We start from the raw sequence: 49266 nt of genomic DNA, 5'->3' as shown, positions 1-49266 counted from the left end.
TCGACGGCGATCTCGTCGAAGGGGTTCATGCTCATCTTGACGTTGGCGATGTCGACACCGGTGCCGTCGCTCTTGACGCGCACCTTGACGTTGTAATCGACGACCCGCTTGACGGGGACCAGGACCTTCATTGGCGTGACTCCATTGGATTGCGAAACCGGGGGTGTGCAGAGGAACCGAAGATTTTAGGCAACTGGCCTCTGAGAACTGTCACTTCGATCAGGGTGTACCGCAGAGCGGTAAAAAAGAACGGTCGTGCTTTTCGGCGATTATAGGCGAGCTTCGACCGTTCCCGACGTGCCGGGAGGTAACGATTCCACGCGCACGACGCGCTGCGGATAAGGAATGTCGATCCCCGCCTGGCGCAGGCCTTCGAGGATCGCGACGTTGATCGGCGAGCGGACGTTGTCCTTGCCCTTGTCGGGGTCGCCGATCCAGAAATGAAGCGTGAACTCCAGCCCGTCGGGCGCGAAGTTGGTGAGAAAGGCGACCGGCGCCGGATCGGGCAATACACGTGGTTGTGCCCGTGCGGCATCGGTGAGGATGCCCTGGACCCGCGCCACGTCGCTCTCGTAGCCGACCACGATGACACTGGTGAGGTTGAACTTGAGGTCCGACACCGAGAGGTTCTCGACGCGGCTCGTGATGAGCGACTCGTTCGGTACGATCGACTCGCGGCCGTTGCCCTGCCGCACCAGCGTGTAGCGCGTCTTGATGTCGGTGACGCGGCCCTCGAAGTTGTCGACCTTGACGTTGTCGCCGATGCGGATCGAGCGCTCGAGCAGGATGACGAAGCCGCTCACGTAGTTGGCCGCCAGCTTCTGCAAGCCGAAGCCCAGGCCCACCCCGAGCGCGCCGCCCAGCACCGACAACGCCGTCAGGTCCACCCCAACGGCCGAGAGCGCGAACAGCAGGCCGATCAGCAGCAGCACCGCGCGCAGCGCGTTCGACGCCACCTTGCGCATCGACAGGTCGGTGAGCGCGTTGCGCAGGATGCGCGTCTCGACCGTCGACGCGATCCACAAAGCGACCACCAGCACGAGCGCGGCCGACAGCGCGCCTTCGAGCATCGTGCGCAGGCTCACCTGGTTCTTGCCGAAGGACAGCGAGATGTTGTCCAGCTCGGTCAGCACCGCGGGCAGCAACCCGACGATCCACAGCACGGCGCCGACCCACGCGACCCACGAGATGGTGCGCTCGACCAGCCTCGCCAGCGCGGAAGCCGGAAACACCACGCGGAGCACGCGCGCGAAGAAGCGGATGGCCGCCAGCGACACGAACACCGACACCGCGATGCGCAGCACCAGCACCGGCTGGAACTCGAGCGTGAAGCGCCGCGCCAGGTCGGTCAGCACCAGCGCCAGCAGCGGAAACAGCAGGCCGTCGAAGGTGTGCTCGCCGAACCAGATCGATTCCTTGGGCTGGTCGCGCCCGAACCAGCGGCAGATGCCGAAGGCCAGGGCGACGCAGGCCACGAGGATGGCGAGTTCGATCCAGAGGCTCTGTGCGTCGATCTGCGACAGGCGCAGTCGGAAGTCGTCGAAATTCATCGGCAGGTCAAAGGTCAGACAGCACCCGCACGTGCGCCTCGACGCTCGCGGCGAGCGCATCGAGGTTGTAGCCGCCCTCCAGCATCGACACGATGCGTCCCTGCGCATGGCGCCGTGCGACGTCGCGGATGCGCTCGGTCATCCAGGCGAAGTCGCTCTCGTTGAGGCGCAGTTGGCCCAGGTCGTCGTCGCGGTGGGCGTCGAAGCCCGCGCTCACGAAAACCATCTGGGGCTTGAACTCCTCCAGGCGCGGCATCCAGCAGGCCTCGACGAGTTCGCGCACGTCCATGCCCTTGGTATAGGCCGGCACGGGCAGGTTGAGCATGTTGGGCGCCGGGTGGTCGGCGCCGCTGTACGGATAGAACGGGTGCTGGAAGATGCCCACCATCAGCACGCGAGGGTCGTTGCTGAAGATGTCCTCGGTGCCGTTGCCGTGGTGCACGTCGAAGTCGACGATGGCCACCCGCTCCAGCCCGTGCACCTCGATGGCATGGCGCACGCCCACGGCCACGTTGTTGAAGAAGCAGAAGCCCATCGCCTTGTCGTGGCACGCATGGTGGCCCGGCGGGCGCACGGCGCAGAAGGCGTTGTCGAGCGCGCCGGAGATCACCGCGTCGGTGGCCGCGACGGCGGCGCCCGCGGCGCGGCGCGCGGCCAGCATGGTGTAGCGGGTCAGCGCGGTGTCGGGGTCGAGCTGCGCATACGACGGGCCGCCGGCCGGCTCGTCGGCCACCAGGCGGTCGTTGAGCGCTTCGAGGTGCTCCATGTGCTCGACGCTATGGGCCCGCGTGATCTGCGGCAGCGTGGCCAGCGGCACATCGCCGCGCTCGAGCGCGTCGGCCACGCCGGTGAGCAGCAGGCGGTCTTCGATGGCATCGAGACGTTGCGGGCACTCGGGATGCCCCATGCCCATGTCGTGCTTCCAGCAGTCGCGGTGTGTGAAATAACCGGTTTTGCCCATGGTCGGTCACGTCGTAGGCTCATGCGGCGCAGGGCCGCAGGGCTTACGGTATTGTTTGCAGATGGATACAAAAATGGACGTCGCCGCGAAGCTCGCCAGTTTGCTCGGTCAGCTTAACACGGTGATCGTGGGCAAAGAGGCGCAGGTGCGCGACTGCGTGGCCTGCCTGCTGGCCGGCGGGCACTTGCTGATCGAGGACGTGCCCGGTGTCGGCAAGACCACGCTGGCCCACGCGCTGGCCCACACATTCGGCCTGCAGTTCTCGCGTGTGCAGTTCACGGCCGACCTGATGCCCGGCGACCTGTCGGGCGTCGCCATCTACGACCGCGGGCAGCAGTCTTTCGTATTCCACCCGGGCCCGGTCTTCACCCAGGTGTTGCTGGCCGACGAGATCAACCGGGCCAGCCCCAAGACGCAAAGCGCCCTGCTCGAGGCCATGGAAGAGAAGCAGGTCACGGTCGAAGGCGAGACCCGCCCGCTACCCGTGCCCTTCTTCGTCATCGCCACGCAGAACCCGCACGACCAGCTCGGCACGTTCGCGCTACCGGAGTCGCAGCTCGACCGCTTCCTCATGCGCATCTCGCTGGGCTACCCCGACCGCGCCGCCGAGCGCGCGCTGCTCGCCGGTGCCGACCGGCGCGAGATGCTGGCCACCCTGCCCGCGCTGCTCACGGCCGGCGAACTGACTGCGTTGCAGCAGCGCGTGATGCAGGTGCATGCCGCCGAGCCGCTGCTGAACTACGTGCAGGACCTGATCGCGGCCACGCGCTCGGGCCGGTGGTTTTTGCAAGGCCTGTCGCCGCGCGCCGGCATCGCGGTGCTGCGCGCGGCCAAGGCGCAGGCTTTGCTCGCCAACCGCGACTACGTCGCACCCGACGACGTGCAGGCCGTGCTGCCGCAGACCATCGCGCATCGGCTCACGCCGGTCGGCGACGCGGGCCGCGGCGCGACCGAGCAGGTGCGGGCCATGGTCGCGGCAGTGCCCCTTCCATGAACCCGGCGGCGCGCCTTCTGGCACCGGCTCGCGCGCGCGTCGACGGCTGGTTCCTGTCGCGCCGCCCGCCTTCCGACACGCTGGAGCTCACGCAGCGCAACGTCTATATCCTGCCCACGCCCGCAGGCTGGATGCTGGCCGGCACGCTGCTGTTGTTGCTGATCGGCTCGATCAACTACCAGCTCAACCTGGGCTACCTGCTGACCTTCCTGCTGGCCGGCAGCGTGGCCGTCGGCATGCACGTGAGCCACGCGACGCTGCGCGGCCTGAGCCTGCGGCTGATGGCGCCCGACCCGCAGTACGCAGGCGCGGCGGCCGTCCTGCGCGTGGTGCTGGGCAATGCGCGGCGCAGCACGCGCTACGGCATCGGCATGGCGGTGCGCCACAGCGGCCAATGGTCGTGGAGCGACGTGCCGGCCCAGGGCAGCGAGACGGTCGAAGTCGCCTTCAAGGCCGATCGCCGCGGCTTGCATCCGGCGCCCACGCTGACCGCCGAGACGCGCTTTCCGCTCGGCACCTTTCGCGTGTGGACGGTATGGCGGCCGGCGGCGCAGGTGCTGGTCTACCCGGCACCGGAGCTGCACCCGCCCCCGCTGCCACCGGGCGAGCCGCTGGCCGGACAGGCCACCGCGTCCGCGCTTCGCCCCAGCGCGGCCGGCGAATACGACGGTGTGCGGCCTTATCGGCGCGGCGATCCGCTGAAGCTGGTGGTGTGGAAGCGCGCGGCGCGCGCGCAGGCCGTGGGCTCCGAGGAACTCGTGAGCCGCGACACGCAGCAGGCCCAAAGGCAAGAGCTGTGGCTCGATGCGCAAGCCACCGGACTGGCCGACCTGGAAAGCCGGATCTCGCGACTCTGCGCCTGGGTGCTGATGGCAGATCGGCTCGGCGTCGACTACGGACTGCGCGTGGCCGGCCGAACAGTGGCGCCGTCGCAGGGCGAGGTTCATCGGCGGCGCTGCCTGGAGGCGCTGGCGCTGTGCTGATGCACGCCACGCGCCTCGATCGGCCGACATGAAGCTCTCCCGCAAGCTCCAGGCGCTTCCGCGCGAAGCCCGCGACACGGTCTTCCTGCTCGCGGTGATCGCGCTGATCCTGTTGCCGCAGTTGCCCAACATTCCCTGGTGGTGCAGCACGCTCGCGGCCGTGGTGCTGGTGTGGCGCGGCACGCTGGCGGTGCAGGCCAGGCCGCTGCCGAGCAAGTGGTGGCGCGCCGGCCTGCTCGCCGTCACGCTGGCCGCCACCTACGCCACCCACCGCACGCTGCTCGGCCGCGACCCGGGCGTGACACTGATCGTGATCCTGCTGGCGCTCAAGACGCTGGAGCTGCGCGCACGCCGCGATGCCTTCGTGGTGTTCTTTCTGGGCTTCTTCACGATGCTCACGAACTTCTTCTATTCGCAGTCGCTGCCCACTGCCTTCGCGATGCTGCTGGCGCTGCTGGGCCTGCTGACAGCGCTGGTCAACGCCCACATGCCCGTGGGCCGACCACCGCTCATGCAGGCCGCGCGCACCGCCGGCTGGATGGCGCTGCTGGGCGCGCCGATCATGCTGGCGCTGTTCCTGCTCTTTCCGCGCATGGCGCCGCTGTGGGGCACGCCGGGCGACGCGATGGCGGGCCGCACCGGCCTGTCGAACACGATGCGTGTCGGCACCATCGCGCAGTTGGCCCTGGACGACGGCATCGCCGCGCGCATCAAGTTCGACGACAACCGCGTGCCGGCACAGCAGGACATGTACTTCCGCGGCCCGGTCCTGACGCAGTTCGATGGCCGCGAATGGACGGCGGCGCCGCCCTTCTCGCGCTTCGGCTCGCCGCAGAACCTGCGCGTGCGGGGCGAGCCCTATGGCTACGAGGTCACGCTCGAGCCGGCCAACCGCCCCTGGCTGCTCACGCTCGATGCGACGCCCGCGCGGCCCGAGTTGCCCGGCTACCAGCTCTTCGGCACGCCCGAGCTGCAATGGGTGACGAACCGTGCCATCGGTGACCTGGTGCGCTACCGCGCCCGCAGCTTCACGCAGTTCGACAGCGGCCCGGTACGCCGCGACGCCAGCCTGCGCGACGACCTGGCGCTGCCGTCCGGCTCCAACCCGCGCACCGTCGCGCTGGCCGCGCAGATGAAGAGCGACCCCGCCCTGGCCGATGCCGACACGCCGGCCTACGTCCGCGCAGCGCTGCAGCGGTTGCGCACCGGCGGCTACAGCTACACGCTGGACCCGGGCATCTACGGCAACGAAACGGCCGACGAGTTCTGGTTCGACAAGAAGGCCGGCTTCTGCGAGCACATCGCTTCGGCCTTCGTGGTGCTGATGCGGGCCCTGGACGTCCCGTCGCGCATCGTCACCGGCTACCAAGGCGGCGAGGCCAACAGCGTGGACGGCTACTGGACGCTGCGCAACAGCGATGCCCACGCCTGGGCCGAGGTATGGCAGGAAGGCCGCGGCTGGGTGAGGGTCGATCCCACCGCCGCGATCTCGCCAGACCGCATCGGCCAGTTCCAGCGGCTGGTGGCGCAGCCGGGCCTGTTCGCCGGCGCCGTCGGCGCGATGAGCCCCACGCTCGCACAGAACCTGCGCGCGGCCTGGGAGGCCCTGAACAACGGCTGGAACCAGTGGGTGCTCAACTACACGCAGAGCCGGCAGCTGGACCTGCTCAAGGACCTGGGCTTCGATGCGCCCAGCCTGCAGGACCTGGCCACGGTGCTGCTGGTCTTGCTGGTGCTCGCCAGCCTGGCGGGCGCTGGGTGGACGTTGTGGGAGCGCAGCCAGCATGACCCGTGGCTGCGGCTGCTGGAACAGGCGCGTGTGCGGCTCGCGCAGGCGGGCATCGAACTGTCGGAGGCCACGCCACCTCGCGAGATGGCCGCTCGACTGGCCGAGCGCTTCGGCAACGGAACACAGGCGGCCCAGGATTGGCTGATGCGGCTGGAGGTGCAGCGCTATGCGGCATCTCCGGGGGCTGGCTTATCGCAATTGCGCGCGGAGTTCAGGCGCATGCGTTGGCCTCGATGACGCCGGACGAGGCCCGCAGCGCCTGCTCGTCCGCAAATGCTCAAGCCTTGACCCAAGCCGAGGCGATGACGGGATCGAGCGTGGCGCGGTAGGCCGCTGGCAAAGTGGTCTGGCCGGCCACGGGAGGCGTCAACGCCGCCATCGCATCGATAAGACTTTGCACGTTGCTCTTCGACAGGACCTTTCCGTCACTGGTCTTGAACTGCTTGACCGCATCCAGGCCTTGGTACCAACCCGTAAGAACAAGCCGGTCATCCGTACCAATGATGCCCACGATCAAGTCGCTTCGAAAACCCAATGAGTCGGTCGCGCCGGTGAACCAAAGCTGATCGGCCGTCACCCCTGCACCGAATGCAACCGTGTTGTTTGCGTTTGCGAAGAGGTCCGCGACGGTATCGGAGCCCGAACCACGGCCGAAGACGTAGGTGTTGTTGCCGGCGTTGCCGGCCAGCCGGTCCGCTCCCGCGCCTCCTTCGAGCACGTCATCGCCATCACCCCCGATCAGCTCATCATCTCCGTCACCGCCAACGAGGTTGTCGTTCCCGGCCCCTCCATCGAGCCTGTCGTTACCCGCCTTGCCGTCGAGCTTGTCGTTGCCGGCCCCACCAGCCAGTTGATCCGCTCCTGCGCCCCCATCCAGCACGTCATCGCCGTCACCTCCGGCAAGCTCATCATTTCCATCACCGCCCACGAGGGAATCGTTTCCGGCGCCACCATCGAGCCTGTCGTTGCCAGCCTTGCCGTCGAGCTTGTCGTTGCCGGCCCCGCCATTCAAGATATCGCTGCCGGCAAACCCGACGATCGCGTCGTCGTTCGCGGTCGTGGCGCTGGCCAGGGCTTTGACCTTGATGTCGTTGGTCGTCCATTTCGTGCCGTCGGCGAAGCGAATCTCTTCGAGCTTCTTCTTGCCAGTGACGTCGTCGAGGAAGTAACTCTCGACGGTCACCGTGTTGTCTGTCTGCATGTATTGCAAGGTCAGGTTGTCACCCGTGCGGGTGACCTTGATATCGGCCGGCGCGATGCCTGACAAGAACTCGATCGCGTCGGTCTTGCTTGGTCCCGCGTCGGTGTTGTCGATTACGTCCTGACCCCATCCAAGTGCGAAGCGATAGATGTCGCTGCCAGCCCCGCCGCTGAGCCGATCCTGCCCAGCGCCACCAACCAATATGTCGTTTCCGCTGAACCCCTTGATCACGTCGTTGCCGTCGGTGCCTTGCAGGCTCATGGTCTTGATCGTCGGGATATCCCAGACGGTGCTGTTGGCAAAGCGGACCTGCTCCAACTTGTAGGTGCCGGCGGCATCACTCAAGAAGAACTTCTCGACCGTGATGGTGTCGTCCGTTCCATGGCTCAGGACCAGGTCATCTTGCACACGCGACACCTTGACGTCCGCCGGAATGATCCCGGCGCCGAATTCGATCGTATCGGTCTTGCCGGTGCCGGAATCGAAGTTGCGGATGATGTCCTTGCCCCAGCCGGTGGTGAAAAGATAGGTGTCGCTGCCTCCGCCGCCCTCGAGCGTGTCGTTGCCGGCACCGCCCCGCAGGCGGTCGTTGCCTGCGCCTCCGATGAGCTGATCGTCGCCGAGGCCTCCGTCGAGATCGTCATTGCCCGCCTGGCCTCGAAGCACGTCGTCGCCGGCGCCGCCACTGATCGTGTCGTTGGTGTCCAAGCCTGTGATCTCGTCTGCGCCGTCGGTGCTTTCGAGCGACTTCGCCTTGACGTCGTCGAAACGCCAGGTAACGCCGTTGCCGAAGCGGATCTCCTCCAGGCCGAAACTGCCTGCGCCGTTGTTGCTCAGGTAGCCGGGCACGGTGATGGTGTCGGTGGTGCCCTTCATGCTGAGCACGAGGCTGTTGCCCGAGAACCGGACCGTGATGTCTGCAGGCGCGATGTTCGATGCGAACGTGATCGCATCGATGCTGGCACCGGTGTCGTAGTTGTTGATCGTGTCTTGGCCCCAACCGCGCGCGAACCGATAGACATCGCTGCCCGCCCCACCGCTGAGCGTGTCGTTGCCCGTCCCACCCGTGATGGTGTCGTTGCTCGCATAGCCGGAGATCCGGTCGTTGCCGATCGTGCCCTGCAACACCATGTCCTTGACGGTCCCGATGTTCCACCTGACTCCATTGGCGAAGCGGATTTCTTCCAGCGCAAAGTTGCTGTTGGCGTCGGCGATGAAGTAGTTCCTGACGGCGATGGTGTCGGCGCCCCGCGTCAGCACCAGGTCCGACCCGCTGCGGCTGGCAACGACTTCACCGGGCAAGATGCCCGCAGCGAATTCGATGGCGTCGGTCTTGCCGCCGCTGCTGTCGTAGTTGTTGATCGTGGCCCGGCCCCAGCCGGCCGAGAAACGGTAGACGTCGCTCCCCCCACCCCCGCACAGTTCGCTGTTGCCGGACGCCACGACGATCGTGTCGTTGCTCGAGTAGCCCGTGATCTTGTCGTTGCCGCCTTTGCCCTGGAGCAGGCTCGTCTTGACCTGCTCGACGCTCAAGCTGGTGCCGTCGCCCAATTCGATGAAGTCCACCGCGAACTTGCCGCTCCCGGTGAAGTAGTTTTCGATCGTGAGCTTGTCGAGGCTGTTCCTCAACGTCAGCTGCAGGTCCATGCCGACGCGGTTCATGAGCAGGTCGCTGGCGGCGATGCCGGGTGCGAACTGAATCCGGTCGACGCCGCCAACGGAGTCGTAGTTGTTGATCGTGTCGTTGCCGAAGCCGCGTGCGAATCGGTAGGTGTCGCTTCCTGCGCCGCCGCTGAGTCTGTCGTCGCCCGTGCCGCCTTCCAGCGTGTCGTTTTCTCTGGACCCGTTCAAGCGATCGTTGCCCGCGGTGCCGATCTGAATGCTCATGCCAAGACCTCTTCGTGCTGATTTGATGGCCGAACACCATACGCCGGCCACCGCGCTTCGACAGTCGCGAATTCTTCTTTGAACTAAAGCACGCACTTCGGTCGCCGCCCCGTCGATCTTTCGCAAAGTGCTAATCCCAAGTGCAGCGATGCGCATTCACTGGCGGTGATGCGAGCTTTTTTCAGGCGACGGCGACCCGCGCGGCACAATCGGCCTCCATGCGACGCCTTCTCACGCCCGCCCTCCTCTCCACCTTGTTCCTGATGGGCGCCGCCTTCCATGCCACGCCCGCCGCGGCCCAGAAGGTGGTGCGCGGCGAAACGCCCTACGCCACGCGCGACGACGCCATGCGCTTCGCCGACGACGTGGCCGCGCGGCGCCATCTCGACCGCGCCTGGGTGCGCGCCACCATCGGCAATGCGCGCCTGCTGCCGAACGTGCCGCGCCTCATGCTGCCGGCGCCACGCGGCACGGCCAAGAACTGGCGCGTGTACCGCGGCCGCTTCATCGACGCCGCGCGCATCGGCGCCGGCGTGCGCTTCTGGAAGGCGAATGCCGCCACGCTGGCCCGTGCCGAAACCGAGTTCGGCGTGCCGGCCGAGATCATCGTGGGCATCGTTGGCGTCGAAACCATCTACGGCCGCAACATGGGCAACTTCCGCGTCATCGATGCGCTGGCGACGCTGTCTTTCGATTTCCCCCAAGGCCATCCGCGCGCGGCCGAGCGCCAGGCCTTCTTCCGCGGCGAGCTCGAGAGCTTTCTGAGCACCGAGGCCCGCACGGCCGAAGACCCGATGGTGCCCGTGGGCAGCTACGCCGGCGCCATGGGCATGCCTCAGTTCATGCCGAGCAGCATCGCCAAGTACGCGGTCGACTACGACGGCGACGGCCGCATCGACCTGGTCAACAACACGGTCGACGTGATCGGTTCGGTGGCCAACTACTTCAAGGCCTTCGGCTGGACGCCCGGCATGCCGTCGATCTACCCCGTCGGCTTCGACGACGCCCGCCTCAAGAAAGACGTGCTGCTGGCCCCCGACATCCTGCCGAGCTTCAGCGCCGATGCCTTCGTGGCCGGCGGTGCCGTGCTCGAGGGCGAAGCGCAGCGGCACAAGGGCCTGCTGGCGCTCATCGAGCTGCAGAACGGCGCCGACGCGCCCAGCTACGTGGCCGGCACGCAGAATTTCTACGTGATCACGCGCTACAACTGGAGCAGCTACTACGCCATGTCGGTGCTCGAACTGGGGCGCGAAGTGCGCGCCGCGATGGAGCACTAGGCATGCAGGCCGAGGCGCGCCGCACTGCCTGGCTCGATGCGTGGCTTGAACTCGGCACGCCCGCGCCGCCCGGCGACGCCTTGCTCGCCGAACTGCAGGCCCGCTACGGCGAACCGCATCGCGCCTACCACACGCTGCAGCACCTGGACGAATGCCTCGACGGCCTGGCCCGCGTTCGCACGCATGCGCAGCGACCGGCCGAGATCGCGCTGGCGCTCTGGTTTCACGACGCGATCTACGACGTGCACGGCCACGACAACGAGCAGCGCAGCGCCGATTGGGCGGTTCGGGCAATGCAAGAAACAGGCGCACCAGCCGATGCCGCGCAGCGCGTGCATGCGCTGGTGATGGCGACCCGGCACCAGGCACAGCCGCAGGAGCCGGATGCGCAACTGCTGGTCGACATCGACCTGTCGATCCTCGGCGCACCCGTGGCGCGCTTCGCCGAATACGAGCAACAGATCCGCTTCGAATACGCGCACGTGCCGCCCGAGGTCTTCGAGCCGAGGCGCCGCCACATCCTGGGCAGCTTCCTGGCGCGCGAGCCGCTCTACCTCACGCCGTCAATCCGCGCCGAGCGCGAAGAGCAGGCCCGCCTCAACCTGCGGCAGGCCATCGGCTGAACGCGCCTCAGGCGCCGAAGCCGCCGCGCGCCAGCACACGCCCGTCGCGGTCCACCACCACGGCCTCGCCCATCGACACCGATTCGCCGGTAAAGGCGGTGATGTTGACCTGGTGCGTGACCCAGACCTCGAAGGCACCCGCCGGAATGCGCGCCAGCCCCGCCAGCAGTTGCGCGCGCACCTCGGGCGCGACCGGCGCCTGGCCGAAGCTGGAGTTCAGCGGTGCCCAGGCCTCGTGCGCGCCGAAGGCCAGGTCGGCCGTGTCCCTGCAGCGGCACCAGGCACTGGACCGCACTGCGCGCGGCGCCAGCTTGCGGCTGCGGAACCAGTCGCCCGCCGCACGAGACTGCGCCCGTCCCGCATCGCTCAGGTTGCGCTGCGTGCCGCACTGCGACAGCTCGAAGCCCGGCGGGTCGCCCACGCCCGGCGTGGTCTGCCCGTGCCGCCACATCAAGGCACAGCGCCCGGCACGCAGGCGGTCGGCCATGGCCTCGGCGGCAGGCTGGGCGTGGGCTGGCAACAGAAGCAGCGGGCCCGCTGCCAAGAAGATGAAGTCGCGACGTCGGTTCATCGGCAAAGGCTAGCAAAGGCGCAGACCCCAAAGCAAAAAGGGCCGCAGCGCCTTCGCACCGCGGCCCCGAAAACGAGTGCGCTCAGGCGTTCAGCGCGCCTTGCCGTCCTTCCAGGCGGTCAGCAGCTTCTCGTAGTCGATGGTCTCGCCCTTCGGCTTTTCGTTGGCCAGCTTCTTCCACGGCGCGTGCTGGTCGCTGAGCCACTTGTTGGGGTCGCCCTTGGCGTTGAGCTTGGGCGCGCACTTGGCCATGCCGGCGCGCTGCAGGCGGGCCATCACGTTGTCCATCTCGTCGGCCAGGTTGTCCATCGCCTTCTGCGGGGTCTTCTCGCCCGTCACCGCCTCGGCCACGTTCTTCCACCAGAGCTGCGCCAGCTTCGGATAGTCGGGCACGTTGGTGCCGGTGGGCGACCAGGCCACGCGGGCCGGGCTGCGGTAGAACTCGACCAGGCCGCCCAGCTTAGGCGCCATGTCGGTCATGGCCTTGCTCTGGATGTCCGATTCGCGGATCGGCGTCAGGCCCATGATGGTCTTCTTCAGCGAGGTGGTCTTGGCGGTGATGAACTGCGCATAGAGCCAGGCCGCCGCGGTGCGGTTCTCGTCGTGGTTGGCGAAGAAGGTCCACGAGCCCACGTCCTGGTAGCCGTTCTGCATGCCCTGCTTCCAGTACGGGCCGTTCGGACCGGGCGCCATGCGCCACTTGGGCGTGCCGTCGGCATTGACCACCGGCAGGCCCGGCTTGGTCATGTCGGCGGTGAAGGCGGTGTACCAGAAGATCTGCTGCGCGATCTGGCCCTGGGCGGGCACCGGGCCGGCTTCGCCGAAGGTCATGCCGGTGGCTTCCTTGGGCGCGTACTTCTTCATCCAGTCGACGTACTTGGTGAGCGCATAAACCGCCGCCGGCGAGTTGGTGGCGCCGCCGCGCGACACGCTGGCGCCCACCGGCGTGCACTTGTCGTCCGCCACGCGAATGCCCCATTCGTCGATCGGCAGGCCGTTGGGCGTGCCGATGTCGGCGGAACCGGCCATCGACAGCCAGGCGTCGGTGAAGCGCCAGCCCAGCGACGGGTCTTTCTTGCCGTAGTCCATGTGGCCGTAGATGGGCTTGCCGTCGATGGTCTTCACGTCGACGCTGAAGAACTCGGCGATGTCCTCGTAGGCGCTCCAGTTCAGCGGCACGCCCAGGTCGTAGCCATACTTGGCCTTGAACTTCTCCTTGAGGTCGGGCCGCGCGAACAGGTCGGCGCGGAACCAGTACAGGTTGGCGAACTGCTGGTCGGGCAACTGGTAGAGCTTGCCGTCGGGCGCAGTGGTGAACTTGGTGCCGATGAAGTCCTTCAGGTCCAGCCCGGGGTTGGTGTACTCCTTGCCCTTGCCGGCCATGTAGTCGGTCAGGTTCATGATCTTGCCGTAGCGGTAGTGCGTGCCGATCAGGTCCGAATCGGAAATCCAGCCGTCGTAGATCGACTTGCCCGACTGCATCGAGGTCTGCAGTTTCTCGACCACGTCGCCTTCTTGAATGAGGTCGTGCTTGACCTTGATGCCGGTGATCTCCTCGAAAGCCTTGGCGAGCGTCTTCGATTCGTACTCGTGGGTGGTGATGGTTTCCGACACCACCGATATCTCGCGCACACCCTTGCCCTGCAGTTTCTTGGCGGCGTCGATGAACCACTTGAGTTCGGCCGTCTGCTGGTCCTTGTTCAGGGTCGACGGCTGGAACTCGCTGTCGATCCACTTCTTGGCCTCGGCCTCGCCGGCCCAGGCGGTCTGCATGGCGAAGGTGGCCGCTGCCAGTGCCAACGCTGTGTAGCGAACTTTCATGATCAATGTCTCCTCGGTTTGCTTCCCGATCTTGTGCAGGCCGGCCCCGGGAAAGCGGAGAGCCGGCCAGCCTGGAAAACTCTGCGGCTACCCTTTGCGCATGACCAGCGCCAGCACGACCATCGACAGCACGAAGCTGATCCAGATCGAAGGCTCGGCCTCCAGCGACATCCATTCCTGCAGCTTGCCGGCCAGGCCGATGAAGATGAGGTTGATGTAGGCCGCGACCAGCAGCCCGATGAAGAGCCGGTCGCCGCGCGTGGTGTCCATCGGCAGCCAGCCGCGGCGCAGCGTGGTGGGCGAGTTGAGCTCCCACACGGTCATGCCGACCAGCATCAGCGCGATGCAACAGAAGAAGACGGCCACCGGGGTGGTCCAGACCATCCATTCGAACATCGATGTCTCCTTTCTCTGTCTGACTCTTTCGTCCCCTCTCCCAGAGGGAGAGGGAGTAAACACCTAAACCCGGCCCATCGCGAAGCCCTTCGCGATGTAGTGCCGCACGAACCAGATCACGATCGCGCCCGGCACGATCGTCAGCACGCCCGCCGCAGCGAGCGTGGCCCAATCCATGCCCGACGCGCTCACCGTGCGCGTCATCGTCGCGACGATGGGCTTGGCATTCACGCTGGTCAGCGTGCGCGCCAGCAGCAGTTCGACCCAGCTGAACATGAAGCAGAAGAAGGCCGCGACGCCCACGCCGGCCTTGATCAGCGGCAGGAAGATCGTGAGGAAGAAGCGCGGGAACGAGTAGCCGTCGATGTAGGCCGTCTCGTCGATCTCGCGCGGAATGCCGCTCATGAAGCCTTCCAGGATCCACACGGCCAGCGGCACGTTGAACAGCAGGTGCGCCAGCGCCACGCCCAGGTGCGTGTCCATCAACCCGACCGTGGTGTAGAGCTGGAAGAATGGCAGCAGGAAGACCGCCGGCGGCGTCATCCGGTTGGTCAGCAGCCAGAAGAAGATGTGCTTGTCGCCCAGGAAGGAATAGCGCGAGAACGCATAGGCCGCCGGCAGCGCGACCACGAGCGACACCACCGTGTTGATGCCCACGTAGATCAGGCTGTTGATGTAGCCCGAGTACCACGACTCGTCGGTGAAGATGCGCGCGTAGTTAGCCCAGGTGAACTGCTGCGGAAAGAACGAGAAGCTCGACAGGATCTCCTCGTTCGTCTTGAAGCTCATGTTGATCATCCAGTAGATGGGCAACAGGGCGAACAGGATGTAGAGCAGCAGGAAGATGCTGCGCTTGCGGAAACGCTTGTCTTCATTCATTTCGGTTCCTCCGCTTCCTGCGTCCCCACGCGCTGCATCCAGTTGTAGAGGATGAAGCACAGCAGCAGGATGATCAAAAAGTAGATCAGCGAAAACGCCGCCGCCGGCCCCAGGTCGAACTGGCCCACCGCCTTCTGGGTGAGGTACTGGCTCAGGAAGGTGGTGGCGTTGCCCGGCCCGCCGCCGGTCAGCACGAAGGGCTCGGTGTAGATCATGAAGCTGTCCATGAAGCGCAGCAGCACCGCGATCATGAGCACGCCGCGCATCTTGGGCAGCTGGATGTAGCGGAACACGGCAAGGCGGCTGGCGCCGTCGATGCGCGCGGCCTGGTAGTAGGCATCGGGAATCGAACGCAAGCCGGCATAGCACAGCAGCGCAACCAGCGGCGTCCAGTGCCAGACATCCATCACCAGCACCGTCACCCAGGCGTCGCCGGCGCTGCCGGTGTAGTTGTAGTCGACGCCCAGCTTGCGCAGCGCATAGCCCAGCAGCCCGATGTCGGCGCGGCCGTAGATCTGCCAGATGGTGCCCACCACGTTCCACGGGATCAGCAGCGACAGCGCGACGATCACCAGCACCGCCGAAGCCTTCCACCCCGTGGCGGGCATCGACAGCGCGAGGCAGATGCCCAGCGGAATCTCCACCAGCAGCACCGCCAGCGAGAACACCAGCTGCCGGCCCAGCGCCGCATGCAGCTCGTCGTCGCGCATCACCGACGCGAACCATTCGGTGCCGACGAACACGCGCCGCTCGGGCGAGATGATGTCCTGCACCGAATAGTTGACCACCGTCATCAGCGGCACGATGGCCGAGAAGGCCACGCACAGCAGCACCGGCAGGACCAGGAACCAGGCCTTTTGGTTGATGGGCTTCAGCTGTCCGTTCATGCAACGAGCTCCTCGTCCCGATAGAAGCAGGTGTGCGTATCCACCACCTTCAGCCACACAGGCTCACCCTTGCCCGGCACCGTCGCATCGGAATCCAGCCGCGCCTTGAGCGTGCTTTCCCCCACCTGCGCCGTCAGCATCTGGTGCGTGCCCACGTCCTGCAGCTGCGTCACGGTGGCCTGCAGCGCGCCGGGCGCGTTGGGTGCCGCGAGCGTTACGTATTCGGGCCGGATGCCGAGCTTGAGCGCGCCTTCGGGCAAGGTGCGCGTGGTGGTCAGCTGCATGCCGCCGACCTCCAGCGACCAGCCGCTGCTCTGCACCGGCAGGAAGTTCATGCCCGGCGACCCGATGAAATGCCCGACGAAGGTGTGGGCCGGCCGCTCGAACAGCGCGTCGGCGCTGCCCACCTGCACGGCCTTGCCGCGCGTCATCACCACCACTTCTTCGGCGAAGGTCAGGGCCTCCACCTGGTCGTGCGTGACGTAGATCAGCGTGAGCTTGAGTTCGCGGTGAATCTGCTTCAGCTTGCGCCGCAGCTGCCACTTGAGGTTGGGGTCGATCACCGTCAGCGGCTCGTCGAACAGCACCGCCGACACGTCGCTGCGCACCAGCCCGCGGCCCAGCGATATCTTCTGCTTGGCATCGGCCGCCAGGTTGGCCGCGCGCTGGTTGAGCTGGCCGCTCATGTCGAGCATCTCGGCGATCTCGCCCACGCGCTTTTTGATCTGCTCCGCCGGCAGCTTGCGGTTGCGCAAGGGGAAGGCCAGGTTCTCCGCCACGGTCATGGTGTCGTAGATCACCGGGAACTGGAACACCTGCGCGATGTTGCGTTCCTGCGGTGACGCATGCGTGACGTCGCGCCCATCGAAGCTCACGGTGCCCTGCGAAGGCACCAGCAGGCCCGAGATGATGTTGAGCATCGTCGTCTTGCCGCAGCCCGAAGGCCCGAGCAGAGCATAGGCACCGCCGTCGCGGAAGCTCATGGTCAGCGGCAGCAGCGCGTAGTCGCTCTCCTGCGTCGGGTTGGGGCGGTAGGCGTGGGCCAGGTCGAGATCGATGCGCGCCATGTCAAGCTCCCTTGCGCCGCCAGGCCGGCGCCACGGCCAGGCGCTCCGACGCATCGAACACGTAGGCCTGCGAAGCCGGAAAGTACAGCGTGATGGCCGTTCCCAGCTCGAAGCGGTGCACACCCGTCAGCTGCGCCACCAGCTCGCCCACCAGGGTCTCGACGTGCACGAAAGTGTCCGAGCCCGAGATCTCGGCCAGCTCCACCTTGCCGGGTATGGCGATGTCGCCTTCGCGCGCCGCCACGTCGAGCGCGCTGGCGCGCAATCCCACTGTCACCGCGCCGTCGATGCCGGCCGACAAAGTCAGCGGCACGAGCGGGCCGCCGGCGAGCTGCACGCCGCCAGACGCCACACGGCCGGCCAGCAGATTCATCGGCGGGTCGCTGAAAGCCCGCGCCACGCGCAACGATTGCGGCGCGTGGAAGACCTCGGCCGTGGGCCCGTACTGCAGCAGCTTGCCGGCATCCATCACCGCCGTGTAGCCACCCAGCAGCAGCGCCTCGCCGGGCTCGGTGGTGGCGTAGATGACGGTCGAATCGCCGGTGGCGAAGAGCTGCGTCAGCTCTTCGCGCAAGCCTTCTCGGAGCTTGTAGTCGAGATTGACCAGGGGCTCGTCGAGCAGCACCAGCGGCGCGTTCTTGGCGAGTGCCCGGGCCAGCGCCACCCGCTGCTGCTGGCCGCCGGACAGCTCGGCCGGGTAGCGGTCGAGAAACTGGCCGATGCTGAGCTTGTCGGCCAGCTCGCGCACGCGCGCCTCGATGTTCTTTTCGCCGCGCAGCTTGAGCGGCGAGCCGATGTTGTCGGCCACCTTCAGCGAGGGGTAGTTGATGAACTGCTGATACACCATCGCCACGTTGCGCTCGCGCACCGGCACGCCGGTGACGTTCTTGCCATCGACCAGCACCAGGCCCTCGGTGGGCGCGTCGAGCCCGGCCATCAGCCGCATCAGGCTGGTCTTGCCGGACTGGGTAGCGCCGAGCAGCACAGTCACCGCGCCGCGTTTCGGCGCGATGCTCTGCTCGTAGAGCCAGGTCTGCGCGCCCACCTTCTTGGTGATGCGCTCGAGGGTCAGTTGCATGCCACTCCTTCCCGTTGTCGTTCTTGTGTGCCGAGTGCCTGTTGCTGCATCCAGGCGTCGACGCCCTCGCGCTGCTGCGGCGTGAGATGCAGGCCCAGCTTCGAACGGCGCCAGAGCACGTCGTCGCCGGCGCAGGCCCATTCCTCGTCGCGCAGGTAGTGCAGCTCGCGCGCATACAGGCCGGGCGCGACCGCCTCGCCCATGTCCGCCATCGACTGCGCATCGCCGATCAGCGTCGAGATGCGGGCACCGTAAGCGCGGGCCAGCCGACGCGCCAGCGCGCCGTCCAGCCAGGGATGCCTGGCGCGCACGGCTTCGACGAAGCGCTCGAAATCCGCATCAGGCCGGCGCGCGGCGCCGATCCATTCCGACAGGTCGCCGCCCGGCAGGAAAGCGCCGTCGGTCCAGGCCGGGCGCGCCTCCCCCAGCATGCGGCCCACTTCGTCGGCCGCGTCTTCCGCCAGCTTGCGAAAGGTGGTGATCTTGCCGCCCCACACCGACAGCAGCGGCGCGGACGTGGTGTTCGACTCGAGCATGTAGTCGCGCGTCACGGCCGAGGGGTCGCCCGACGCATCGTCGAGCAGCGGGCGCACGCCCGAATAGGTCCACACCACGTCGGCAGGACGCACCGGCTTCTCGAAGTAGCGGCTGGCCTGCGTGCAGAGGTAGTCGATCTCTTCGTCGGCGATGCGCGCCGCGCCCGGGTCGTCGCCGCTCAGCTCCACGTCGGTGGTGCCGATCAGCGTGAAGTCGTGCTGGTACGGAATGGCGAAGATGATCCTCTTGTCCTGGTTCTGGAAGATATAGGCGTAGTCGTGTTCGAACAGGCGCGGCACCACGATGTGGCTGCCCTTGACCAGGCGCAGGTGCCGCGTCGCCAACGCCTCGCCCTTGGCCGCATGCGCCACGCCGCGCAGAAAGGCCTCGGCCCACGGCCCGGCTGCGTTCACCACCGCGCGGGCGCGCACCGTGCGCTGGCCGGCGGGGCCTTCGAGCACGGCGGTCCAGCCATCGGCCCCGCGCTGCGCGCTCACGCAGCGCGTGCGCGTCAGCACCTCGGCCCCCTTGGCCCGCGCGTCGAGCGCGTTGAGCGCCACGAGCCGTGCGTCGTCCACCCAGCCGTCGGAATAGACGAAGCCGCGCTTCCACTGCGGCTTGAGCGGCACGCCCGACGGATGCGCACGCAGGTCGACGCCGCGCGAGCCCGGCAGCACCTCGCGCCGGGCCAAGTGGTCGTAAAGGAACAGGCCGATGCGCACCATCCACGCCGGCCGCATCGACGGGTCGTGGGGCATGACGAAACGCAGCGGCCACATGATGTGCGGCGCGCTGCGCAAGAGCACCTCGCGCTCCTGCAGGGCCTTGCGCACGAGCGAGAACTCGTAGTACTCGAGGTAGCGCAGGCCGCCATGGATCAGCTTGGTGGAAGACGACGAGGTGTGGGCTGCGAGATCGTCCTTCTCGCACAGCAAAACCCGGAAGCCGCGCCCGGCCAGGTCGCGTGCGATGCCGCAGCCGTTGATGCCGCCGCCGACGATCAGCACGTCGACGTCGGTGGCTGCGGCGGAACCGGCAAGGGCCGCCGGCGTGGCGGAAAGGGTGTCTGGGAAGGCGCTCACGTTGCTGTGATTTATTTCACGGATATCGCCCAGGGCGTTTTCGCTTTTTTTCATTTTGGTTCCTTACGATGCGATTTTCCCTGGTGTTAACCCTCCCGTCTATTCGTTTTCTTTCGTTCTAAAGTCGGTCCCGCGTGAATTCGAATCCCCGCCAACTCAAGCTTCTGAACACCGTGCGAGCGCGCGGGTCGATCAGCGTCGAGCAGCTCGCCGACATGCTCGACGTGACCCTGCAGACGGTGCGTCGCGACGTGCAGCGCCTGGCCGACGAAGGCCTGCTGACGCGCTTTCACGGCGGCGTGCGGGTACCGAGCTCGACCGTGCAGAACATCGGCTACCAGCAGCGCGAAAGCCTGAACGCCGAAGGCAAGGCGCGCATCGCGCGCGCCGTGGCCGCGCAGGTGCCGAACGATTGCTCGTTGATCCTCAACATCGGCACCACCACCGAGGCGATCGCCAAGGCCTTGATGCATCACTCGGGCTTGAGGGTGATCACCAACAACCTCAACGTCGCGGCCATCCTGAGCGGCAACCCGAATTGCGAGGTGATCGTGGCCGGCGGCTCGGTGCGGCCGCGCGACCGGGCGATCGTGGGCGAGGCCACGGTCGACTTCATCCGCCAGTTCAAGGTCGACATCGCCGTGATCGGCGTGTCGGGCATCGAGGCCGACGGCACGCTGCGCGACTTCGACCTGCGCGAGGTGAAGGTGGCGCAGACCATCATCGCCCAGGCGCGCGAGGTGTGGCTGGCCGCCGACGCCAGCAAGTTCAACCGGCCCGCGATGGTGGAGCTGGCCAAGCTCTCGCAGATCGACTGCCTCTACACCGACGACGAACCGCCCGTGCCTTTTCCCGAACTGCTGGAACAGGCCCAGGTACGCTGCGAGATCGCACGCGAACATTGAGGACATCGTCATGACCTACCTGCTCGCCCTGGACCAGGGCACCTCCAGCTCCCGCAGCATCGTGTTCGACCGCGAGGGCCGCATCGTCGCGCTGGCCCAGAAGGAACTCACGCAGATCTATCCGCAGCCCGGCTGGGTGGAGCACGACCCGAACGAGATCTGGACCAGCCAATTGGCCACCGCACGCGAGGTACTCGTCAAGGCGCAGTTGACGGCCGCCGACATCCACGCCGTCGGCATCACCAACCAGCGCGAGACCACCGTGCTGTGGAACCGCAAGACCGGCCAGCCCGTGCACCACGCGATCGTCTGGCAAGACCGGCGCGCCGAGCCGCTTTGCGCGAAGCTGCGCGATGACGGCATGACGGGCCTGATCCAGCAGAAGACCGGCCTGGTCATCGACGCGTATTTCTCCGGTACCAAGCTGCGCTGGCTGCTCGACAACGTGCCCGGCGCGCGCGCCGCGGCCGAGCGCGGCGAGCTGGCCTTCGGCACGGTCGACAGCTGGCTCATCTGGCAGCTGACCGGCGGCAAGCAGCACGTGAGCGACGTCAGCAATGCGTCGCGCACCATGCTGTTCAACGTGCACACCCACCAGTGGGACGAAGAGCTGCTGAAGCTGCTGGACATCCCCGCCTCGCTGATGCCGGCCGTCAAGCCTTCGAGCGCGCACTTCGCCGACACCGACGCCGGGCTCTTCGATCGCCCGCTGCCCATCGGCGGCGTGGCCGGCGACCAGCAGAGTGCCCTCTTCGGCCAGGCCTGCTTCGATGCCGGCATGGCCAAGAACACCTACGGCACCGGCTGCTTCCTGCTGATGCACACGGGCGGCGCGTTCCAGCCTTCGCAGAACGGCCTGCTGGTCACTAGCGCCGCGCAGGCCGGCAACATGCCGCCGCAGTACGCGATGGAAGGCAGCGTGTTCGTCGGCGGCGCGGTCGTTCAGTGGCTGCGCGATGGCCTGAAGGCGATCCAGGGCAGCGCGCAAGTGCAGGCGCTGGCCGAGAGCGTGCCCGATGCCGGCGGCGTGATGATTGTGCCCGCCTTCACCGGCCTCGGCGCGCCTTACTGGGACGCCGATGCCCGCGGCACCATCACCGGCCTGACGCGCGGCACCACGGTCGCCCACATCGCCCGCGCCGCGTTGGAAAGCATCGCCTACCAGAGTGCCGCTCTGCTGCAGGCCATGAGCCGCGACGCGGTGGCGGCCGGCGGCACGCCGGTGGCCGAACTGCGCGTCGACGGCGGCGCTGCCGTCAACGACCTGCTGATGCAGTTCCAGGCCGACTTGCTGGGCATTCCGGTGGTGCGGCCCGAAGTCATCGAGACCACGGCCCTGGGCGCCGCCTACCTCGCGGGACTGTCGACGGGCGTCTACCGCGACGTGGGCGAGCTGTCGAAGCAGTGGCGGGTGGAGCGCCGCTTCATGCCGACGCTGAGCCGGGCGAAGGCGGAAGAGAAGATGGCGCTGTGGGAACTGGCCGTGAGGCGGGCGACGCTAATCTGACGAGCCGGCAGAGAACGCCGCTGCCGGACTCGCTCATCCGCCCCGGGTGCAAGCATCTTGGCTCGCAGGTGGACCGATGCGATTCGCGCCTCAGTGCCCGCTCGCGTCTCAGTGCCAGTTCGCGGCGATCACTACCTTCAGCTTGCTCTGGTAGTCCGGCGGCAGCGTGGTCTGCCCGGCCGCGGGCGGCGCGAAGCCCGCCATGGCGTCGACCAGTGCCTGCACCTGGCTGTCGAGCGTGGTCGCGCCGTTGCTGGTCTTGAACGACTCGACATGGTGCTGCTGGCCCAGGTACCAGTTGTTCACCGTGAGCTTGTCGTCGGTGCCGATGATGCTCACTTCGAGGTTGTTGCCGGCCTTGCGGAACCAGAGCTGGTCTGCGCGAACGTCGCTGCCGAAGGCCACCACGTCGGCATTGCCCACGCTCGCATCGGCGTCGGTGATGGTGTCGCGCTGGCTGCCGCGGCCGAAGACGTAGATGTCGTTGCCCGATCCACCATTGAGCGTGTCGTTGCCCACGCCGCCATCGAGCGTGTCGTTTCCAGCCCCGCCTTCTAGCACGTCGTTGCCGGCACCGCCCGCCAGCACGTTCGCCATGGCGTCGCCGGTCAAGGTGTCGTTGAACTTGCTGCCGGTGAGGTTCTCGATGTTGCGCAGCGTGTCGGTGCCGCTGCCGCCGGTGGCCTGCGCTGCGCCCGTGGCCAGGCTGACCTTCACCGCCGAGCCGGCCAGTTCGTAGACCGCGGTGTCGTTGCCGCCCAGGCCGTCGAGCACGTTGTTGCCTGGCCCCGCGTGCAGCGCGTTGTCGAGCGCGTTCCCGGTGCCGTTGATGGCGCCGGTGCCGATCAACACGAGCGTCTCGACGTTGGCCGCCAGCGTGTGGCTGACGGCGCTGCGCACGGTGTCGTTGCCTTCGCCGGCTTGTTCGACGATGGTGTCGGTTACGTTGTCGACGGTGTAGGTGTCGTTCCCGGCGCCACCGGCCATCTGGTCGGCGCCGGCAAGTCCATCCAGGGATTCATCGCCATCGGTGCCGATCAAGACGTCCTGGCCAGCCGTGCCCGTGATGACGCCGGCCGCGCCGACGGTCCGGACCGTCATCGGCGAAGCCTTGGCGAAACCCAGTTCGTCGGTCGCAGTCACCCACACCGTAAGGTCGCCCCACACGGCATCGTGCAAGACGCCCGACAACTGGCCGGTCTTGGCATCGATCGTCAGTCCCTTCGGCGGCCTTTCGAGCGAATAGGTCAGCGCCCCGCTTTTGCTGCCCGCCGTGAAGAGGCCTTTCGGAAGGTCCATGCGAATTTGATTGCCCAGCCTCGCCGTCAGCGTCGGCAGCTGCGCCCCGGTGCCAGTCAGCGTCGTGCCGGTCATGCGGGCGGCCAAATGGGCCTGGTTCCAGACGGTGCCATCGGCGAACTCCACGCGTGCGATGTACTGAAGATCGCTGACGAAGAGCTGATCCGTGGCGCTCAACCAAAACGCCGGAGAGCCTCTCGGGGTATCTCGCAATCCGACCACATCACTCGGAGCCACGTCGCTGTTGAAGCGGATGACGTTGCCGGTGCCTGTGCCTTTCGAGTACTCCAAGATCCGGTCGACGCCGTACCCGCGACCGAACACGTACACGTCGTCCCCGGTGCTGCCCCGCAGTTCGTCGTTACCTCGCCCGCCGTCGAGGACGTCGACTTCAGTCAAGGTGTACGGGCTGCCCGTTCGGTAGGTATTCGTCGCCACGCCGTTGAGCACGTCGTCTCCGTCACCGCCTTCGAGTACGTCGCTGCCTGCACCGCCCATCAGATAGTCGTTGCCGTCGCCGCCCTGCAGCAGGTCGTTGCCGTCCCAGCCATCGAGCGTATCGTTGCCGCTTCCGCCGTGAAGATGGTCTTTGCCACCGTATCCGAAGATGACATCGTCTCCGCCCAGGCCGAAAAGAACGTCGCTGTAGTCGGAGCCATGCATCCTGTCGGTGCCCCACTCGTCGATCTCCAAGTCGTACATGTCGGGCCAGACCAACTGCGGCAGATTCAGCATGGCGTGGATATCGGACCGGCGCCAGACGGTGCCATCTGCAAATTCGATCGGCAGGTCGGCCAGGTCGGGCCGCGAAAAGTAACTGCTTAGGCCGAGTGTCGAACCGTCGGCAGCCCGCAGCACGAGCGCGGAATTCTTGTAGCTCACGCTGAGGTCCCGCGGGCGGTAGCCGCCCAGCACGAGCCGGTCTGCACCCAGGCCGAAGTCGTGGATGCTCTCGTTGCCCTCGATGCGTTCCACGTAGAAGGTGTCGTTGCCGCTATTGCCGTACATCTCGTCCGAGCCCGCGCCGCCATCGATGAAGTCGTCGCCTTCGCCGCCTGTGAGTTCGTCGTTTCCGCTGCCGCCGAGCAGGGTGTCAGCGCCTTTGCCGCCCTCCAGTGTGTCGTTCCCGTCGCCGCCTTCGAGTCGGTCGTCGCCCGTGGCCGTGCTGGCGTAGTGCAACTCGTCGCCGATGAGCCAATCGTCGCCCGCGCCACCTTCGAGGATGTCGTCGCCGCCATTGCCCACCAGCGTGTCTTTGCCGCCCAGGCCCACCAGCGTTTCGTCGCCTGCGCCCCCCGTCAACCGATCGTCGCCGTTCGTCCCTTGGATCGTCGACGAGGCGATGACGATATCGAACACGTACGACCCGCTCGCACCGTCCGAATCGCGTGCCGAGACCTTGACGCTCAAAGTGCCTGCCGTGCCCGGCTTGCCGCTGAAGGTCCGGGTCGCGGCGTCGAAGTGCAGCCACGACGGCAGGTCGCTGCCATCGGCCATCGTCGCAGCGTAGGCCAGCGAACCGGCCGAGTCGAAATCCGCGAAAGCGTCGGTCGGCACGCTATAGCTGAAGCTCGTGTTCTGTCTTGCGGATTGGTCTTGCAGGGGCCTCGCCACCACCGGTGCCTGGTTGGCCGCCTGCACGCTCAGGTTCACCGTGGTGGAAACGCTGGCGCCATAGGTGTCGTGACCCCACAGCCGCAGCCGCAGGGTTCCGACGCTGTCGGCATCCGGGGTGCCGCTGAACCGGCGCGTCGCGGTGTCGAAGGTCAGCCACGCGGGCGCATTCAGGCCCTCGAGCGTCTCGATGCTGTAAGTGATCGCGTCCCATGCGTCGCTGTCGACGATGGTGTCGGCGGCCACGGTGTAGCTGAAGGCCGTGCCGACCCGCGCCTGCAAGGTGGGCACGGTTTTCGTCGCCGTCGGTGCGTGGTTGGCGACGCTGCGCTCTGCCACGCTTTCCAGCATCGCCTGGTCCCAGGCGGTGCCATCGGCGAACTCGACGCGGTCGATCTTGTGGTCCAACATCACCGCACCACCGGCGCCGCCCGAATCATGGTGCCCGAGAACCCCGATCTGGTCGGACGTGCCCTTGATATGGAACACGATGTCGTCGCCGAAGCGGTAGCCGACCACGTCGGACGCCTGGATGCCCGCGCCGAAACGCAGGGTGTCGCCGACGCCGCGTTCGTCCGGCGCACTGGCCTTCTCGACCACATCGAAGTTGTCGATCCAGTCCCTGCCGTCGCCCCGGTTGAACACGTAGACGTCGTCGCCCCGCCCGCCCGACAGCCAGTCGTCGCCCGCACCACCCTCCAAGACGTTGTTGCCCGCGTTGCCGACGATGCTGTTGTTCAGCGCATTGCCGGTGGCGTCGATCGACGCCGTGCCCGTCAACGTCAAGTTGTCGAGATGGGCGCCCAAGGTGTAGCTGAACGCCGACGCGACGCCGTCGATGCTGGCAGGCGCGTCGCCACTCGGCGCTTCTTCGTCGATCACGTCGCCCTCGTTGTCGACCACGTAGACGTCGTCGCCGGCACCGCCCTGCATGTAGTCGGCACCCTCGCCGCCATCGAGGTAGTCGTTGCCCTCGCCTCCAAGCAGCACGTCGTTGCCGCCCATGCCTTCGAGACGATCGTCGCCCGCGCCGCCGTCGAGGTAGTCGGCGCCGTGGAACTCGGTGGCGACTTTTTCCGGGTCGTCGTCACCGCGCAAGGTGTCGTTGCCGGCGCCGCCATGCAGCGTGTCGTCCTTTCCGCCGCCGACCAGGTAGTCCGCGCCTTCGCCGCCATCGAGTTCATCGTTGCCATGGAATTCGCCCGGCAGCGCCAGGTCGTCCTGGTCGCCCCACAGGGCATCGTTGCCTGCCCCGCCGCGCAGAACGTCGTCCTTGCCTCCGCCGAACAACCTGTCGTTGCCGTCTCCGCCGTTGAGCGCGTCATCGCCCCAGGCCAAAAGATGGTGCGCAGGTGCAGCGACGTTGCGGGCATCGGTATCGCCAACCAGTTCGTCGTCGCCTGCGCCACCGTCCAGCGAATCGCCTCCGCCGCCGCCCTCCAGATAGTCGTTGCCCGCTTCTCCATACAGCAGGTCGTTGCCGTGATAGACCAGCGGCAGATAGGCCTTGCCGCCGGTGTTGCCGACGTCGTCGCCGCGGATCGTGTCGTCGCCCGCACCGCCGAAGAGGGCGTCGTCCTTGCCGCCACCATCGAGCACGTCGTCGCCTGCACCGCCGTCGATGAAATCGGCGCCGTGATAGCGACCGTCGACCGAGTTCATGTAGCCGGGCTCGTCGACCCCGTCACCCTGGAGGCGGTCCTTTCCGTCACCACCTTCGAGCACGTCGTTGCCGCCCATCCCGTCGATCATGTCGTCACCCTGGCCACCCTGGACGTAGTCGGACCCGCCGCCGGCGACGACCCGATCATCCCCGGCGCCGCCGTCCACGAAATCTCCGTCGGTGCCGCTCGGTGCAGCGCTTCCGTACCAGACGGCGACTTTGTCTCCGTCGGCTTCCGGTTCGTAATAGACCCCCCAGCGTGCGCCTTGGGTCTTGATCTCCCTCCCCTGCGGAGCCAGCCAGACGTCCCGCGGCGTCCAGCGCCCAAACACACTCAGGTTGGCGCTGCTGTTGATGTAGTCGTCGCCGTCGCCGCCGAAGATGACGTCTTCGCCCTCCCCGCCGCCGATCAGGTCGTCGGCCGCGCCGCCTTCGATGTGGTCGTCGCCTTCGCGACCGTCCAGCGCATCGTTGCCCGCCAGGCCGCTGATGCGGTCCCGGCCCGCCGTGCCGCGGATCGAATCGCTGAAGCCTTCTTCGACCACGCCGCCGATCAGCGTGCCGTCGGCGGCCCATTCGGTGGCGCTCCACTTGTAGACGTCGAAAGCGTTGGAATCAGGGCCAATGTGCTCGTCGATCTCGATGCCGGTACGCGGCGCGCGCTGATCGCCGATGAACACGCGGACCGGCTCGCCGCCTTGCTGTTCATCCTGCATGGCGAGCCCCAGGTCGCCCTCGCGCCACTTGCGGACCATGATGGTGCCCGGCCGCGCATCGGCCTGGATGACGAGCATGGGCGCGGCGTCGTCGCCTGCCAGCGTGTACAGCACGCGCTGCTCGTCATTGCGCCACACGCCCTCTGCGATCTTGCGGCCGCCCTGCAGCACCGTGCCGTCGACTTCGATCGCACCGGCGCCGTCCGCGTCGATCACGGTGTCGGCACCCCAGCTGCCCACGAAGCGGTAGGTGTCGCTGCCGGTGCCACCCAGCAGGGTGTCGTTGCCTTCGCCGCCGTCGAGGCTGTCGTTGCCGGAGTCGCCCTGCAGGTGGTCGCTGCCCTGGCCGCCGGTGAGGGTGTCGGCGCCGGCGCCGCCGTACAAGCGATCGTTGTGCGACCCGCCGGTCAGGTCTGCATCGTCCGCGTCGTCGCCGAAACGCACGTAGGTCGCATCGGCCAGGCCGGCGCGGTGGATTGTGAAGTCGACGTAGCGATCCTCCCAGATGATGTCCTTGTCATTGCCGATCGCGCTGTCGTAGCTCGCGTTGTCGATGCCGAACTTCTTCTTTAGCTCCACGAGCGCCGCGCGGTCTTGAAGCCATTGATCGGTGATGCGCAACTCGTCGGCCCTGGCGCCGTCTGCCAAGGCCGTCTTGTCGGCCTGCCAGTCGGCGTAGAGCGCGCCCCATGCGTCGCCTACGAGCGCTTCCAGCGCGCCAGGCTTGCCGCTCGACAGCACGAAGGGGCTCAGGCTGTACAGGGCCGCGAAGGCAGCGAAGTCGGTGTGCGCACGGGATGCCAATTCGCTGCCGCTGGTGGCCTCGAGTGCCAGCGCCAGGTCCCCGGCAACGGCGCTCTTGTAGAACTCGCTGCGTCGTATCCGATCGAGCACGTTGTAGAACGCGTCACGACCGGTAAAACCTTGCTCGTCTTCCACGCGATGCCAAGTGTTGCCTTCCGCCGAGCCCTTGAGTCGCGGGCCCGCCAGCGGCCCGAGCGCGAGATCGGCCAGCGCGTTGAGCACGTTCTCCAGCACGTCGCCTTCGGACTTGCCCTGGCCGGTACCGACCACGGCATCGCCATCGACCCTCTTCAGGTTGGAGGCACTGCGCAGGATGTCGTCGAGCAGTTTGTCGGCCGTCTCGCCGGTTCGCTTCTCGGCCGGCAGCATCTGCAGCAGCGTGTTCTGCAGGTTGAGCGAATCGACGATCAGCACAAGGCTATGGGTATCGCCGAAGTCCTTGGTGGCGTAGCCGTCGATGAGCAGCTTGACGTTGAATTGCGCGAACGACACAGCCAAAGTGTGCTTAAGCGTCTCCGATAGCGCTTCAATGGCCACGCCGCCTCGGTACAGCGGTTGGTCCTCGATGAAGACGCGCACGTCCGTGCCTATGTGCCATTGCGAGTTGGACACGGCCGATGGGTTGGTCGCACCGACCACGTCGAACTGGTTCTCTGGGTTCGTACTGAGATAGGCCTTTTTCCCGTAGGTCAGCGCAAGACCCCTGAGGAGGCTGGCGGCATCGCTGTGCTGACCAACTTCGAGCAGCGCCATCTGATAGCCGAGGTTCGCCTGCTCGATCTGGCCCCTCGCAACGTGAACGGGTGACTTGCCGTCACCGCTGCCTATCCCGATCAAGCGACGGACCTCGCCGCAGATGACGTCGACGCGACCAATGGCGTCGATGACCATCTGCGCTTGCTTGCGCGTCTTCGCATCCACGAGCGCCCCGCTGTCGGGTGGTGGATTGACCAATGCCCTGAGCGCAGCCCAATCGCTGATGCTGACGGGCTGACCAGCGGCCAACGCGGCCTCGGCACGGCCATAGATCTGCGTCAGGAATTCATCGGTGAAGACCGGGCCGCGCGCACATGCGGCAGTGAACTGCTCCACGAGCGCCTTGAGTCCGATGCTCTGGTCGAAGCCGCCGACGCCTGCGCCGTTGAAGGTGACGACTTGCCTGACGTTGGCTTGGTCCGCTTGGGGCGCTGTCGGACCATGCAGCAAGTTGAAGACCGTGGCCAAGTGGCCGCCGAGGCTGTAGCCGGTGACAGCGAAGCCTTGTTCCTTGGACACAAGCCCACGGTCCTTGAGGCTCTGGTACCACGCTTCCATGTCGCGTATCTGGCCCCAGGCGTAGCCGGTGGCGGCGATTTCCAGGGTGTTGGTGGCTTGGTTGTCGCGGGCAGCGTCGTCTATGAACTCGGTGCTGCGGAAGGACATGACGACTTCGCCGGCTTTGGCGCCGGTTGAGGGGTCGTCCTTGACGCACTTGAAAAGCGTGCCGCTGAAGCCTGTGGAGGTGTTGGCTTGCTGGTCTAAAGCAACCCAATGCTTTGCAAACTGGATGGCTTGAACTTCGGTGAACCGACTGGCGTGGTTATTCCCATCGATAAGAGCTTCTGTAAGTTCACGTCCCTCGGCGCTAAGGCTGCCGGTATCCGGATTTTTTATGAACGCCTCTGCTGCCATTTGCAGATCCGCGTATTTGAGGTAATCGGCGATAGTTGGGTTGCTCGTCATTCTGTTTTCCCTGAGTCAATTACTTCGATAGTGGTTTGAGAACTTTCTCGACGAATCGCGCAGCTTGGTAGCTCGTGGAGGCAGAAGCTGGTCCAGCAAGACGATTCGGATTTCTTTTGAATGTGGGACAGGCAGTCTCGAAGGCCCACAGCCAAGGCGAACGCCCTCCAGAGCTGCTTCCCTGGGCCCAATCCATCATGTATCCAACTCGTTCAGCGATGACGTCGCCCGTCTGAAGATCGATGACCTTAAGCGAGCTGCCTGCGATCCAATACTCTCGTTCTTCTCGCGTAGAAATGTCGTCGTAGGTTACTCCGTAGCGTGGCGCAGGGCCTCGCGCAACAACTTTGTCTAGAACGAAGCGCGTGTATCCCTTTAGGTATGACTTGTCCTTTTCCCACGGCTCCTCAATACGCCCCGTGTATCTATATCGCTGCCCATCTTCAATGTCGACAGCCTCAGCGTAGCCAAAGCCAGCCGGAGACGGCTCAGATCCTGGAAGTGGGGTGCCCTTGTGGCCTTCCTTGTAGCTACCGCGAACAAATGTTTGTATGTACCCAAGACCCCCCAAGTCTTTTCCATATGGATCGTCGAGCTTGAACTGCTCACCGTAGTTGCGCGACGTCGGCCTGACCTTCATCACGTACACGCCCTCTACGTTTGCCACCGCTCTATGAATCTTTTCACCCGCGGTCTTGCAACGCTCGAAAAACATGGCTTGTGCCTTGATCTGACGTTCGCTTAAGCGGGCGGAATCCGGGTTGTGGGCACATGCACTTACGACCAGACTCAAGCCCAGCACGACTCCGAGCACTCGCCGCCGCGTGATGAACTCAGTCATCGAGCTTGATCCCATATACCGCCCAGTCGCTGGGGCTGACGGGCTGGCCAGCCGCTAATGCGGCCTCGACACGGCCATAGATCTCCGACAGCTTGAGTCTCGGTAAATTGGCTGGAGTGAAAATTGCCATCGACCAGCGCCTGTTTCAGATCCGCCTTGGCGTCCTCTTTTCGCTCGTTGACGAGGAACGCCTCTGCAGCCATCTGCAGATCTGCGTACTTGAGGTATTCGGCTACATGTAGTTCTGTGCTCACTGCCAACGTTCCAGTTTCTAGTTGATTGATGGTTCCAAGACCTTCTCGACAAAGTAGAGCGTCTGCCCGGGCTGCGCCGAGCCACCTCGATTGATGGGGCGCTGTGGATTTCTCTGAAAGCCTGGACACGCCGTATCGGCCGCAAATAACCACGGCGCCCTTCCACCGGCCCGACTACCCTGCGCCCAATCCATCATGTAGCCGACCCGCTCTCCCATGACTTCATTCGTCTGAAGGTCAATCACTCTTAGCGAACTCCCGGCAATCCAGTACTGACGTTCTTCGTGAGTAGAAATATCCTCGTAAGTCACGGCGTATCGAGGAGCCGGCCCAGGCGAGACAACCTTGTCCAATACAAAGCGGGTATAGCCCTCGAGAAAGGCCTTGTTCGATTGCCATGGTTCTTCGGTTCGGCCTGTGTATCTGTACCGCCGTCCATCGTGAACATCGGCTGCTTCAACATACCGATAGCCCATTTGCGGAGGATCGCCGGCAACGGGTCTGGCTTGACTCTGGTGATAGAAGCCGCGAAGAAAGTTGAGGATGTACATGTCGCCAGTGGAATCGTGGCCGTATGGATCATCCAGTCGGAACTGATCGCCATGATTGGTCCTGGATCGGATCTTCAGCAGGTACACGCCCTCAACGTTCTTTACTGTCCTGTAAATCTTCTCCCCCGCCGTCTTGCAACGCTCCGCAAACATCGCCTGGGCCTTGATCTGCCGTTCGGTCAAGCGAGCAGCGCCGCCGGCACCACTGCCGCAAGCACTAACGACAAAACCCAAGCCCAACAAAGCGGCGAGCAATGCGCGCCGCACAATGCGCGTTTTCATGTGGTCAGCCTTCATCGACTACAGCCCATACACAACACAAGCCGCCGCGAAGCTCAGCAGGATCAGCAGAACCACCACGAACACGCTCCACGCGGACGCGATCGATCTCAGGCTCGTAAAGGACGGCTCGTCCGTCGGCTCGGCGGTGTCCGCATCGCGGGCTGGCGAGCGCGGGCCGAGGACCATGGGTTGGGTGTCTTGGTCGTACATGGTTGGTCGTCGTTGGGTGTGGCGTCATAAGTGGCGATGAGCCGGTGCCGGCGAGGCGTTGCCTCACGGGCTTCTCTGGTTGCTGGTTGTTTTTCTGTCTCGACACAGACCGGGCAGCTGCCCGGCCCACACCGTCGATCGCGATCGACGCGCGTCGAAAGGCGCCCGCATGATCGTCAAGCACTACGCACTCGGTGAGTGCTTCGCGACAATTGATCAGAAAGACGCGTTGCGTCGCGTGTAGCCCCGTGCTTCACCGCTCGCGCATGCTCTCGCTCGCCGCCCGCTGCACCGGGCTCAGGAGGTACTCGATCAAGCGCCTGCGGCCCGTCTTGATCTCGGCGGTCAGGTTCATGCCGGGCCCCAGCTTCACGGCCCTGCCGTCGATGCTGATGTGGCTGCGCTCGAGCGCCAGCGTCACCGGAAAGATGGCGCCGCGCTTCTCGTCGTTGACGGCATCAGCGGTGACCGTGCGAACGGTCGCGCCCACCGTGCCGTAGCGGGTGAAGGGAAAGGTCTCTAGCTTGATCTCGGCGCGCTGCGCGGCATGGACGAAGCCGATGTCCTTGTTGTCGAGCGTGACCTCGGCGATGACCTGCGCGCCCTCGGGAACGATCACCATGATTGGCTGCGCCTCGGTGACGACGCCGCCCTCGGTGTGCACGGCGAGTTGCTGCACGGTGCCGGCGACCGGCGCCTTCAGGCTGGTCAGGCGTTCGCGCTGGGCGGCCTTGGCCAGTTCCTGCACGCCCTGCTGACGGCGCAGGTCGGCCGCCGCCTCGCGCTCGCTCAAGCGGCGGCGCGTCTCGGCCACGAAGGCGGTGCGGGCGTTCTCGCTTTCTTTCAAGGAGGCGACTGCCTCGGTCATGCGGGCGCGCTGGGTGGCGAGGTCGCGCTCCAGTTCGATGCGTTCGCGCATGCGGTCTTGATTGGCGTGGCTCGAGATGAAGCCCTGCTCCGCCAAGCGCCTGAAGTCGGCTTCGCGCTGACGTGCCAAGGGCAGCGTGGCTTCGAGCTTGGCGACCATCTCTCGCACGGTGGCGATCTCGGCATGGCGCCGCTGCACTTCGGTGCCGGCCCGCTCCAGCTTGGCGGTGATGTCGCTCCACTCGTCGGCCAATTGCGTGCGCGCGGCGCGCGCGTCCGATTCGGTCCAGCCGTCCGGAAGGCCTGTGGCAGTGCCGCCAGCAAGCTCGGCTTGCTGCTTGGGCCGGTTCAGTGTCGCCAGCAATGCGCGCGAGCGCATCGCCTCGGACTGGGCCGCCTTCAATTGCTCGTCGATGCTGGTCCGGTCCGCGCTGGCGCCGGTCGGGTCCAGTTCGACCAGCACCTGACCGGCCTCGACTCGGTCGCCATCCCTGACCAGCACACGCCGCACCACGCTGCGCTCCAATGGCTGCACGAGCTTCGTACGCTCGCTCACCACGATGCGGCCCGGCGCCACGGCGACGATGTCGACCTGGCCGACGATCGACCAGGCGAGCGCGATGACGAACAGCGCCACCACGGCCCAGGCCAGTCGACGCGGCGCGGGATGCACGGGCGTCTCCTGCAGGCTCAAGGCGGCCGGCTGAAAGGCCAGCTCGTCGGTCAGGCGCGCCGGCCCTGCAAGCTCGTGCCGGGCCTTCCATGCGGCGCGGAAGACGTTGCGATAGCGGGCGAGCAGATCGCGCAAGACATGGACATGCACGGTGTGCCGGTTCCCGCTCATGGCCTGGCCTCCTCGATCGACTGGCCGCCCGCCTGCATCGACCAGAGCCGAGCGTAGAGGCCCCGCGGCCTGGCGAGCAGCGCCTCGTGCGTGCCGGCCTCCACGATGCGGCCCTTGTCCATCACGACGATTCGATCAGCATGGCGTACCGCGCTCAGCCGGTGGGCGATGATGAAGACGGTGCGCCCCTGGCAGATCTGCGCCATGTTGCGCTGGACGATGGCCTCGCTCTCGTAGTCGAGCGCGCTGGTCGCCTCGTCGAAGATCAGAATGCGCGGCCGCGTGAAGAGCGCGCGGGCGATGGCGATGCGCTGGCGCTGCCCGCCGCTGAGCGACGCGCCCTGCTCGCCCACGACGGTGTCGTAGCCCTCCGGCAGCTCGCTGATGAACTGGTGCGCGCCGGCCAGCCGGGCCGCCTGCATCACGGCTTCGAACGGCGCGGCGGGTTCGGCGATGGCGATGTTCTCGCGCACGCTGCGGTTGAAGAGCACGTTATCCTGCAGCACCACGCCGACCTGCCGCCGGAGCTGGCCCGCGTCGATCAGGCTGATGTCGATGCCGTCGACCAGCAGGCGACCCTGGCCGGGCGCATAGAGCCGCTGCACGAGCTTGGTGAGCGTGCTCTTTCCCGAGCCCGAGCGCCCGACGATGCCTATGACCTCGCCGGGCCGCACGTCCAGGCTCACGCCGTCGAGCACCGGCGGCGCTTCGGGGCGATAACGAAAGCTCACCTGATCGAGCGTGACGCGGCCCTCGACCGCAGGCAGCGACACGGCGGCGCCGGGCGCGACCTCGGCTCGCGCGTCGAGGATGTCGCCGAGCCGCGCCATCGAGATGCCGGTCTGCTGAAAGTCGGTCCAGAGCTGCGCCATGCGCATGATGGGCTGGGCCACGCGCTGCGCGAACATGGTGAAGGCGACGAACTGGCCGACGCTGAGCTGGTTGTCCATGACCAGATGGGCGCCCCACCAGAGCGTGGCGGCATTGACCAGCTTGCCGATGAGGCCGATGCCTTCGTGGGCCCAGCTCGCGAGGTTCTGGGTCTTGAAGCTGGCCGACACGTAGGCCGCGAGCTGGTCGTCCCAGCGGCGGCTGAAGGCGGGTTCGAGCGCGGTGGCCTTGACGGTCTGGATGGCGCTGACGGTCTCGACCAGCAACGCCTGGTTCTCCGCGCCGCGCGCGAACTTCTGGTCGAGCCGACGGCGCAGCGCGGGCACCACCGCGAGGCTCAAGCCCAGGTACAGCGGCAAGCTCGCCAGCACGATCAGCGTCAGCGACACGCTGTAGGCCAGCATCACGGCGATGAAGATCGCCGAGAACAGCACGTCGAGCAGCGCGGTCAGCGCATTGCCGGTGAGAAAGCTGCGGATGTTCTCGAGCTCCCGCACGCGCGCGACCGAATCGCCGATCCTCCGCGCCTGGAAGTAGGCCAGCGGCAGCCGCACCAGGTGGCGAAACAATCGCGCGCCGAGCTCGACGTCGATGCGGCTCGTGGTGTGGCTGAGGATGTAGCCTCTCAGCCCGTTGAGCAGGCTCTCGAACACGACGACGACGAGCAGGCCGATGACGATCACGTCGAGCGTGGTGAGGCCGCGGTGCACCAGCACCTTGTCCATTACCACCTGAAAGAACAGCGGGCTGACCAGCGCGACGAGCTGCAGCATGAAGGAGATGGCGAGCACTTCGCCGAGCAGGCGGCGGTACTTGACCAGGCTGGGCACGAACCAGGAGAAATCGAACTTCGCGAGTTCTGCCGCGAGGCTGGCACGGCTGGCGACGAGGATCAGCTCGCCGGTCCACTCGCGTGCGAACTGCGCCAGCGGTCGGCTGAAGGGACGCGGGCGCGACTCGCACGGGTCGTGCAGCAGCACGCGCTCCGCATCGCAGCGGGCCAGCACGACCCAGCGCCGCCTTCCGTCTCCGTCGCGCGTTTGCACGAGCGCGGGCAAGGGGGTCGTCTTCAAGCGCTCGATCGACGACCGCGACCGCTTCGCCTTCAAGCCCAATTGCTTGGCTGCGCGCAGGGGCAAGTCATCGGCAGCGGGTTCGCTCGGGCTGTGTCCGAGCTGATGCGCCAGCGTGGCCGGCTCGGCAGCCACGCCGTGGAGGCGTGCCACGAAGCACACAGAGGCCAGTGCAACGACCGCAGTCTCGGCCGAATCGTTCGGGCTCGCTTTTTCGAAGGACGCGACGGACGCGCCTTTTCCTTGTGCTTTTTGCACTCCCTGCATCTCGATCTTCCGGGGTTGTTTGGCGCGGGAAGATAGCCAGAGAGGCGTGCCGTCAGGGCGGCCGGCGAGCTTTGATCAGAATCTCGTCAGCCCCGAGTCGGCAGTTTGCGAGCGCCAGGCGGATGGCACGCGCGATGGCGTGCGCCGCCTTTACTGCGCAGGCACCAGGAAGTCCTGGCTGATGCGCCAGCCCAGCTCGTTCACCCGGTCGAGGAACTGCGTCAAGTACGCGTGCAGGCCGGTGGCCAGGATCTCGTCGACGCGCGCGTACTGCAGGTCGGCCAGCAGCTTGCCGGCGCGCCGCTGCGTCTCGGCGCTCTGGTCGTTCTGCACCTTCGCGAGGTCGTTGACCACCTCGATCAGGCTGGCATGCAGCGAACGCGGCATGTCCGGCCGCAGGATCAGCAGCTCGGCCACGCGCTCGGGCTTGATGACGTCGCGGTACACCTTGCGGTAGACCTCGAAGGCCGAGACGCTCCGCAAGATGGCGCTCCAGTGATAGAAGTCGTACTCCTGGTCTTCTTCCGTCGCGGCGCCGAAGAACTCGCTGTTGAGCGCATGGAACTTCACGTCGACCAGCCGCGCCGTGTTGTCGGCACGCTCGATGAAGGTGCCCAGCCGCGAGAAGTAGAACGCCTCGTCCTGCAGCATGGTGCCCACGGTCACGCCGCGCGACAGGTGCGACCGGAACTTGACCCACTCGAAGAACTGGCCCGGGTCGCGCTCGAAGTCGCCGGCACGCAGCATGCGGTTGACCTCGAGCCATGTGGTGTTCTGCGTTTCCCACGACTCGGTGGTCAGCGCACCGCGCACGGCACGCGCGTTCTCTCGCGCGGCCCGCAGGCACGACAGGATGGACGACGAGTTGGACTCGTCCTTGACCATGAACTCCATCACCCGGTCGGGTGTGATCTGGTCGTACTTCTTGTTGAAGGCCGGCAGCAGTTCGCTGATGGACAGCAGGCCCTGCCAGCCGTACTTGGCGACTTCGGCCGACTGCGGCAGCAACGACGTCTGGTAGTTGACGTCGAGCATGCGGGCGGTGTTTTCGGCCCGCTCGGTGTAGCGGGACATCCAGTAGAGATGATCGGCGGTGCGCGACAGCATGGTGTTCGTTCCTCCTCGGGGATCAGCTCGTTTGCTTCTGGGTCTGGCCCTGCGTCTGGGTCTGGCCCTGGCCGGCCTCGTCGCTGCGCGGCTTGCCCCAGCGGTCGGCTTCGAGGATCCAGGTGTCCTTGGTGCCGCCGCCCTGCGAGGAGTTGACCACCAGCGAGCCTTCTTTGAGCGCCACCCGCGTGAGGCCGCCCGGCACCATCTGCACTTCCTTGCCCGACAGCACGAAGGGCCGCAGGTCGATGTGGCGCGGCGCGATGCCCGATTCGACGAAGGTCGGCGAACTCGACAAACTGAGCGTCGGCTGGGCGATGTAGCCGTCGGGCTTGGCGATCACGGCCTTCTTGAAGTCCTCGATCTCGGCCTGCGTGGCGGCCGGGCCGATCAGCATGCCGTAGCCGCCGGCGCCGTGCACTTCCTTGACCACCAGGTCCTTCATGTGGGCCAGGGTGTAGTCCAGGTCTTCCTTGTTGCGGCACATCCAGGTCGGCACATTCTTGAGGATGGGCTTCTCGCCGAGGTAGAACTCGATCATCTTCGGCACGTAGGGATAGATCGACTTGTCGTCGGCCACGCCGGTGCCCACGGCATTGCAGATGACGACGTTGCCCTCGCGGTAGGCGCGCATCAGGCCGGCCGTGCCGAGCGTCGACGTGGGGCGGAACACTTCGGGGTCGAGGAAGTCGTCGTCCACGCGGCGGTAGATCACGTCGACCCGGCGCGGGCCGCGCGTGGTGCGCATGTAGACGAAGTTGTCCTTGACGAAGAGGTCCTGCCCCTCGACCAGCTCCACGCCCATCTGCTGGGCCAGGAAGGCGTGCTCGAAGTAGGCGCTGTTGTACATGCCGGGCGTGAGCACCACCACCGTGGGCTCGGCGGTGGCCGGCGGCGCCGAGGCGCGCAGGGTCTCGAGCAAGAGGTCGGGGTAATGCGCGACCGGGGCCACGCGGTTCTGGCTGAACAGCTCCGGGAAGAGCCGCATCATCATCTTGCGGTTTTCGAGCATGTAGCTCACGCCGCTGGGCACGCGCAGGTTGTCTTCGAGCACGTAGTACTCGCCGTTGCCGCTGGCGTCGGGGGCACGCACGATGTCGATGCCGGCGATGTGCGAGTAGACGTCGTTGGGCACCTTCACGCCCGCCATCTCGGGCCGGTACTGGGCGTTGTCGAACACCTGCTCCGACGGGATGATGCCGGCCTTGAGGATCTCCTGGCCGTGATAGACATCGTGGATGAAGCGGTTGAGCGCCGTCACGCGCTGCACCAGGCCTTTTTCCATGCTCTCCCACTCGTGGGCCGGGATGATGCGCGGCAGCAGGTCGAAGGGAATGAGCCGCTCGGTGCCCGAGCCGTCCTCGTCCTTGGCGCCATACACCGCGAAGGTGATGCCGACCCGGCGGAAGATCATTTCCGCCTCCTCGCGCCGCGAGCGCATCATGTCGACGGGCTGCCTGGCGAGCCACTGGTCGTAGCGCTTGTAGTGGTTGCGGACCGCGGCGCCCTGGTAGGGCAGCTGCTCGTACATCTCGTCGAATTTGTGCATGGGGCGATCCATCTCCTTGGGCATAGCTTAGCAAGTTCAAGGCCAGAATCCGGGCCGCGCTTACCCCATGCTGCTGCTTTTCAGCGCGGGCAGCGGTGGCGCTGGGGCCGGTTCGGCACCCGGGCTCGCAAGCCAGGTCAGGCCGCGATCACCAAAGGTTCTTGCCGTCGATCTCCTGCACCGGCAGGTCGGCAGCCACGACGCCTTCGAGGATTCGCGCATTGAAGCCGATGCGGCGCGTGTGGCCGTCCCAGCTGCCGTCGCGTTGGAAAGCCGGGCTGTCGGAGTAGAGGTTGCAACCGCAGGCGCTGCAGAAGTGATGCGCCACCAGCTTCTTGTTCCAGCGGTAGACCGCGTCGCTGGTCGCCTCGACCACACGCAGCTGCTGCGGCTCGAAATAGGCGTGCAGCACGCCGTGGCTCGCGCAGAAGGAGCAGGTGCAACGGGTGAGCGCGGATGGCAGTTCACCGTCGAGTTCGAACACGTTGCGGCCACAGTGGCATCGTCCAGTCAACATGCAAGGCTCCTTGTCATCGGTTCGGAGCGATTCTCCGGTGGCAGCCGAGCCGCTTGCGTAGGACTTCAGGCGAAGGCTCCGAATGAAAGATGCCACCACCGTCAAGGCGGCTGGTGGTGCCAGTAACGCCGGGACTCCCGCCGCTCGCAACGTACCGCCGCCGGCCGCAGGCTGGACCAGCCGGCCGCCCCGCAGTGCGCCGAATCGACGACCTCGATGTCGCGCTCCGCATAGCGCGCCAGCACGTCTGCGGCCGGATGGCCGAAGCGGTTGCGGTAGCCGGCCTGGACCAGCGCGATGCGTGGCCGCACCGCGTCCAGCAGCGCCGGGCTCGACGACGTCTTGCTGCCGTGGTGGGGCACCAGCAGCAGGTCGGCCTGCAGGCCGGGGGTGCGCGCGGCCAGAGCGGCCTCCTGCAGGCGTTCGATGTCGCCGGCCAGCAGCGCCGTGCTGCGGCCGTTGCCGATGCGCAGCACGCACGACACCGCGTTGGGCCGGGTGAAGCCCGCATAGTCGTCGGCCTGCGGGTGCAGGATCTCGAAGCGCACGCCGTCCCAGGTCCACGACTGGCCGGCCTGGCAGCGCTGCACCGGCCGAAGCTGCTGCAGCGGATGGCCGGCCTCGATCGAGCTGCGCAGTTCGGCGCCGGGCTGCATCGCCAGGACCGCGGGCACGCCGCCGGCATGGTCGCTGTCGCGGTGGCTCAGCACCACGCTGTCGAGCCGTTCGTCGAGCGCGCGCAGCAGCGGCACCAGCACACGGTGGCCTGCATCGCTCTCGAGGCTATAGCGCGGGCCGGCGTCGTAGAGCAGGCTGTGATGGGCCGTGCGCACCAGCACCGCATTGCCCTGCCCCACGTCGGCGGCCAGCAGCTCGAACTCGCCGACCGGCGGCCGCGGCGCCTGCCACAGCAGGGCCGGCAGCAGGAGCGGCAGGCCCTGCAGGCGCAGCGACCACGGCAGGCGCATCGTCAGCAGCACGCCGCCGGCCACGCCGGCGACGGCGGCCCAGAGCGCGGGCGCCGGCGCGGACCACGTGGCGAGCGGCAAGCCGGCCAGCGCCTGCAGCAGCCACGCCAGCCCCTGCACCGCCCAGGCCGCCAGGCCCCACAGCGGCGGGGCGGCCACGCCGAGCATCGACAGCGGCGTGACCACCAGCGTGACCCACGGAATGGCCAACATGTTCGCCAGCAGCCCGACCACCGACAGTTGCTGGAACAGCAGCAGGCCCAACGGCGCCAACGCCAGCGTCACGGTCCATTGCTCGCGCCACATGCGCGCCAGGCGGGCCCCTACGCCTGCGGGAACTTCATCCGGCGACCCGGCCGCGAACAGCACGCCCACCGCGACGAAGCTCAGCCAGAAGCCGGGCTGCATCAGCCCCCAGGGGTCGACCGCCACCACCACCGCGCCCGTGCACAGCCACACGAAAGGCCAGGGCCACTGCCGCCCCGTGAGCCGCAGCAAGGCCACCGTCGCCAGCATCCACACCGTGCGCTGCGACGGCAGGCCCCAGCCGCTGAAGAGCGCATACGCCGCCGCCAGCAATACACCGCCGACAAGCGCCGCCTGCGGTGCCGGCCACCAGAGCATCAGCCGCGTGCTGCGCCGCCATGCAATGCCGATCAGCCACGCGGCCAGCCAGGCGAACAAGGTAATGTGCAGGCCCGAAATCGACATCAGGTGCGCCACGCCCGTCGCCCGGAACAGGTCCCAGTCGGCGCGCTCGATCGCGTTCTGGTCGCCCGTCACCAGCGCAGCGATCACGCCGGCCTGCGCCCGGTCGGGCACGCGCTCGAAGACCGCATCGCGCACCGCCTCGCGCGCACGCTCGACCGGGTGGCGCCAGGTCTGGCCCAGCGGCTGCGGCCGGGCCTCGCCCGCGCCGGTGCGCACGTAGCCGCTGGCCTGCACGTCCTGCTCCCAAAGGCGCAGCTCCAGGTCGAAGCCATGCGGGTTGAGGTTGCCGTGCGGCGCCTTGAGCCGAACGCGAAGGCGCCAGCGCTCGCCGGCATGCACCGGGCCGGGCGGCTCGGCCGCCTCGGCGCGCGCCGCCTGCTCGGGCGCGCGGCCCCAAAGGCCGGTGTTGTCGGCATACCAGCCGAGCACGATGCGCGGCGGCACGTGCGGTGGCGCGTCCTGCCCGGGGCCGCCGGTCCACCGCGCTTCCTCGACGTCGAAGACGAAGCGCATCGCGCCATCGCTGCGCTGGGGCATCTGCGCGACGACGCCCTGCAGTTGCAGGTCGCGCCCTTCGAGCGCCGGGTCGAGTGCATCGGCCGCATGCATCGATGCACGCCAGCCTGCCAGGCCGGCACCGCCCATGGCGCCCGCCGCCAGCAGAAGCAGCAAGACCAGCCACCACGGCCTCAGCCGGAGCGCCGCTCGCGACCTGACCGCCCATGCCGCAGCGCAGGCCAGCAGCAAGCCGGCATAGACGGCGCGGTCCCACAGCGCCGCCTGCTGCAATTGCAGCATCGCGCCGAGCACGGTGCCGGCCATGAATCCGAAGAACCCCAGGCCGCGGCTTTCCGCGGCGGGCGTTGTGCAACGCTCCCCTCTTCCCATGCTGCGGCCCGGTCAGAGTTCGCAGATTCGCGAAAGCTGGATTCGCGAGCCGGGCCTCGCTCCATGAAGACCGCGGACATACATTCGATTCAAAGTTTTCCTCCCACCCGATCCATCCCTGATCCCATCCCTGATGTCAGCCATTCACGTTCAACCCATCGGCTACGCGCTCGGCGCCAAGGTCACAGGCGTCGACCTGTCGAAGACGCTCGGCGCCGACGAAGTGTCCCAGATCAAGGCGGCCTGGACGAAGCACCTGGTCCTGGTGTTCCCCGGCCAGGACCTCGACCCAGAGACGCTGATCGCCTTCACCCGCCACTTCGGCGAACTCGACGACTACGCGAGCCAGCCCTTCAACCGCCACCCCGGCCATGACGAGGTGATGCTGCTGTCGAACAAGCCCATCGACGGCAAGCTGCCGCCCGGCGCCAACAACGGGCAGAACTGGCACACCGACCTGTCGTATACGACGCGTCCGGCCAAGGGCACGATGGTCTACTGCATCGAGAAGCCCTCGGTCGGCGGCGACACCATGTTCGCCAACATGTACCTGGCCTACGAGTCGCTGTCGCCCAAGCTGCGCGCGTTCCTCGACGACACCGAGGCCGTCCACGACGTGAGCCTGATCTCCGCGCGGCGCGACCCGGCCATCATGGAAGCCTTCAAGCGGTTGAACCCGCCGGTGGTTCATCCGGCCGTGCGCGAGCATCCCGATGCGCACCGGCGTGCGCTCTACGTCAACGACCGCGTGCGCACGTTCGTCGGCATGAGCGATGCCGAAAGCAAGCCGATCATCCAGTTCCTGTGCCAGCACTCGGTGCAGCCGCGCTTCGTCTACCGCCACCGCTGGGAAGTGCGCGACCTCGTGCTGTGGGACAACCGCTGCCTCACCCACCTGGCCGTGGGCGACTACGACCCGCGCGAGTTCCGCCACATGATCCGCACCTCGACCATGGGCGACTACCACGGGCGCCTCGAAAACCCCGAGGCCGCGAAGGCGGCGCAGGCCGCGCTGAAGGCCGCCGCGGCGACCAGCCAGGACATCGTCGCTGGCATCTCGTCGCTGCACGACTGACGCCCGCGACATCCAAGCCTTCCACGAAATCCGACAAGGAGACTGCCCCGTGTTCCTCGCCACCCGTCGCGCCCTGCTCGCCGCAGCCGCCGGCACCCTCTTGACCGGCGCCGCCTTCGCGAACGACCAGGCCATTCGCATCAACGTCGGCTTTCCGCCCGGCGGCACCACCGACGTCATCGCCCGCCTCGTGGCCAACAACCTGGGCCAGAAGCTCGGACGGTCCGTCATCGTCGACAACCGCGGCGGCGCCAGCGGCAACATCGCTGCGCAGGCCGTGGCCAACGGCACGGCGGACGGCAGCAACCTGCTGTTCGTGCCGAGCAGCCATGCGACGAACGCGAGCCTCTACAAGAAGCTCGCCTTCGACACCGCAAAGGACTTCACCGCCATCGGCATGGTCGCCACCACGCCTTATGTGCTGGTGGTGCACCCCGACGTGAAGGCGAAGACGGTGCCCGAATTCATCTCGCTGCTCAAGTCGCAGCCGGGCCAGTTCAACTACGCGTCGGCCAGCCAGGGCACGGGGCAGCACCTGGCGGGCGAGCTCTTCAAGAACATGGCGGGCGTCGAGATGACGCAGGTGCCGTACAAGGGCAGCGCGGCCGCCTTCCCCGACCTGATGGCCGGGCGCACGCCGATCATGTTCGACAACGTGGCGCTGATGCTGCCGCACATCCGCAGCGGCGCGCTTCGCCCGCTGGCCATCACCGGCGCTAAGCGCTCGCCGCTGCTGCCCAACGTGCCCACCGTGGCCGAGACGCTCAAGGGCTACGAGATCCAGGGCTGGTTCGCGCTGCTGGCACCGTCGAAGACGCCGGCTGCGCTGGTCCGCGAGTACAACGCCGCGCTCAACGCGGTCGTCAACGACCCGGCCTTCGTGGCACGGCTCGGCGAACTCGGCGCCGAGGCCCGCACGGGCACGCCGGCCGCGGCCAACGACTACATCCAGCAGGAAATCGCCCGCTGGGGCGAGGTGATCCGCTCGGCCAACATCTCGCTCGACTGAGTCCGCGGTGCAGCGCGTTCAGCGCGGCTCGAGCCCCATCGTCCTGAAGGCCTCGGCCACCTGCTTCTTGGCCTCGCGGGCGACCAGCCGCGTGGCGGCGCTCGCGGGGCGATGCGACGCCACGCTGAGCGCGATGGTCCTGACGATCGAGGGCGCCACGATGCGCGACGCCTGCAGCCCGTCGCCCAGGCGCTGGCTCGCGGCGTGGCCGGCCATGATCGTGTAGGCGTCACCGCGCGCGGCCACCTGGGTCTGCACCATCAGCGAGTTGGTTTCGAGCACGATGTTGAGCTTGAGGCCTTGCCGCTGCGCTTCGCGCTCCACGTCGGCACGCAGGCCGTTGGGTGCGGACGCCAGCACGAGCGGCAGCGCCGCGACGTCGGCGAAGCATACCGACGGCCCTGCCGTGACCGGGTCTTCGCGCGCGCCGACGAGATAGGTCTCCACGTCGCCCAGCGCGTCCTCATTCTGCAACTCGGAGCGACCCGCGCGAAAGAGGATCGTGATGTCGACGCTGTCGCTGGCGCGCCAGGCATCGAGCTGCGCGCTCACGCCTTCGGTCACCGCCAGCTTCACACCGGGATACTCGTCGCGCATGCATCGGAACAGCGGGCCGGCGATGGCCTGCGCCAGCGAAGGCACCAGGCCGATGCGCACCTCGCCGCTGATCACGCCGTGCTGCGACTTCACCTCGTCCTGGAGGTTCTTGTATTCGAGCAGCGTGGCCTGCGCGCGGGGCAGCAGCCTGCCGCCCAGTTCGGTGAGTGCCATGCCGCGGCCCGTTCGGTGGAACAGCTTGCCGCCGCAGGCCTGCTCGAGTGCGGCGACCTGCCGGCTCATCACCGACGGCAGCATGTCCAGCGCCACCGCGGCCTTGCTCAGATTGCCGTGCCGGCTGATGCAAACGAAGATCTCGAGTTTCTGCAAGTCCATGGACCAATCGCCGGGGGAAGCCGCGGCGATTATGCAGTGCAGGCCCGGGCCGGCAACGCGAAAACTGCATGGCTGCCCTGCACCGATACCGGTGCAGGCCGCGGCCCGACCGGCCTAGACTCCGCGCATGAAAGCCGACATGAACCCCACCCTTCCCACCGCCGGCCGCGTGCTGGTCGATTCGCTGCGCCTGCACGGCGTCGATCGCGTGTTCTGCGTGCCCGGCGAAAGCTACCTCGAGGTGCTCGATGCCCTCTACGACGCGGCCGACGACATCGAGCTGATCGTCGCCAAGCACGAGGGCGGCGCGGCCAACATGGCCGAGGCCGACGGAAAGCTCACCGGCCGGCCCGGCATCTGCATGGTGACGCGCGGCCCCGGTGCCACGCACGCCAGCACCGGCGTGCACACGGCGCAGCAGGACTCGACGCCGATGATCCTGTTCGTCGGCCAGATCGCGCGCGGCGACGTCGGCCGCGACGTGTTCCAGGAGGTCGACTACGTCGCGATGTTCGGCAAGCTCGCGAAGTGGGTGGTCGAGATCACCGACCCCAGCCGCACGGCCGAGATCGTCGCGCGCGCATTTCACGTGGCCGTGTCCGGCCGGCCCGGCCCGGTGGTCATCGCGCTGCCCGAAGACGTGCTGGTCGCGCCGAGCCAGGTGCCCGCCTGCAAGTCGACGGCGCTCGATGCGCCGGCGGCCTCCACCGAAACCGCGATGCGCCTGCGCACGCTGCTGGCCGACGCCGAGCGGCCGCTCGTCATGGTGGGCGGCAGCGGCTGGAGCCCGGCGTCGGCAGAGTCGCTCGCCAGGTTCGCCGCCGACTGGAACCTGCCCGTGGCCTGCACCTTCCGCCGGCAGGACGTGGTCGACAACCGCCTGCCGCAGTACGTGGGCCACCTGAGCCTGGGCATGAATCCGGCGCTGGCCGACATGGTCCGCCGCGCCGACCTGATCCTGGCGCTCGGCACCCGCATCACCGACATCGCGACCGACGGCTACACGCTGCTGGAGGCTCCCAGGCCGACGCAAACCTTGATTCACATCCACGTGGAGGCCGCCGAGATCGGGCGCGTCTTCCAGCCCGACATGGGCATCGAACTGCCCGCGCCCGCGGCCGTGGCGATGCTGGCCGCGCTGCCGCCTCCCGAGCGCCCGGCATGGAACGACTGGACCGCGTCGGCGCGCGACGCCTTCGTGCGCTTCGGCGTGCCGCCCCAGCGCAGCCCCGACGCCACGGGCGTCGACCTGGGCCAGGCCATGCAGGCGCTGCGCGCCGCCCTGCCCGACGATGCCATCGTGACGAACGGCGCCGGCAACTACGCGGTGTGGCTGCACCGCTTCTTCGAATACCGGGCCACGCGGACCGAGCTGGCGCCAACCTGCGGCGCCATGGGCTACGGCCTGCCCGCGGCCGTCGCCGCCGCGCTGCGGCACCGCGATCGCGAGGTGGTCTGCGTGGCCGGCGACGGCTGCTTCCTGATGTACCCGCAGGAGCTGGCGACCGCCGCGCAGTACGGTGCGAAGCTGATCGTGCTGGTGGTCAACAACGGCATGTACGGCACCATCCGCATGCACCAGGAAAAGCACTACCCCCATCGCATCAGCGGCACCCGTCTGCAGGGGCCGGACTACGTGGCGCTGGCGAAGTCCTTCGGCGCTTTTGCCGAACGCGTCGATGCGACGGACCAGTTCGCGGCCGCGCTGGAGCGGGCACGTCGGCACGATGGCCTGGCGCTGCTCGAACTGGTGACCGACCCGAAGCAGATCACGCCTGCGCTGCGGCTCGGCGAGCCCCAGGCCTGAGTCAGCCGATCGCGTCCGGTGCGGCGCGACCGCTACTGCGCCATGCGGTCCACGCCAGGCCATTGGCCGGCGCGCACCAGGTCGCCGACCACCCGCTTGGTGGTGCGCACCACCTCCCACAGGCCGGGCAAGGGCACGCGGTTCTTCGCCGTGGCCAATGCGACCGAGCGCAGCGCGTCGTGGCCTTCGATGCGGGTCGCGGCCAGCCGGCCCGCGGCCACCTCTTCATGCACCGATGCCAGAGGCAGCACCGTGCATCCGGCGCCGGCCTGCACGAGCCGCCGCGTCATGTACGTCGACCCGTCGCATTCCATGGCCAGGTTCAGCGCCTTGCCGTGCGACCCGGCCCAGGTCTCGACCAGCCCGCGCAGCCCGAAGGCCGTGCTCGGCAGCACGAGCGGCAGGTCGAGCACGGCGCGCGTGTCCAGCCTGTCGGGCACGACGAAGCCCGGCGGCGTGACGCAGTAAAGCTGCTCCTGCAGCAGCAACTCGTAGTCCAGGGCGGCCTGCATGTGGCTTGACACGTAGAGCAGGCAGATGTCCACGCCGCCGTCCTGCAGCCAACCCACGAGCTCGTGGCCATAGCCTTCCTGCACTCGGATCTTCGCGCGGGCAAAGTCGGCCTGCAGCGCCATCGCCACCGGGCCGAAGCAGGTGTGGGCGATGGTCGGCTGGGCCGCCAACACGATGCGGGCCGGCCCGCCGGCGGCCAGCTCGGCGGCGATGCGGCGCGTGCTCTCCAGCGTGGCCACCACCTTCGCGGCCTCTTCGAGCAGCTGGCTGCCCACGCCCGTGAGCACCATGCCGCGGCCGCTGCGATGAAAGAGCTTGGCGCCGATCTCGCTTTCGAGCCGGCCGATGTGGCGCGTGAGCGTGGTGGGCTCCATGCCCAGGCGCGTCGCCGCTCGCGCGATGCTGCCGCTCTGCGCCACGACATGAAAGTACTCGAAGGCACTGGCGTCCATGAGGTCCCGGTTCTGCGCGCGTGCCCGGGGCGGGCTTTGGCGCGCTAATTGCTATGCCAGTGGGCTAGTATGCGTCTCCTCCCGAGGCACCTTCGACGCAGTAGAGAAAACATGTCCATTCACGCCGCACTCCACCACGTCACCCATTACAAGTACGACCGGCCGGTGCAGCTGGGGCCCCAGGTGGTGCGCCTGCGCCCTGCGCCGCATTGCCGCAGCAACGTCATCTCGTATTCGCTGCGGGTCGAGCCCGAGCAACACTTCGTCAACTGGCAGCAGGACCCTTTCGCCAACTACCTTGCGCGCCTCGTGTTCCCCGAGAAGACGCGCGAGTTCAAGGTCACGGTCGACCTCGTGGTCGAGATGGCGGTCTACAACCCCTTCGACTTCTTCCTCGAGCCGCAGGCCGAGAACTTTCCGTTCAAGTACACCGAGGCGCAGGCGCAGGAGCTCGCGCCCTACCTGGTGCCCGACGCCGCCACGCCGCTCGTGCAGGCCTACCTCGAAAAGATCGACCGCAAGTCGCAACGCACCATCGACTTCCTGGTCGGCATCAACCAGCAGGTCCACCAGGACGTCAACTACCTGATCCGCATGGAGCCCGGCGTGCAGACGCCCGAGCAGACCCTGGCCAACGCCTCGGGTTCGTGCCGCGACTCGGGCTGGCTGCTGGTGCAACTGCTGCGCCACTGCGGCCTGGCGGCGCGCTTCGTCTCGGGCTACCTGATCCAGCTCACGCCCGACGTGAAGGCGCTCGACGGCCCCAGCGGCACCACGGTCGACTTCACCGACCTGCACGCCTGGTGCGAAGTGTTCCTGCCCGGCGCAGGGTGGATCGGCCTCGACGCCACCTCGGGCCTGCTCGCGGGCGAAGGCCACATTCCGCTGGCCTGCACGCCCACGCCTTCGAGCGCGGCGCCGATCGAAGGCGCGGTGGACGAGGCCGAGGTCGACTTCGGCCACGAGATGAAGATCACGCGCATCCACGAGTCGCCGCGCGTGACCATGCCCTACACCGAAGACCAGTGGAGCGAGGTGCTGGCGCTCGGCGAGTCGGTGGATGCACTGCTCACAGCCGGCGACGTGCGCCTGACCATGGGCGGCGAGCCCACCTTCGTCGCCACCAGCGACCGCGATGCGGCCGAGTGGAACACCGACGCCCTCGGCCCCACCAAGCGCGGCTACGCGACCGAGATGGTGCAGCGCCTTCGCGCCGAATACGGCCAGGGCGGCTTCCTGCATTTCGGGCAGGGCAAGTGGTACCCGGGCGAGCAGCTGCCGCGCTGGGCGCTGTCGATCTTCTGGCGGGCGGACGGCCAGCCCGTGTGGCACGACCCCGATCGCTTCGCCGACGAGCGCCACCCCACGCACTACACCAGCGACGATGCCGACCGCTTCACCCGCGCGCTGGCGCGCCGCCTGGGCCTGACCGACCGCTTCGTGCAGCCCGGCTACGAAGACGTCTACTACTACCTCTGGCGCGAACGCCGGCTGCCGGTGAACGTCGACCCCTTCGATTCGAAGCTCGACGACGAACTCGAGCGCGCCCGCCTGCGCCGCGTGTTCACGCAGAAGCTCGATGCGGTGGTGGGCTACGTGCTGCCGCTGGAGGCCACCAACGCCCGCGCCGACGCGCCGGCGCTCGCCGGCCCGGCGTGGAAGACCGGCCCCTGGTTCATGCGCGACGACCGCCTGTTTCTCGTGCCCGGCGATTCGCCCATGGGCTACCGACTGCCGCTCGATTCGCAGCCCTGGGCCAGCAAGGGCGACTACCCCTACCTGATCGAACGCGACCCGAGCGCGCCGCGCACGGCGCTGCCGCAGCAGTTGCACCAGCAGCCAGC

34 protein-coding genes and 1 pseudogene are annotated in these 49266 nt (G+C 67.1%); 11 read left to right on the top strand and 24 right to left on the bottom strand.

Features of this window, described 5'->3' with window-relative positions:
• The 3 genes and pseudogenes from B0W80_RS22695 to B0W80_RS22685 form a co-directional block, all read right to left on the bottom strand.
• Positions 1 to 131 (bottom strand): annotated as a pseudogene (locus tag B0W80_RS22695) (electron transfer flavoprotein subunit beta/FixA family protein); the annotation flags it as partial.
• A gap of 138 nt (positions 132 to 269) precedes the next feature.
• The gene (locus B0W80_RS22690) at positions 270 to 1550 is read right to left on the bottom strand and encodes a mechanosensitive ion channel family protein (RefSeq protein ID WP_077001429.1); all 1281 of its coding nucleotides are present in this window, start codon (positions 1548 to 1550) and stop codon (positions 270 to 272) included.
• A 7-nt stretch (positions 1551 to 1557) separates the two neighbouring features.
• Positions 1558 to 2511: a histone deacetylase family protein gene (locus B0W80_RS22685; RefSeq protein WP_077001428.1), complete on the bottom strand. Its 954-nt coding sequence runs from the start codon at positions 2509 to 2511 to the stop codon at positions 1558 to 1560.
• Between the two features lie 73 nt (positions 2512 to 2584).
• On the opposite strand from B0W80_RS22685, the gene B0W80_RS22680 reads away from it, so the two are divergent.
• From B0W80_RS22680 to B0W80_RS22670, 3 genes are read left to right on the top strand one after another with little or no spacing between them, the layout of a single operon-like run.
• Complete coding sequence (locus tag B0W80_RS22680; RefSeq protein ID WP_077001427.1) at positions 2585 to 3505, top strand: MoxR family ATPase; 921 nt, start codon at positions 2585 to 2587, stop codon at positions 3503 to 3505.
• Positions 3502 to 4488: a DUF58 domain-containing protein gene (locus B0W80_RS22675; RefSeq protein ID WP_077001426.1), complete on the top strand. Its 987-nt coding sequence runs from the start codon at positions 3502 to 3504 to the stop codon at positions 4486 to 4488. Before B0W80_RS22680 ends, B0W80_RS22675 begins: the two co-directional genes overlap by 4 nt.
• A gap of 28 nt (positions 4489 to 4516) precedes the next feature.
• Positions 4517 to 6514, top strand: coding sequence for a DUF3488 and transglutaminase-like domain-containing protein (locus B0W80_RS22670; protein WP_077001425.1), 1998 nt, complete (start codon positions 4517 to 4519; stop codon positions 6512 to 6514).
• 40 nt (positions 6515 to 6554) lie between these two features.
• On the opposite strand, the gene B0W80_RS36010 is transcribed toward B0W80_RS22670, so the two are convergent.
• On the bottom strand, positions 6555 to 9365 hold the full coding sequence (locus tag B0W80_RS36010) for a calcium-binding protein (RefSeq protein ID WP_077001424.1): 2811 nt from the start codon (positions 9363 to 9365) through the stop codon (positions 6555 to 6557).
• A gap of 263 nt (positions 9366 to 9628) precedes the next feature.
• On the opposite strand from B0W80_RS36010, the gene mltB reads away from it, so the two are divergent.
• Both mltB and B0W80_RS22655 read left to right on the top strand, forming a co-directional pair.
• Positions 9629 to 10642 (top strand): lytic murein transglycosylase B, encoded by a 1014-nt coding sequence (mltB, locus tag B0W80_RS22660; RefSeq protein ID WP_256856660.1) that lies wholly within the window; start codon positions 9629 to 9631, stop codon positions 10640 to 10642.
• Between the two features lie 2 nt (positions 10643 to 10644).
• On the top strand, positions 10645 to 11265 hold the full coding sequence (locus B0W80_RS22655; protein ID WP_077001422.1) for an N-methyl-D-aspartate receptor NMDAR2C subunit: 621 nt from the start codon (positions 10645 to 10647) through the stop codon (positions 11263 to 11265).
• A gap of 7 nt (positions 11266 to 11272) precedes the next feature.
• On the opposite strand, the gene B0W80_RS22650 is transcribed toward B0W80_RS22655, so the two are convergent.
• The 8 genes from B0W80_RS22650 to glpD form a co-directional block, all read right to left on the bottom strand.
• A complete protein-coding gene (locus tag B0W80_RS22650; RefSeq protein WP_077001421.1) occupies positions 11273 to 11836 on the bottom strand; it encodes a histidine phosphatase family protein in 564 nt (187 codons plus the stop codon).
• Between the two features lie 90 nt (positions 11837 to 11926).
• Entirely contained in the window at positions 11927 to 13657 is a 1731-nt protein-coding gene (locus tag B0W80_RS22645; RefSeq protein ID WP_077001420.1) for an ABC transporter substrate-binding protein, read from the bottom strand.
• An 87-nt stretch (positions 13658 to 13744) separates the two neighbouring features.
• Positions 13745 to 14053, bottom strand: coding sequence for a DUF2160 domain-containing protein (locus tag B0W80_RS22640; protein ID WP_077001419.1), 309 nt, complete (start codon positions 14051 to 14053; stop codon positions 13745 to 13747).
• A gap of 63 nt (positions 14054 to 14116) precedes the next feature.
• Positions 14117 to 14932 (bottom strand): carbohydrate ABC transporter permease, encoded by an 816-nt coding sequence (locus tag B0W80_RS22635; protein WP_077001418.1) that lies wholly within the window; start codon positions 14930 to 14932, stop codon positions 14117 to 14119.
• A complete protein-coding gene (locus tag B0W80_RS22630; RefSeq protein ID WP_077001417.1) occupies positions 14929 to 15819 on the bottom strand; it encodes a carbohydrate ABC transporter permease in 891 nt (296 codons plus the stop codon). Before B0W80_RS22630 ends, B0W80_RS22635 begins: the two co-directional genes overlap by 4 nt.
• A complete protein-coding gene (locus tag B0W80_RS22625; RefSeq protein ID WP_077001416.1) occupies positions 15816 to 16886 on the bottom strand; it encodes an ABC transporter ATP-binding protein in 1071 nt (356 codons plus the stop codon). The genes B0W80_RS22630 and B0W80_RS22625 overlap by 4 nt, the downstream gene beginning before the upstream one ends.
• Before the next feature lies 1 nt (position 16887).
• Complete coding sequence (locus tag B0W80_RS22620; RefSeq protein ID WP_077001415.1) at positions 16888 to 17964, bottom strand: ABC transporter ATP-binding protein; 1077 nt, start codon at positions 17962 to 17964, stop codon at positions 16888 to 16890.
• On the bottom strand, positions 17955 to 19637 hold the full coding sequence (gene glpD / locus B0W80_RS22615) for a glycerol-3-phosphate dehydrogenase (protein WP_077001414.1): 1683 nt from the start codon (positions 19635 to 19637) through the stop codon (positions 17955 to 17957). The genes B0W80_RS22620 and glpD overlap by 10 nt, the downstream gene beginning before the upstream one ends.
• Before the next feature lie 80 nt (positions 19638 to 19717).
• Here glpD and B0W80_RS22610 point away from each other — a divergent pair, with 80 nt between their 5' ends.
• Entirely contained in the window at positions 19718 to 20488 is a 771-nt protein-coding gene (locus B0W80_RS22610) for a DeoR/GlpR family DNA-binding transcription regulator (protein WP_077001413.1), read from the top strand.
• Between the two features lie 10 nt (positions 20489 to 20498).
• On the top strand, positions 20499 to 21995 hold the full coding sequence (gene glpK / locus B0W80_RS22605) for a glycerol kinase GlpK (RefSeq protein WP_077001412.1): 1497 nt from the start codon (positions 20499 to 20501) through the stop codon (positions 21993 to 21995).
• Between the two features lie 108 nt (positions 21996 to 22103).
• Here glpK and B0W80_RS36415 read toward each other — a convergent pair whose 3' ends face one another.
• The 10 genes from B0W80_RS36415 to B0W80_RS22560 all read right to left on the bottom strand — a co-directional run bounded on the left by B0W80_RS36415 (position 22104) and on the right by B0W80_RS22560 (position 41567).
• Positions 22104 to 29513 (bottom strand): putative Ig domain-containing protein, encoded by a 7410-nt coding sequence (locus B0W80_RS36415; protein WP_077001411.1) that lies wholly within the window; start codon positions 29511 to 29513, stop codon positions 22104 to 22106.
• Positions 29514 to 29832: 319 nt separating this feature from the next.
• Entirely contained in the window at positions 29833 to 30654 is an 822-nt protein-coding gene (locus B0W80_RS35105; RefSeq protein ID WP_143684742.1) for a hypothetical protein, read from the bottom strand.
• A gap of 271 nt (positions 30655 to 30925) precedes the next feature.
• Complete coding sequence (locus tag B0W80_RS22595) at positions 30926 to 31741, bottom strand: hypothetical protein (RefSeq protein ID WP_077001410.1); 816 nt, start codon at positions 31739 to 31741, stop codon at positions 30926 to 30928.
• 18 nt (positions 31742 to 31759) lie between these two features.
• The gene (locus B0W80_RS22590; RefSeq protein ID WP_077001409.1) at positions 31760 to 31951 is read right to left on the bottom strand and encodes a hypothetical protein; all 192 of its coding nucleotides are present in this window, start codon (positions 31949 to 31951) and stop codon (positions 31760 to 31762) included.
• 253 nt (positions 31952 to 32204) lie between these two features.
• Complete coding sequence (locus B0W80_RS22585; protein WP_077001408.1) at positions 32205 to 33662, bottom strand: HlyD family type I secretion periplasmic adaptor subunit; 1458 nt, start codon at positions 33660 to 33662, stop codon at positions 32205 to 32207.
• Positions 33659 to 35893, bottom strand: coding sequence for a type I secretion system permease/ATPase (locus B0W80_RS22580; RefSeq protein WP_077001407.1), 2235 nt, complete (start codon positions 35891 to 35893; stop codon positions 33659 to 33661). Before B0W80_RS22580 ends, B0W80_RS22585 begins: the two co-directional genes overlap by 4 nt.
• Before the next feature lie 150 nt (positions 35894 to 36043).
• Positions 36044 to 37000, bottom strand: a complete 957-nt coding sequence (locus tag B0W80_RS22575; RefSeq protein ID WP_077001406.1) for an alpha-E domain-containing protein — start codon at positions 36998 to 37000, stop codon at positions 36044 to 36046.
• 22 nt (positions 37001 to 37022) lie between these two features.
• Entirely contained in the window at positions 37023 to 38549 is a 1527-nt protein-coding gene (locus B0W80_RS22570; RefSeq protein WP_077001430.1) for a circularly permuted type 2 ATP-grasp protein, read from the bottom strand.
• Positions 38550 to 38697: 148 nt separating this feature from the next.
• Positions 38698 to 39066 (bottom strand): GFA family protein, encoded by a 369-nt coding sequence (locus B0W80_RS22565; protein ID WP_077001405.1) that lies wholly within the window; start codon positions 39064 to 39066, stop codon positions 38698 to 38700.
• Positions 39067 to 39167: 101 nt separating this feature from the next.
• On the bottom strand, positions 39168 to 41567 hold the full coding sequence (locus B0W80_RS22560) for a DNA internalization-related competence protein ComEC/Rec2 (RefSeq protein WP_077001404.1): 2400 nt from the start codon (positions 41565 to 41567) through the stop codon (positions 39168 to 39170).
• A 199-nt stretch (positions 41568 to 41766) separates the two neighbouring features.
• On the opposite strand from B0W80_RS22560, the gene B0W80_RS22555 reads away from it, so the two are divergent.
• Entirely contained in the window at positions 41767 to 42708 is a 942-nt protein-coding gene (locus tag B0W80_RS22555) for a TauD/TfdA family dioxygenase (protein ID WP_077001403.1), read from the top strand.
• Between the two features lie 49 nt (positions 42709 to 42757).
• Positions 42758 to 43717, top strand: a complete 960-nt coding sequence (locus B0W80_RS22550; protein WP_077001402.1) for a tripartite tricarboxylate transporter substrate binding protein — start codon at positions 42758 to 42760, stop codon at positions 43715 to 43717.
• An 18-nt stretch (positions 43718 to 43735) separates the two neighbouring features.
• Here B0W80_RS22550 and B0W80_RS22545 read toward each other — a convergent pair whose 3' ends face one another.
• Positions 43736 to 44650: a LysR family transcriptional regulator gene (locus B0W80_RS22545; RefSeq protein ID WP_077001401.1), complete on the bottom strand. Its 915-nt coding sequence runs from the start codon at positions 44648 to 44650 to the stop codon at positions 43736 to 43738.
• A 139-nt stretch (positions 44651 to 44789) separates the two neighbouring features.
• Between B0W80_RS22545 and B0W80_RS22540 the strand changes: the two genes are divergently transcribed.
• Complete coding sequence (locus tag B0W80_RS22540) at positions 44790 to 46457, top strand: thiamine pyrophosphate-binding protein (protein WP_256856658.1); 1668 nt, start codon at positions 44790 to 44792, stop codon at positions 46455 to 46457.
• A 32-nt stretch (positions 46458 to 46489) separates the two neighbouring features.
• Here the strand turns inward: B0W80_RS22540 and B0W80_RS22535 are convergent, their stop codons facing one another.
• The gene (locus tag B0W80_RS22535; protein WP_077001399.1) at positions 46490 to 47422 is read right to left on the bottom strand and encodes a LysR family transcriptional regulator; all 933 of its coding nucleotides are present in this window, start codon (positions 47420 to 47422) and stop codon (positions 46490 to 46492) included.
• Between the two features lie 111 nt (positions 47423 to 47533).
• Between B0W80_RS22535 and B0W80_RS22530 the strand changes: the two genes are divergently transcribed.
• The coding region (locus tag B0W80_RS22530; RefSeq protein ID WP_143684741.1) for a transglutaminase family protein at positions 47534 to 49266 on the top strand (1733 nt) is incomplete at its 3' end.

Origin of the sequence: Variovorax sp. KK3 (assembly GCF_001984055.1) — a bacterium.
Lineage (GTDB): Bacteria > Pseudomonadota > Gammaproteobacteria > Burkholderiales > Burkholderiaceae_C > Variovorax.
The sequence above is the reverse complement of the archived record's forward strand: the minus strand, read 5'-3'. Positions and strand labels throughout refer to the sequence as shown.

What these genes read in the sequence shown, in the direction of transcription:
- B0W80_RS22690 (WP_077001429.1), bottom strand. Translation starts at nt 1,550, where the DNA reads ATGAATTTCGACGACTTCCGACTGCGCCTGTCGCAGATCGACGCACAG.
- B0W80_RS22685 (WP_077001428.1), bottom strand. Translation starts at nt 2,511, where the DNA reads ATGGGCAAAACCGGTTATTTCACACACCGCGACTGCTGGAAGCACGAC.
- B0W80_RS22680 (WP_077001427.1), top strand. Translation starts at nt 2,585, where the DNA reads ATGGACGTCGCCGCGAAGCTCGCCAGTTTGCTCGGTCAGCTTAACACG.
- B0W80_RS22675 (WP_077001426.1), top strand. Translation starts at nt 3,502, where the DNA reads ATGAACCCGGCGGCGCGCCTTCTGGCACCGGCTCGCGCGCGCGTCGAC.
- B0W80_RS22670 (WP_077001425.1), top strand. Translation starts at nt 4,517, where the DNA reads ATGAAGCTCTCCCGCAAGCTCCAGGCGCTTCCGCGCGAAGCCCGCGAC.
- B0W80_RS36010 (WP_077001424.1), bottom strand. Translation starts at nt 9,365, where the DNA reads ATGAGCATTCAGATCGGCACCGCGGGCAACGATCGCTTGAACGGGTCC.
- mltB (WP_256856660.1), top strand. Translation starts at nt 9,629, where the DNA reads ATGGGCGCCGCCTTCCATGCCACGCCCGCCGCGGCCCAGAAGGTGGTG.
- B0W80_RS22655 (WP_077001422.1), top strand. Translation starts at nt 10,645, where the DNA reads ATGCAGGCCGAGGCGCGCCGCACTGCCTGGCTCGATGCGTGGCTTGAA.
- B0W80_RS22650 (WP_077001421.1), bottom strand. Translation starts at nt 11,836, where the DNA reads ATGAACCGACGTCGCGACTTCATCTTCTTGGCAGCGGGCCCGCTGCTT.
- B0W80_RS22645 (WP_077001420.1), bottom strand. Translation starts at nt 13,657, where the DNA reads ATGAAAGTTCGCTACACAGCGTTGGCACTGGCAGCGGCCACCTTCGCC.
- B0W80_RS22640 (WP_077001419.1), bottom strand. Translation starts at nt 14,053, where the DNA reads ATGTTCGAATGGATGGTCTGGACCACCCCGGTGGCCGTCTTCTTCTGT.
- B0W80_RS22635 (WP_077001418.1), bottom strand. Translation starts at nt 14,932, where the DNA reads ATGAATGAAGACAAGCGTTTCCGCAAGCGCAGCATCTTCCTGCTGCTC.
- B0W80_RS22630 (WP_077001417.1), bottom strand. Translation starts at nt 15,819, where the DNA reads ATGAACGGACAGCTGAAGCCCATCAACCAAAAGGCCTGGTTCCTGGTC.
- B0W80_RS22625 (WP_077001416.1), bottom strand. Translation starts at nt 16,886, where the DNA reads ATGGCGCGCATCGATCTCGACCTGGCCCACGCCTACCGCCCCAACCCG.
- B0W80_RS22620 (WP_077001415.1), bottom strand. Translation starts at nt 17,964, where the DNA reads ATGCAACTGACCCTCGAGCGCATCACCAAGAAGGTGGGCGCGCAGACC.
- glpD (WP_077001414.1), bottom strand. Translation starts at nt 19,637, where the DNA reads ATGAAAAAAAGCGAAAACGCCCTGGGCGATATCCGTGAAATAAATCAC.
- glpK (WP_077001412.1), top strand. Translation starts at nt 20,499, where the DNA reads ATGACCTACCTGCTCGCCCTGGACCAGGGCACCTCCAGCTCCCGCAGC.
- B0W80_RS36415 (WP_077001411.1), bottom strand. Translation starts at nt 29,513, where the DNA reads ATGTCCTTCCGCAGCACCGAGTTCATAGACGACGCTGCCCGCGACAAC.
- B0W80_RS35105 (WP_143684742.1), bottom strand. Translation starts at nt 30,654, where the DNA reads ATGACTGAGTTCATCACGCGGCGGCGAGTGCTCGGAGTCGTGCTGGGC.
- B0W80_RS22595 (WP_077001410.1), bottom strand. Translation starts at nt 31,741, where the DNA reads ATGAAAACGCGCATTGTGCGGCGCGCATTGCTCGCCGCTTTGTTGGGC.
- B0W80_RS22590 (WP_077001409.1), bottom strand. Translation starts at nt 31,951, where the DNA reads ATGTACGACCAAGACACCCAACCCATGGTCCTCGGCCCGCGCTCGCCA.
- B0W80_RS22585 (WP_077001408.1), bottom strand. Translation starts at nt 33,662, where the DNA reads ATGAGCGGGAACCGGCACACCGTGCATGTCCATGTCTTGCGCGATCTG.
- B0W80_RS22580 (WP_077001407.1), bottom strand. Translation starts at nt 35,893, where the DNA reads ATGCAGGGAGTGCAAAAAGCACAAGGAAAAGGCGCGTCCGTCGCGTCC.
- B0W80_RS22575 (WP_077001406.1), bottom strand. Translation starts at nt 37,000, where the DNA reads ATGCTGTCGCGCACCGCCGATCATCTCTACTGGATGTCCCGCTACACC.
- B0W80_RS22570 (WP_077001430.1), bottom strand. Translation starts at nt 38,549, where the DNA reads ATGCACAAATTCGACGAGATGTACGAGCAGCTGCCCTACCAGGGCGCC.
- B0W80_RS22565 (WP_077001405.1), bottom strand. Translation starts at nt 39,066, where the DNA reads ATGTTGACTGGACGATGCCACTGTGGCCGCAACGTGTTCGAACTCGAC.
- B0W80_RS22560 (WP_077001404.1), bottom strand. Translation starts at nt 41,567, where the DNA reads ATGGCCGGCACCGTGCTCGGCGCGATGCTGCAATTGCAGCAGGCGGCG.
- B0W80_RS22555 (WP_077001403.1), top strand. Translation starts at nt 41,767, where the DNA reads ATGTCAGCCATTCACGTTCAACCCATCGGCTACGCGCTCGGCGCCAAG.
- B0W80_RS22545 (WP_077001401.1), bottom strand. Translation starts at nt 44,650, where the DNA reads ATGGACTTGCAGAAACTCGAGATCTTCGTTTGCATCAGCCGGCACGGC.
- B0W80_RS22540 (WP_256856658.1), top strand. Translation starts at nt 44,790, where the DNA reads ATGAACCCCACCCTTCCCACCGCCGGCCGCGTGCTGGTCGATTCGCTG.
- B0W80_RS22535 (WP_077001399.1), bottom strand. Translation starts at nt 47,422, where the DNA reads ATGGACGCCAGTGCCTTCGAGTACTTTCATGTCGTGGCGCAGAGCGGC.